Raw genomic sequence first — 57,671 nt, 5'->3', positions numbered from 1 at the left:
ATCGATATCTGAGCCTTGAACTTCATGGCCTAAATCGTGCATGATTTGAGCTAAAGAACTCATCCCTGAGCCTTTGATACCAACGAAGTGATAGTGGGTCATAATTAACAACTCCTTAAATCCTTTAATTAAATCTGTTCTAAATCAGCTTCGGTTATATATACATCTCGTGGTTTAGACCCGTTTGCTCCTGAGATATAACCGAGTTGCTCTAGTTGGTCTACGATACGTGCTGCACGATTATATCCAATTTGGAAATGTCTTTGTATAAGTGAAGTTGATATATTACCCTCTTGAACCATAAAGTGACATACATCCATAAAGAGTTCATCTTTAGGTTGATTTTCATTTTTCTTTAACAGTTCTTGCTCTTCAAATAGATAATCTGGTTCACGTTGTTTCTTAATGTAGTCAACAACCTCATCAATTTCCTCATCAGAAACAAAGGTACCTTGAACTCGAATTGGTTTATTCATACCGCTTCCGAGATACAACATATCACCGTAACCTAAGAGTCGTTCAGCACCACCGCTGTCTAAGATCGTGCGTGAATCGACACTTGAAGAAACCATAAAGGCGATACGTGTCGGAATGTTAGCTTTAATCAATCCTGTGATGACATTCACTGAAGGACGTTGTGTGGCTACTAACATGTGAATACCGCAAGCACGCGCTTTTTGAGCGATACGTGCAATCGATTGCTCAACCTCTTGTGGTGACATCATCATGAGATCTGCCAACTCATCGATAACGATTACGATTTTAGGCATACGATCTTCGTAAGCTGCTTTCTTATTAAAAGCAGTGATGTTACGCACATGGTATTTCGCAAATAATTTATAACGGCGTTCCATCTCGTCCACAGCCCATTTCAAGCTTTGTGTTGCCGCTTTGACGTCAGTAATTACCGGCGATACAAGATGAGGTAAATCGTTGTAAGGTGCTAGTTCAACCATCTTAGGATCAATGAGTAATAGACGTAACTCTTCTGGGTGATTCTTATATAATAAAGACATCAATATACTATTGATACATACCGATTTACCTGAACCTGTGGCACCAGCAATGAGGGCGTGAGGTGTCTTCGCAATATCCATCAATAATGGTTCATTGTTAATACGATACCCCATCGCTACGGTTAACTTAGACTCCGCATTCTTAAAGCTATCTGTTTCAATAATAGAGCGTAAATTCACTTTCGTAGCTGAATTATTAGGTACTTCGATACCGACTAAGCTCGTGCCTGGTATCGGCGCTTCGATTCGAATATCTTTCGCCGCAAGTGCCATCTTAATATCATCTTGAAGTGCCGTGATGCGTGAGACTTTCACACCCTTTTCAACGGAAAGTTCGAAGCGTGTCACACTTGGACCTTCAGTAACGTGTTGAACTTCGGCTGGTACATTGAAGTAGTAGAACGCATCATTGAGCTCTTCTTTCTTCTCATTAATCCACGCCTCATCAATTTCATGTGCTTCCGGCTCTTCCAGTAAATTGATATTTGGCAAGTTCAAATTCGGCCCTTTGCGTATTTGTTGCTTCGGTTGTTGTGTAGATGATGCTTCTTGTTGACGTGTAGCCACTCCCGTTTGTTGTGTATCTGTCATATCTTGCGTATTTGCGTTGTCATTTTCAGGGACATCATTTTGATTTCCATTCATTTCTTGAGATGGCTGTGTATAAGGCTGTTGTGTTTGATCATCTTGCTGAAAGTTTGTACTGTTATCTTCTTGATCCTCTTTGTGACCTTCGCCACTTACTTGAGTTTGTTGATTAAAAGGTTGTTGCCTACGCTGTTGTTGGTGTTCATTCTGTTCATGTGCATGCATAGAATCGTGTGTTGATGATTGCGCTTCACTATCTCTATATTGCGTATCCGTTTCAACACCTAAATGATTATTGACGTCTTGTTCATGTTTATGATGCACTTCAGAAGATTCACGACTCGTATCAGTGTGTGAATTAGAAGTCTCATCATTCTGTTGTTGTGCATGGCTTTGAGTTTCAACTTTAGTAACAGTGTCTGTTTCAGATTCTTGTGTGTCGTTTTGTTGAGAGTCATTTTCAGAAGCCATTGGTGTGCTCGTTGAGTGATTGGATGATGGTGTTTCACTTGTGCGAGCTTGTTGCGTATGAGTTGAATTCATTTCAGGTTTCAACTCTGGCTCTTTAACTTTATAATCTTTCTTCTTACTATCCATTGCACGTTTGCGATCTGATGGTGTCATTAAGACGTTAAACGGTTTTGCGCCTTTACGTATTTTTGGTTTTTGCTTAGATGCAGCATGATGAACTTTCTGATTTTGTGACTGAGATTGTTGATGACCTTGATTGCGTTCTTCTGAATGAGATGATTCTTCCTGTTTGTCGTCTTCATGTTCCCCATCTGATGTAGTGACTTGCGCATCTGACTGTTCTTGTTCTTCTTGAGTTGGATTCGTCGTAGTTTCATTAGCTACATCTTGATATTCTGTAGAATCCTTTTTATCAGCCACATAGTCTGAGTCATCTACTAGTGGTTGATCATCTTTTGTTTTTTCAAGTTGAGATTGCGCATCTTCTTGCTGTGCGCCTTCTTGATGTTGCGTTGTTGTATCATTCGCTTCTTCTTTTTCATCTAAGTCGTTTTGAGAAGACGTCATATCCTCAGAGGGCTCTGTTTCATCGTCACTTTTAACCTCGTTAGACTCTGCCAGATGCTCTGCTTGATCTTGAGACTCCTCCTCATCTAAATCACGGTACTGTGCGTCAGTTACCTCTTGATTATTGAGGTCGTCATTAGATTGAACATGTGCGTTTGAATCATCTTGAAGCGTGTGAGATGGTTGTTGCGTTTCTTGAACATCTTCCGCACCGCCGTCTACTTCATGTCTTTCAATCTCATCTTCTAATTGATCAGTCGTCTCCGCTTCGTCAGAAAGTTGATGTGATTCTGAAGATGAATCATTAGCTGTACCATCGATTTCAGAATCTGTAGGAGTGGCATCAACTGTAACATCGTTATCGTCTACCTGTTGCACATTACGCACATCATCTAGATTCACCTCTTCATAGTTAAAATGAGAAGTGGAATCTTCATTAACGTCAGTATTTGTCTCACCTTGCTGCAACTGCGCTTGATTGTCTGTGTCCTCGTCTAGTGAGCTTTCACCTATGTAACGTTTCGCCTGATTAGCATACATCTCATCAATGGCACGTTGTACGCTATCCTCTTCTTCATCGTGTTGTTGTTGACGTTTCTGTTGTAATGCTTTCTTAAATTGACGTTTTTGTAACACTTTGCGTTCACGTTCACGACGAATTTCCTCCACGATTTGAGAAGCATAAATATTTTCAATATTAATCGTATTATTGCGAGAACGTGATGAATCCGCTTCAGTCTGCTGCCCGCTACGTTCTGGTTGTGAAGCTTGCTCATTCTGAGTGGATTGAGAGGACTGAGCCTTCGTTTCTGAAGACGCGCTATTGTTACGCTCCTCTTTATTAGAATGATTAAGTGCATCGCTATCTTGCGTACGGGGAGCATAATCCGGGTGTTGTTCTTCGTGTGAACGCCCCTCATCAACTGGTGGGATTACACCATTATCAAGCTTTCTGCGTTGATGTGTTCCAAAGATTGCTGATGGTACTTCAGATGCTTTGAACTCTCTTGTCGCATAGTTACGAGGTTGCGTATCTTGACCTCTTTTAGAATGCGCACGTAATGCTTCAGTCTGAATGCTTTTACGCTGATGTGAACCACTCGGTTGAGTCTGACGTTGCGTGCGTGTTGAAGCGCTTGCACGTTCAAATGATGGCGCATCATCATTGTGCTCTTGAACATGATGATCAACGCGATGACGATGTCTTTTTCTAGAACGTGAAGGTGTTGTATCTTCTTCTTGTTGATGTGGCGTAAATCTCTCCTCACTTACTTCCTCGTGCGAAGCTGCTTCGCGTTGCTCCTCTTCTAGCACACGCATTGGAAATCTAAACTTACCTTTAGGTCGTTCATAAATATCATTATTTTGAGGTAATAACGTATGTTGATGATTATATTTGGCTTTTTGTCTTCTATGGCTACGTTTGTTGAGGTAATCTTTATTAGGATTATCTTGTTCTCCAAATAGTTTATCGAACCAGCTCATACTGTTCGTTACCTCCTTTTAGTCTTCGAAAAACGGTTGACCTACTGAATAACTGTCATCTAGCACCATGATCCCTTTTTCTTTGGGTGCATTAGGTAAGTTCAGTTCTTTCATCGAGCATACCATTCCACTACTTGGTACGCCTCTAAGTTCAGCATCTTTAATCACCATACCACTCGGCATAACTGCACCTACTTTAGCAACCACAACTTTTTGTTCCGCTTCAACGTTAGGTGCCCCACATACAATTTGTAATTCCTCATCACCGACATCGACTTTTAAAATGCTTAGTTTATCCGCATTCGGATGTTTTTCCTTGCTTGCGACGTATCCCACGACGAATTTAGGTGATAAATCAACAGATAATTGATAATTCACTCCTGCTTGGTCAAGTTGTTGTTGAAAAGCATTTACGAGATCTTCTGTTAACTTAATATGTCCGTTCCCTTCAACACCCGCTTTACTAGCTTCAAAGATATTAAAGCCGACAACTTGATCTTCTTGATAAAGCGTTACAACATTTCCTTTCTTGTCATAATTAACAGGGCCTGTTACAGGTTCTAATTGAAGAAATGCAACATCCCCTACGCCTTCAGGATTATAGAATAAATTCATTGAACAAACTCCTTATTTCTGATCTTTATTGTTATATTTCTGACGTGTCGCCTCTAAGCGTTGAATCACGTTAGGATTTCTCTTTTGTTTATTATTTTTACCTAGAATAAAGATAGGCTCTAAATGACCTTCTTCATAGCCAAATGATAGTGAAGTAATAGGCACAAGCCCTTTAGTGAAGAATTCCATCGTTAAATGTGCCATCACGTCATATCCCGTCTTGTTGCGAATATCTGCGATGATCAACACATCTTGGTGTGGAATCGCGACAAGCATTTCTCCTTCACACTGTTGCTCGAATTCGTTAAGAAAACGCGTGTTGAGAATACGACTTGCATCATAACCATCATTGGAATTGACAAAATAAAAGATATTCCCTTTCACTTCATCAGTCTTATAGGGATTATCTAATTTACGGACATTAAATAATGCCATTTCTTTCAGTTGTTGTTTCGTAATTTGAAGTTCTTTCAACATGTCTTCATCGATTAAGCGATAAGATTTACCGAGATCTAACGCATAGTAAGTTAATGTTTCTGCAGTATGTTCTTCGTAAACGAAAGGTGTGCCTTCATTATTTTCTTTTTGAAAGCTCGGTGCTCTCATGACTGGCATCACTTTAATATCATCTAAGTCTTCTAATGCTGTGCCACCCATTTGTGAAATAGCTTCTTCCACATAATAGACAATTTCGTCTACGATATCTTCTTTTTGTTCTTTATATTTAGCAACGATAGATTGTAGCTTTACCGTTACACCTTTATGATTATCAGTACGATAGATACGTAAAGTTTCTTCTTCACGATCGTAGCTGAATTTAACATCTAAATGCTTTAAGCGAGATTTAAGTTTATCTCTCATTTGAAAGACGTTCATACTCAACACTCCTCTAAGCGTTTCTCTCTACAGTTTACAATAAATATACCCTTACGAACAGAAAAAAAGTGGTTTGTAAGGGTATTGTTTTTAACATTATAGTGAAATTCCTCTCTCTTTTATGCTTCTGGTGCTAACTCAGAAAGGAATTGATCAATTTGTTCGATAGATTTGCGTTCTTTACCGATGTAGCTGCCTAACAATTCATCGTTGCTATAGACTAAGAAACTCGGAATGCCCATAATATCATGCTGAGCGCATAAATCAATAAATTGATCACGGTCTACTGAAACGAATTCAAACTCATCATATTTTTCTTCTAATTGAGGTAAATCGGGTTCAATTACTCTGCAATCTGGGCACCAAGTCGCTGTGAACATAAATACGACTTTACCTTGTTTATAGTCTGCAAACTGTTGTTCATTTTCTAACTTTTTCATAACTTCAACCTTCTTTCACTTAGTGATATTGTAAAAGTTCAATTTGTTCTTCGTCCAATTGAGTCACTGATTGATAAAGCAATGCGCGTGCTGCCTCATAATCTCGTATATCAAAGACAGATTCAGTGCTATGAATATAACGCGCACACATACCTATAACTGCAGTTGGTACACCGATATTCGCTTTATGGATCTCTCCACCATCGGTACCACCTGGTGAAATATAATATTGATGTGTGATTTGATGTATATCAGCGAGTTGTAATAAATAATCTCTAAAGTTTGGTTTCAATATCATCGTACCATCTTTTATACGGATCAATGTACCTGCACCAATTTGTCCTGATAACTTCTGTTTACCTTGCATATCATTCGCTGGTGAACAATCAACGACAAAAGCTATGTCCGGATCGATGAGTTCTGCTGATGGACGTGCACCACGTAAGCCGACTTCTTCTTGAACATTCGCTCCGACATATAAATCCACGTCTAATTCAACATCTTGTAGCATTTCTAACAACTCGATACCGATCAGACAGCCGTAACGATTATCCCAAGCCTTGCTCGTGTAACGATGCTCAGAAAGTTGTGTGAACGGGGTATAAGGCACGATACTATCACCAATCTCTATGCCACGTTCACGTACTTCGTCAGCTGAAGCACTACCGATATCAAGCATTAAATCTTCAATTTTAGGTGGTCGATCCCCTTGCGTTTGAAAATGTTTCGGAATATTAGATACGACACCCACATAACTTTTACCTTCACGTGTCTTAACTTGAAGACGTTGACCTTGCCAAATGTCAGTAGCAACCCCACCGAGATTAGTGAATTGCAACATACCGTTGTCCGTAATGTTAGTGAGCATAAAGCCGACTTCATCCATGTGTGCTGCTACCATCACACGTTTCGCATTCTTTTTCTTCGAACGTTTAACGCCGTAGAAACCACCTAAACGGTTATATACGAAATCATCCACGAAAGGTTTCATCTGTTGAATCATGTAGTCTTTCACATCGTCTTCAAAGCCAGGCGCGCCATGAAGTTCTGTTAATGCTTGCATGCGTTCTAACGTCTTATGTTTATCTATAGCCATCTGTTATCTACTCCCCTATTCATCTCTGTCTAATTCGATGAAGTAACAAAAGCGCTCACTTCTGTTAATCAAATCTTCAATCATTATTTACTGATCCGTATGTTCTCGCATAATAGAACTCTCAATCGTTTTACCATCTTCGCTATTAAATTTCACCGCGAAATACATTGGGTCGTGATAGTACAAGAACCACGTTTCTTCATTGATAAACTGTTGAATGTAGTGTTGTTTCTCGCTAATAGAATCCATTGGATAATCATCGTAAGCAGTTACCCATAACGGATTGAGGTGCGCGTGTGTTGGGAAGATGTCTGCCATATGCACTGCACGTTCCCCCTCACTCTCGAAGGTAATGATACTATGTCCGAAACTATGGCCTCCTGTGTGTATCATCTTAATACCAGGATAAGGTTCCACAGCATCCTGATAGAGCTTTAATCGCTCTTGATAATCCCCTTGGTTCATCGCCCAATACGTCGCTTGACTGCGTATATTTGGATTGAGAAATTCTTCCCATTCATCTTGTTGAATATAGTGCGTTGCATTAGGAAACACTGCATGCCCCTCACTATCAGTAAGACCTGTAGCATGATCGAAATGCATGTGCGTCATGAGCACCATATCGATGTCTTCCGGTTTCAGTTGATGTTTCTCTAAATCTTCGATAAGTCGGCTTTCATTACTCACACCATAGTTGCGCAGTTGTTTATCAGTCAACTTACCTTTACCGATCCCTGTATCTACGATGATATTAACATCGTGAGTTTGAATGAGTAACGGATGCGTGGGTTGTGGAATCTGGTTCTTGTCATTGGATTCAATCTTTCTAGACCACAATGGCTTAGGTACAACGCCAAAGATTGCCCCGCCATCCATGTGTGTATAGCCACCATCGAGATAGTGAATTGTAAACTGTCCTAATTTCATAATATCCCCTCTTAAACTGTCATTTAAATCTATATTAATATAGTCTCTCTTGTCAGTAAAATGTCTGGTTTAACAAAAAAGAGTGAGCATGAACCGTCATCGATTCTACTCACTCTCTAAATAGCACTATATAATTGAACAGTTAAGATTGATGAAAGCGCGCTTCCATACGATAAATTCGTGAGCCCTTATCTGCAAATTTACGCTCGTACTCTGTTTCGATATTATCCTCATCATCTTCTTCGTGTAGATTAAGATTGATTTTAGTGAAATACATACCGAACTGAGACATACTTTCTAGACTATAGGCAAATAATCCTCGATTGTCTGTTTTAAAATGAATTTCACCGTCTTTTTTAAGTATCTCTTGATATATCGCTAAAAATGTGTGATACGTTAAACGGCGTTTCGTATGACGACGTTTAGGCCATGGATCTGAGAAATTAAGGAAAATGCGATCAACTTCATGTGGCTCGAAGTAATCTGTTAACTCAGCCGCATCATTACAAATGAGTTTCAAGTTCGTTAACTCTTGATCAATGACATCGCGTAAAATATTCACCATTACATTCTTCTCACGTTCAATCGCAATAAAGTTAATTTCCGGATGTTGTGCAGCGATTGTAGTGATGAACTGACCTCTCCCAGAACCAATCTCAATATAGAGAGGTTGCTGCTGATCAAACCATTGAGAGAGCTGTTTCGCATGTTGACCATCTATATCTACAATGTCAGTATGGGCTTTTAAATAATCCTCTGCCCACGGTTTATAGCGCATTCTCATCATACATTCTCCTTAAATAAACGCATTGTGATTCATAATTTCGTTTAAAAATTCTAACCAAGTATTCATATCTTTGAAGCGCTTCTGATCCTCGTACCATTGAATCACTGCAATAGATTGAATTACGGTATACCATTTCATTCGTTTTTGTAAATCAAGGGTCTCTTTCACACCGTAACAAGCGAGCCAGTCTGACCATTGCGATTCTGGCACGTAGTTATAGAGCAACATACCGATATCAATAGCCGGATCTGCAATCATCGCATCCTCCCAGTCTACGAGGAAGAGTTCATCATGATCTGACAGTAACCAATTGTTATGATTCACATCTCCGTGTACGACGGTGAAGAAACGTGGATCGAGTTGCGGTATATGCGCTTCTAAATAAGTGAGCACTTTACGTACGACATGATGAGTCCAAACTTCACGTGACAATGACGCATTAATCTTGGAGAGCATGATTTCAGGTGTGATAGGTTCCATTTCCATACGTTTCAACATGTTAAGTAATGTTTTAGAACTATGTATTTTCTTTAAAAGGTTCGTCACACGTGTTTGTGGCATTTCATTAAAAGTGAGCTCACGACCATTCTTCCAGTGTTGTGCAGTTACCACTTCACCTGTTTCAATACGTTTCGTCCATACAAGCTTCGGTACAATACCTTCTGCTGATAATGCTGCGATAAACGGATTCGAATTGCGTTTTAAAAATAACTTCTGACCGTCTTGCTCTGCCATATAAGCTTCACCAGACGCGCCACCTGCTGAATCTAATGTCCAACCCAATTGGTAGAACTGCTCCACGTCGTACACCTCACTTTCAATTAGAAAATGGCTCAAGAAAAAGCTGATTTCTAGAGCCAAATCATACAATTTTTGTCACACACTTTAAGCCGAGCTTTACACTAGGTTATCCCTTGTATTCCTAGCCTACACACCCTTCGCTCGGCTACTTATCTTGAAGTTCAAGTACCTTCAACGATAGAATATGTATCTATCTCTAACCCTGTCATGTCAGGGTTTCCAGAGATTTCTTTGTCACTATGTATATTCGTTCTTATTTCGAAAGACTCATATTGAATTTTATAATTTTTGGTTGGCGATTTCAACCTAAAAACCAAAACTAAATGTCACATTTTACTTACTTGTGATATTATTAATCTTAAAATTTGACTCCCTCAAATTATATCACAATATCGGTCTTAAGACTTACTAAGTATGTCGTTTATTTTAAAAATGTCACAAAAAAGTAAAGAGATGATAACAAAACTTTTAATCTCTCATCACATTACTTTTACCCAAATTGTTAGAGCAACTCACATAATATATCACAATTGCTCTCCTCCACGATAGTGAAAAACGCACTTATGTGAAAAGAAAAAAGCACTTTAAAAGAAGACGAGATGCTTTCGCCTTCTCTCAAAGTGCTCAGTCTATTCAGTTACGCTTAGACACAGTGCGTATCAATGTAGTGATTAAATCGTGTTTGCAGTTGTTTCGTAATCGGACCTACTTGACCATTACCGACCTGTTCACCATCTAATTTAATCACACCCATGATTTCTACAGAGGTATTCGTGATGATCACTTCATCCGCATTTTTAAGGAAATCTACATCAAATGTTTCTTCTTTGAATGGTATGCCTTCATCTTCACAAATCCAGCTCACAACTTGACGCGTGATACCGTTCAGGATGTAGTTATTGATTGGATGTGTATAAATCACGCCGTCTTTCACAGCATATGCGTTACTTGCTGATCCTTCTGTAACAATACCCTCTCTATGTTGAATCGCTTCGTCAGCGTTATATTTTTCTGCATATTCTCGTGCAAGCACATTACCGAGTAAGTTTAAACTTTTAATATCACAACGTAACCAGCGAATGTCCTCAGTAGTTACTGCACTAATACCTTGATCCATATCTTTGAACGGGCGTCCGTAACTTTTACTAAAGCCCATCAACGTTGGCTCAACTGGCGGAGTTGGGAAACGATGATCACGAGGCGCAGCACCGCGTGTGATTTGGAGATAAACGCCCCCATTCACAACCTTGTTTGCTACGACGAGTTCTTTCACGAGCTCCGTTAAAGAGTCTACCGTGTGGTCGATGTCTAAGCCGATTTCATTCGCACTACGTAACAAACGCTCGAAATGTTCTTTAGCTGTAAAAATCTTATTGTTATAAACGCGAATATATTCGTAAATACCATCCCCAAAAATAAATCCACGATCGTTGTATGGAATGGTTGCTTCTTGTTCGTCTACGAGTTTCTGATTGATTAATACCTTTGTCATAACTATCCCTCCACACAGATTGAATAAAGTGCTTCTAAGTAAATACTCGTTGCGCGGAATAATTGATCTTTCGTAATGTATTCGTTCTTCTGATGCATGAGATCTTCAGACTCTGGGAACATCGCACCGAATGCCACACCTTTATCTAAATTACGTGCATACGTACCGCCACCGATAGTATATGGTTCTGAATTGTCACCTGTTTGATTGCGGTAAGCTTCTACAAGTTTCTGTACAAATGGGTCATCTTTCTCAACATAGTGTGGCTCTTGGACTTTACCCATATCGATACTGAAACCAAATGCTTTGATTTCTTCTTCGAAACGGGCCATCGATTTATCAAATTCGAAACCTTGCGGATAACGTAGGTTCACGCCGAATTTACCGCCTTCTTGGTTATCATAGCTCACTACACCGACGTTTGTTGTAACATCGCCCATGTTGTCAGTGTGGAATTTCATTCCCATTTTTTCACCAAAATGAGATTCAAATAAATATCTTTCACCGATTTGTACGAAGTTCGTAGCTGTCTTGTCTAAATTGAGCGTCGCTAAGAAATGGAGTAAATACAATCCGGCATTCACACCGATAGATGGGTCCATACCATGAACAGCTTTACCTTCCACGTTCAAGTGCAAGATGCCGCTATCAACATAATTAGAACCTTCAAGTTGATGTTCTACTAAGAATTGTTCAAAGTTCTGAATAACATCTGTCATATTTTCTTTAACGAATAAGCGTGCTGTTGCTTGATCAGGTACCATGTTATAACGTTGACCAGATTCAAAAGCATATAATTCATATTCAGGCTCGTCATCGTCATCATCTTTCTGATCTTGTACGATATCGAAGACACTAATCCCCTTTTCACCGTGAATAGCAGGGAATTCAGCATCAGGGGCGAAACCTAATTTCGGCATTTCTTCAGTCTTGAAATAGCGGTCTGTACATAACCAATCAGATTCTTCATCCGTACCAATGATGATATGTATACGTTTCTTCCAATCTACATTCATTTCATTGAGAATCTTCACAGCGTAGTAAGCCGCAATCGTTGGTCCTTTGTCATCAAGTGAACCACGCGCAATAATGCGGTCGTCAGTTACGACTGGATCAAATGGATCGCTATCCCAACCTTCTCCAGCTGGCACGACATCCACGTGACAAAGTATACCGAATACGTCATCGCCTGCACCTGCTTCTAAACGACCTGCGATATGGTCTACATCATGTGTATTGAAACCATCTCGGTCAGCTAATTGATACATATAGTCTAATGCTTTGCGTGGGCCAGGGCCTACTGGATTATCTTCAGATGCCTTATCGTCGTCTCTGACACTTTCAATTGATAGTAATCCTTTCAAATCTTCAATGATTTGATCTTCATACGCTTGTACTTTTTCTTTCCACATTACTTATCAACTTCCTTTGTTTAAAAAACTGGGTTTCTCTTTATTCTACATCAAATTAAGCGTGAACTACAGTGGGAAGAACAAATTTCTCAGAATAATTTCTACTGTTTAAATAATTCTGAACTTTAATATCATATACTCTCGCTTTCTGTGAACATATCTGCACTAGGAATTAACGCTCATTCAGTTATGAATACGGCTTGCTTTGGGTTTTAATGATACGAGCCCTTGACGACTATTTTCCATGCTTGCCCCTAATTAAAAAGCTTGGCCCACAACGTATGTAAGCCAAGCACAAATCTCAATTATTATTTGTTTTTATCTTGTTTAGGTTGGTTTTGATTATTTTTCAAATCTTCTTCAGAAACCACACGTAAGTTGTTTGAAGGATCTACAGCACCTTCGTCAGCGAAGCGTGCTTCTTCAACGTGGTCTTCTTTTTTCTCTTCACCATTGATGAAGCGTTCTTTTTGTTCATTTAAGAAGCCTTTCGGATCTTCTTTCACCTTTTTCGCATAGGCTTTAGGATCTTTCTTCACTTCTTCGATAGTATCTCCAGCTTTTTCTTGTAGGTCGCTTGCTACAGAGCTTGCTTTCTCTTTATAATTCTGAGCCGCTTCTTTCGCGTTCTCTTTATAAGATTCAGCTACCTCTTTCGCGTTCTGTTTGTAGCCTTCTGGATCTTCTTTGTATTTGTTGTACTCTTCCTTTAATCTATCTCTGTTTTCTTTGCGAGATAAAAGTACTGCTGCGGCAACACCGCCGAGTCCTAATACAACTTTAAGAAACTTAGACATAATTAACACCTCTTTTTTATAGTTATTGTTTCAGTAACTCTAATTCTTCCTGAGTTAATTGGCGATACGTACCAGGAGCTAAATCTTCATCAAGTGGAAGTGCTCCAATCTTGATGCGTTTTAATGCTTTTACCTCATTGTCTATGGCATGAAACATTCGTTTAACTTGATGATACCGTCCCTCATATAGAGTTACTAACGATTGATTGGGAGTATCAGTTTGTTTCAATATAGCTGGTTTCGTAGCACCATCATTTAACTCTATACCCGATTTAAACATATCTATATCATGATTGGTAATATTTTTTTCTGATAGCACTTCATAAGTTTTGGCCACATGTTTTTTAGGACTCATCAAATCATGGTTAAATTGTCCGTCGTTCGTGATCAGCAAGAGTCCCTCAGTATCTTTATCTAAGCGGCCTACAGGAAAGATACCTAAATGTTGATATTCTGGAATCAGATCTATCACCGTACGCTGAGCGTCATCTTCAGTTGCTGAAATTACGTCTTGAGGTTTATTCAGCATGAGATAAACTTTATCGATATAAGTAATCGTCTCGCCATCACAGCTTATCTCGTCGCGCTCTGGATCCACATGCACTTTCGGCGACTTTTCAACCTTATCATTAATCGTCACGCGTCCTTTTTTCAATAACTGCTTCACTTCTGAACGCGTGCCCACGCCCATTTGAGCTAAGTATTTATCTATTCTCATTTTAAAAATCCTAACTTGCTACGTATCTTGTTCGGGATGTCACCTAAGAATTCGTCCGCAAGATGCGTCTTCATAGAGATAATGCCGTAAATCAAGGCACCAACAATAACACCTACGATAAGAATGATGAGCGCGTTCACTTTGCTAACAGGTGATAAGAACAATTGCAGAACGAAGAATGTCAGTTCTACACCAATCATCATGATAAAGCCGTACATGAATATTTTACCAAATTGAATCCATGTTTCACGGAAGTCATATTTCGCATAAACTTTTAAAATAATTAAATTACAAATATTAGCGAACAATAACGCAATACCTGTTGAAAGCACCGCACCTGGTGTGTGGAACAGCATAATCAATGGTATGTTTAAACCGAGTTTAATCACGACTGCTGCTAAGATGACGAAGACAGTAAGTTTCTGTTTATCGATACCTTGGAGCATAGAAGCTGTCACACTTAACAATGCAATTAAGATCGATACTGGCGCATAGAAGAACAATAGTAAACTGCCATCGGGTTGAAATTTGTAGAACACTGTGTACAGTGGTGACGCCAGCGCCATAATGCCTAAACTTGCAGGTACTGTGATAAACATCAATACACCTAGAGATGTGCGAATTTGACGGTGCATTTCTGTCGTTTCACCGGATGCAAAGGTCTTCGTGATAAATGGAATTAAGCTGACTGCAAATCCTGCTGATAACGATGTTGGAATCATGACAATCTTATTTGTCGTGAAGTTCAGCATCGTAAAGAAACTATCGTGTAAACTTTGCGGCACGCCTGCTAAGCCCAAAGCAAAGTTATGTGTAAACTGATCCACCATGTTAAAGAGTGGGAAGTTCAAGCTAACGATAACGAATGGAATACTGTACGAAATAATTTCTTTGTACATTTGTCCATAAGATACATCTATATTGGTGTGGTCTTCTTGAACCATCTGCTCAATATTTGACTTTCTTTTACGCCAATAGTACCACAGCGTGAAGATACCGATAATCGCACCAACTGCAGCACCGAATGTAGCTACACCATTGGCTAATAATAGTGAGCCATTATAGACGTTGAGCACTAAGTATGCACCGACTAAGATGAATAGAATACGTGCGACTTGCTCTGTCACTTCTGACACAGCAGTAGGTCCCATTGACTTGTAACCTTGGAAGACGCCTCGCCATGTCGCTAACAGTGGAATAAAGATAACTACGAAACTAATAATTCGTATAATCCACGTGATATCAGCGAGTGTCCAGCCACCTTGTGCACCATTCTCATGTGCGAGCGTGACGTGTGCAATCGTTGGCGCTAGGCCGTAAAGCACTAAGAAACCAATGATACCGGTAATTGCCATCACTATAAAGCTCGAACGGTAGAGCTTGCGACTCACTTTGTAGGCGCCTAAAGCATTATATTTAGAAACATATTTAGACGCTGCGAGTGGTACACCTGCCGTCGCTACTGCAATAGCGATATTATACGGCGTGTAAGCATAACTGAACGGGGCGAGATTCTTCTCATCCCCCATAATGTGATAGAAAGGAATGTTGTAAATTACACCGAGCACTTTGGTGATCAAGATACTCAATGTAATGAGAAACGTTCCCCTCACTAATTCTTTACTTTCACTCATCCTTATCTTCCTATCTTTAATTAAGTTTTTCTATAATTACCATAAATTTCATCATAACGTTATACGACTGATTTTTCAAAACTATATTACTATAAAATGATTATCGCTGCGAGATATTATATCATGTTGACACTGAAAGTTTGAGAAATTCTCACATACTTACCCTATAACATACTAACTAAGATTGCTATAATACACTAATGAGTAAACGGATTATCCTAAAATGGAGGATTAAGCATGTATCAAACAGTAATCATTGGCGGCGGACCGAGCGGAAGTATGGCAGCCGTCGCAGCAAGTCAACATAGCGATAATGTCTTGCTGATTGAAAAGAAAAAAGGTTTAGGACGTAAATTAAAAATTTCAGGTGGCGGTCGTTGTAATGTTACGAATCGTCTCCCTTATGCAGAAATTATTCAAAACATACCTGGCAATGGTAAATTTCTTTATAGTCCTTTCTCTATCTTTGACAATGAATCCATTATCGAATTCTTCGAAAGTCGCGGCGTGAAACTAAAAGAAGAAGACCATGGCCGAATGTTTCCAGTATCTAACAAAGCGCAAGATGTTGTAGATACCCTTACTCAAACGATTTACGACCAAGGTGTCGAAGTAATAGAAGAAACACAAGTTAATCAAATTGAGCATCACGAAGATTATTTTACGCTAACCTTGAACAATCAAGCACAAGTTCATTCACGCACTGTCATCATTAGTACAGGTGGGACAAGTGTGCCTCAAACAGGGTCTACTGGGGATGGTTATCGTTTCGCGGAAAGTCTGGGTCATACGATTACAGAACTCTTCCCTACAGAAGTACCTATTAAATCTCCAGAACCTTTTATCAAAAACAAACGACTTAAAGGCCTAAGTCTTAAAGATGTGGCGTTATCTGTACTGAAGAAAAATGGTAAAGCGCGAATCACACATCAAATGGACATGATCTTCACCCATTTCGGCATCAGTGGTCCTGCCGCATTAAGATGTAGTCAGTTTGTTTACAAAGAGCAACAGAAACAAAAGCACCAAGATGTACGCATGAGCCTCGATGTCTTTCCTGAAATGAAACAAGATCAGTTGCAAGCGCAAATCCGTCAAATGATTCAAGACGCACCTGATAAAGCGGTAAAGAATAGTCTACACGGTTTAGTTGAAGAACGTTATTTACTCTTTATGCTGGAACAAGCCGACATTCCACTTGATTTGACGGGCCATCATCTATCTAACATGCAACTACAAGCGTTAGTCTCACAGCTCAAACATTTTGAATTTAGCGTGAATGGCACGCTTCCTTTAGATAAAGCATTTGTCACAGGCGGTGGCGTGAAATTGAAAGAGCTTTATCCGAAGAAGATGATGTCCAAACTCGTTCCAGGACTCTTCTTTAGCGGTGAAGTACTGGATATTCACGGTTACACGGGTGGCTATAATATTACGAGTGCACTTGTCACAGGACATGTAGCTGGGCTCAACGCAGGTCAGTTCGTACCTGACAGTCACGCTGATGAGTAAACGCAAACGTGTGAGCTTATGGTTAAAAGTCAGTTCATATCATACACGTGCGATCACTACGATTCACAATATCTAGAATTCACTTTACCGTGCTGCTAAAATCTTAAATGAACTCAAAAATCACCCGAAGATGACTTTCCATCATCTTCGGGTGATTTTATTTAGATATACTTAAACATTTCTGTTCATCATACTCAGCAATTAGATACTGTCGATTTCTAAACCTTCATCGCCCCAAGCATCCATGCCGCCTTCAACGTTTACTGCGTGAATGCCTTGGGATTGTAAATATTGGACGACTTTCGCACTACGACCGCCTACTTTACATACGATGTAGTATGTTTGATCTTTATCGAAATAGTTAAGATTATCTTCAATTTGATCCATCGGAATCGTTTTTGCTCCTGGAATTGTACCCATTGCTGTTTCTTCGTCAGTACGAACATCAACAATGTTGACTGGGTTGGAATCTAAGATCTTCTCTTTTAATTGATCTACTGTAATGCTTTCCATAATTAAAACGCTCCCTTTCTTTTATTTAGCAACAATATTAACCAATTTCTGTGGTACTGCTATAACTTTCTTCACTTCTTTACCTTCGATAGCAGCTTTAACATTATCATTTGCTAATGCAACCTCTTCCATTTCTTCCTTAGACATATCTTTAGAAATGTTAAGCTTAGCTCGTAATTTACCATTGACTTGAACAACAATTTCGATTTCATCATCCACTAACATAGATTCATCATATGTTGGCCAAGATTCATACGTGATTGTTTCGTCATGACCCAATTTAGACCATAGCTCTTCACCTAAGTGCGGTGCAATTGGTGCGAGCATTTTAACGAAACCTTCAATATATGGTTTGTAAAGTTCGTCTGCTTTATAGCTATCATTGATAAAGACCATGAGTTGACTAATAGCAGTATTAAAGCTTAAGCTTTCGAAGTCTTCAGTGACTTTCTTCACAGTTTGGTTATAAGTCTTATCTAACGTACCCTTATTAATGTTTACCACTTTTTCAGATAATGAACCATCTTCGTTAATGAGTAAACGCCAAATACGATCTAAGAAACGACGGGAACCTTCGAGACCTTTTTCACTCCAAGCAATCGCTGCGTCTAAAGGACCCATGAACATTTCGTAAAGACGTAGCGTATCTGCGCCATGAGATTGTACGATATCGTCTGGGTTGATCACGTTACCTTTCGACTTACTCATCTTCTCGTTACCCTCACCGAGAATCATACCTTGGTTATATAGCTTCTGGAACGGCTCTTTCGTAGGCACTACGCCGATATCATAAAGCACTTTATGCCAGAAACGAGAGTAAAGTAAGTGAAGCACCGCATGTTCTACACCGCCGATATAGAGATCAACAGGTAGCCAGTGTTTCAATTTCTCAGGGTCTGCAAGTTGTTCGTCGTTATTAGGGTCGATGTAGCGTAAGTAGTACCAGCAACTACCTGCCCATTGGGGCATCGTATTCGTTTCACGACGTCCTTTCATGCCTGTTTCAGGATCTACCACGTTCACAAAGTCATCGATGTTTGCAAGTGGTGATTCACCATTACCTGAAGGTTTAATTTCATCTGTTTCAGGTAGTAAAAGTGGTAATTCGTCTTCAGGAACTGTACTCATTGTGCCATCTTCCCAGTGAATCACTGGAATAGGTTCTCCCCAATAACGTTGACGACTGAAGAGCCAATCACGTAGTTTGTAATTGACTTTGCGTTCACCTGCACCAGAGGCTTCAAGTAACTCAATTGCTTTAACGATGGCTTCGTCATTGTGTAAACCGTTTAATTCACCTGAATTGATGTGTGGTCCGTCACCATCGTAGGCTTCTTTAGATAAATCTCCACCGTCGATGATAGGAATGATTGGTAAATCGAACGTTTGCGCGAATTCGTAGTCACGTTGGTCACCACTAGGCACACCCATAACTGCACCTGTACCGTATGTTGCAAGCACATAATCTGCAATCCATACTGGCACTTCTTCACCGTTTAATGGGTTAATCGCGTAGCCACCTGTGAATACGCCTGACTTCTCTTTGGCAAGACCCGTACGTTCTAAGTCTGATTTCTTCGCCGCTTCTTCTTGATACGCTTTCACTTGTTCTTGTTGTGCTTCAGTTGTCACTGTTTCAACAAGGCTATGTTCTGGACTTAGCACTAGGAAGCTTGATCCATACACTGTATCTGGGCGTGTCGTATACACTTCAATTTGTTCTTCTGTATCACCTTTGATGTCGAAGCGAATAGAAGCCCCTTCTGAACGACCAATCCAGTTACGTTGCATATCTTTAATTGATTCTGGCCAATCTAAGTCGTCTAAATCTTCAAGTAAACGATCCGCGTATTCAGTAATCTTCAAGACCCATTGTTTCATCGGGCGACGATAAACGGGATGTCCGCCACGTTCTGAGACGCCATCTACAACTTCTTCATTAGAAAGTACTGTGCCTAGTTCAGGACACCAGTTCACTGCTACTTCATCAACGTATGCAAGCCCTTGATTATAAAGTTGAATAAAAATCCATTGCGTCCATTTATAATAATCAGGATCTGTTGTATTCACTTCACGACTCCAGTCATAGCTGAAACCGAGTTCTTTGATTTGACGTTTGAACGTATCAATATTTTGTTGTGTAAAAGCTCTTGGGTTGTTCCCAGTATCTAATGCATATTGCTCCGCTGGTAAGCCGAAAGCATCCCAACCCATAGGATGTAACACATTATAACCTTGCATGCGTTTATAACGTGAAATAATATCCGTCGCCGTATAACCTTCAGGATGACCTACGTGTAAGCCTGCACCTGATGGGTACGGAAACATATCTAGCGCATAGAATTTCTTCTGACCAAAGTCGTCAGTCGCTTTAAACGTTTCATGTTCGTCCCAATAGTGTTGCCATTTGCGTTCTATTTCTTTGTGATTAAAGCTCACTTTCTCTCCTCCAATTCATGAAAAAACACCTCATACTATTATCCACACATTCAGGGACGACAATAACCTTGCCGCGGTACCACCCTTGTTCACACTCAGTGCACTTCATTACAATAATAGTAAGAGATGTCGCTCAATTCATTTATAATCCGGTAAGTTCACTTAGTGTTTCGCCGCTAGTTTCCACCATCCTAGCTCTCTGTTGACGAACATCTAAATTACTACTCCTATACATTACTTATATTAAGTGTTCGGGGTCATGATTTCAAGTTTAAATTGTAAAATGCTTTTACCCGAACTAGTGAGTTAAGGTCGCCGATCCTCGGGTAAACTTTTATCATAAAAACCAACCACAACCAACGCGATAATCAAGAGACCAATCATGCTTAAGAACATCGTCTGCATGTTAAACATATCGACGAGTGCCCCACCGAAAAAAGGACCTAGCGCTTTCCCCACCGTAGAGGCTGAATTAACGTAACCTTGATAAGCGCCCTCTTTCCCTTTCGGAGCTAAATGGTTCGCAATCGTCGGCACTGCTGGCCAGACGAACATCTCACCAAAAGTTAGAATAATCATGCCGATGACGAAGATGATAAAGTGTTCTGCAAAGCTTGTGATTAAAAATGATAATGCAAAGATTCCTATTCCGACGAACATTTGATACTTCAAGTTTCCACGTAACAGATAAATCACTGGACGAATGAGCGGCTGTGCCACTAAGATCATCACACCATTAATCGCCCACAGCACACTGTACTGGCTCATCGATATGTTCAATTGTTGGGTGAATGAAGCGATCGTACTCTCCCATTGGATATAAGCAATCCAACAAATAATAAACATGAGACAAACGAGCAATAGCGCTATAAATTGTGGACGTTGAGCTTTGGAGAATAACCCGGTGTTCTCTTGTGGTTTCACTTTGTATGTCATTTGAAGATTAAACTGGGTAACCGCTACAACCGCGAAACACACATACATGATGAGGTTGGCTAAGAAGATATAGTTAAAGTCAATCTCTGCCACAAATCCGCCTGTCGTCGCTCCAAGTGCAACGCCTATATTCTGAGCGAGATAAATCGCATTAAAGGTTTGCCGTCCACCTCGAGGCCACACAGCACCTGCCATAGCGTAAATCGCAGGTATAATCATTCCCCCACCGAATCCGAGGCACACCAACCAAATCGCATACCAAGGCCAACCATGAAAGAAGAAGAGCAATGTCGTACTCGTTAAACAGATAACTGTCCCGCTTAGAATGGTTCGATAACCGCCCAGTTTATCAAACAACGTTCCCCCAAGCAGATTGCCTATGACCATCCCAAATGAATTAATCATGAGTACGATACCAGCGAGCGTTAAACTCTTCCCTAACTCTTCTTTCATATAAATGGTGTTCAATGGCCAGAGGAAGCTGGCACCTGTGATATTCAGAGCCATACCTATGATGAGCCACCAAACCGCTTTAGGCATCTTCATTCACACCGCCCCTTTCGTAAGAACAACATTTATACTCACTATAACACAGTTAATAGTAATTATTATTTAATTAACTTTCCATTCTATAAAGTTACCTTTAATTAACCTTTGTTATTTATTAAAGAAATTTTCGAGATGCCTCTTTTACTATTAGCGAGTAAAAGCCTGTACTTGACCTCTCTCACTATCACCAGTAAGGTAGAAGAATATATTAAAATGTGGAAAGATTATATGACTTAGAAAGGAAAATGTAACATGGGTAAATATTTCCCTTACGCATTTGAAGATAAAAGATATCATACTTGGAACTATCACTTGAAAAATAAATTTGGTCAGAAGATATTTAAAGTCGCTTTAGATGGTGGGTTTGACTGTCCGAACAGAGATGGCACAGTTGCGCACGGCGGTTGTACATTCTGTTCAGCAGCTGGAAGTGGTGACTTCGCGGGTAACCGAGCAGATCCTATTGAAGTACAATTTAAAGAAATTAAAGACCGTATGCATGAGAAATGGCATGAAGGTCAGTATATTGCTTACTTCCAGGCATTCACTAACACACATGCGCCTGTCGAAGTCTTACGTGAGAAATATGAGGCTGCGTTGAAAGAAGATGGTGTGGTCGGTTTATCTATCGCCACTCGTCCCGATTGCTTGCCAGATGACGTCGTAGAATATCTAGCTGAGTTAAATGAGCGCACGTATTTATGGGTAGAGTTAGGTTTACAAACAGTACATCAACGTACCTCTGACCTCATCAATCGCGCACATGATATGCAAACGTATTATGAAGGTATCGAGAAGTTACGTAAACATAATATTAATATTTGTACGCACATCATCAACGGTTTGCCGGGCGAAGATTACGACATGATGATGGAGACAGCACGTGAAGTCGCACAAATGGATGTACAAGGTATTAAGATTCACCTTCTGCATCTGCTTAAAGGTACGCCGATGGTTAAACAATATGAGAAAGGTATGCTGGAGTTTATGTCACAAGACGAGTACACGAATCTTGTTTGTGACCAACTTGAGGTCATTCCTCCAGAGATGATTGTTCATCGCATTACTGGCGACGGTCCGATTGATTTGATGGTAGGCCCAATGTGGAGCGTGAATAAGTGGGAAGTGCTTAACGAGATAGATGACGAACTTGCACGCCGTCATTCCTATCAAGGTAAAAAGTTTGAAAGCAAGGTTCAGTCATGAAAGTTGAACGCATCCTCCCTTTTAGTAAAAGGCTATTAAACCAACATATTAAAGAAGATAGTATCGTTATTGATGCGACGTGTGGTAACGGACACGATACGCTGTACCTGGTGCAACAGACACCTCAAGGTTATGTTTATGGTTTCGATATTCAAGCTACTGCGATATCAGAAACTGAGGAGCGCGTTAATGGCTATTCAAATGTTCAACTGATTCAAGACAGTCATGCGAATGTTGCGCAACACCTTGCTCCAGAACACCGTGGACATATCGATGCGGCTATCTTCAATTTAGGTTACCTCCCTCACGGTGATAAAACGATTATTACTCAAGCGCCTTCAACGATTGCTGCCATTGAAGCGATAATGGAAATGTTGGCGCCCGAAGGTATCATCATACTCGTCATTTATCACGGCCATCCCGGAGGCACTGAAGAAAAAGACGCTCTATTAGAATACTTGAGTAAGATCGATCAGCAAAAAGCACATGTACTTCAGTATCAGTTTATCAACCAACAGAATCACCCGCCGTTTATTTGTGCGATAGAGAAACGCTGATTCGTGCTAAACGGATGGTAGCACAGTGCAAGCCATCTAAAGCTTAACAAAAAAATTAACATGCATTATAAAAAATCTCGGTCGAAGAAGTACGTGGACTTCTCCAACCGAGATTTATTATTATGATAAATTTAATATAGAATTAAGACTGGATTGCATTTTTTCTTTTCTCTCTTGTGCTTCTTTAATGATGTAATCTAACAGTTGTTCTTTCTCTTTCTTCATAGAAGCATTGAAGTGAATAATCACTGTACGTTCATCATTTTTAGGTCTTTCTTTAGTAACCCATGATTTCTCTACTAAATCATTGTACGTACGTGTACGTTTATATGATTTAACAGGTACGTGATCATCCATTTCCTTTAACGTCATAGAACCTTTGTCCCAAAGCGTCAATAGAATTAGAACTTCCTCTTTAGATAACTCGTATTCGCTTTGAACACTGTTGAAGATCGCTTCAACATCTTTAAATAAAGATTCAAGTTCTAAAATATTCGTCACCTTTTGTTCAGTCGTGTTCCCCATCAAACATTCCTCCAATCATAGATTTTATCGATAAAGAAAAAATTAATTTATATAAAATGTAGAACACTGTAGAAGAAGTGTTACTTTACAATAACATCCCTACGCATCATGAAGTAACACTTTACATTCTACAGTTTAAAATGACTATATGTTAAATGCAATGTAAATAGTTTGTCTAAAGAGATATAGTAAATTCACAAAACATTTTATATTAAATTAATCTCATTATCATTTTAAGATCAATCTATGATTTATGCAATTATATGGTTTTGAATTTTATCTTGCATTTCTTTAAGCACTTGTGCTGACTTATCAAATTGCGCTTGTTCCTCTTCACTTAACGGGGATTCAAAGATACGTTGCGCACCATCACGAGTTACTAATGTTGGAACGCCAATGTATACATCTTCTTGTCCATATTCACCTTCTAGATAGCTAGATACAGTGAGGACTTTCTTTTGGTTAAAGAGGATGGCTTTAGTAATGTGTAATAAGCCCATCGCAATTCCGTAGTAAGTCGCACCTTTGGCTTCAATAATTTCATATGCTGCATCACGTGTACGTACGAAGATTTCTTCAATGCGTTTTTCACGTTTTTTATCATTTTTTAAAATATCAAATAAAGGTTGACCTGCGATATTTGCTTGTGACCATACAGCTAACTCTGAATCACCATGTTCGCCGATAATTTGACCGTGGACACTACCTGGAGATACACCAAATTCTTCAGCGAGTTCAAATTTGAAACGCGCAGTATCTAGGATTGTGCCAGAACCGATAACACGTTCTTTCGGTAAACCTGATACTTTATAAGTGACATAAGTTAAGATGTCGACAGGGTTTGTCGCGATAAGGAAGATACCGTCGAAACCACTGTTCATGATTTCTGTCACGATAGATTTAAAGATCTTCGTATTTTTCTCAACTAAGTCTAAACGTGTCTCACCTGGTTTCTGAGCCGCTCCAGCAGTGATAACTACGATATCAGCATCTGAACAATCGCTATATTGACCTGCTTTAACAGTCACGCGTGAATCACCATAAGGGGCACCATGGTTGAGGTCCATTACGTCACCTTTCACTTTATCTTCATTGAGATCGATGATGACAAGCTCGTCTGCTACACCTTTCGCTACCATTGCAAATGCGTAGCTTGAACCTACTGCACCGTCTCCAACTAATACTACTTTATTACCTTTCGTACGTTCCATACTTACTCTCTCCTATCACAAAACTTTGTATAACTATGTGATTTATTTCACAAATTAAATATACCAAATATTTCTATAAAAAGCAAGATTAATAGCTTTATGTAAAATTTTCGTCACTATATAATTACTCACGCTTACAGTATGTTTATACATTTGCCAACTTTTCAAACAAGGATTGTTCGAGTCATCTTACAAAACCTAAAAAAGACTAGAACTTCACAGACACTTAAAATACACAAGCGCTAAGTGTGAAATCCTAGTCTTCCGATACCTTCATGGCATTATAATTTTAAACGATCCATGTGAGCTTACCCTTTATCATTAGTCAGTCGAATTAACTTGATTTTCGTCATCAATGATGAACCCAAGATTGCTGACACTGTTATTTAAGAAAGCTAGAATGTAACGCATCACTTCATCTCTTTCCGGTTCGTTATGGACTTCATGATACAGTCCAGACCATTCTTTATAGTACAGTTCTGGTGTAGCTACCTTCACTTTCACTTCACGCATCACATCTATATCAGCAATCTTATCTTCTGTCCCTAGCATCAAGAGCAACGGTAATGATTTAATATCTTTCAAATGCTCTACGGTTTCTTTCATAATTTCAGTTACTTCTTTGTACCAGTAATATGTCACTTTACGCAACATCATTTGATCATCTTCAGTTTCCTCAATTACTTCTTCATTACGCGTTAAATCACGTGCTTCAATTCCAATATTAAAGCGTGTATCTTTCGCTAACTTTCCAATATTTGAAAGTATTTTATCTTTACGCGTCTTAGCCGTTTTCGTAAATTCTAACAGTGGAGAAACGAGTAATAGGCCTTCAATCGGTACCTCAGTCTTTTCCAATAAATTGAGCGCAATAAGTCCGCCTAGACCCACGCCGAGGAGATATGTAGGTAACTTGTACTCGTTCGCAATGCGGATCCACTCAAGGACAGCTTCATGATAAACATCGAAACTCTCGATTTGTCCTTTATTTGCACGAGAAGTCTGACCTTGTCCAGGTAAATCGCCCATGATGACATGATAGCCTTGGCGTCGCAACATCGTGATGAGATATGCATATCGACCTGTGTGTTCTAACATATTATGCGCGATGACGATGACGCCTTTCGCCTCGCTTTCAGTTTCCCATTTCCACATGTCTTCTAAATCCCTTCTTCTTCAAGTTCTTATTCTTTATTGTATCAAACTCTGTTTCCGTATTTCCACGTTCAACCTACTCTCCTTTTTAAAATACTTCACTTTCTTTCTAAACACACTTAATCTGATTGTTTAAGGCCTTAACAACTATTTTCTTTATTTTATAGGTAAAAGGCTAAACGTCCCGCGTCGCAATTTCTATCACACTTTTAATGTTTGAAAATTTCCAAATTGTGTAAATTATGTGTTTGTAAACGATTTCACTACTATTCATTTCATGCTACACTATATGAAAGGCACAATATTTCTAAAGGAATGGGAGGAATTTCAATGCCACTAGTGAAAGATTTTTTTATAGGTATATCTAATAATACTTTTTTAAACAAACTCGCTAAGAGTATCGGCCCTACACTAGGAGCAAATCGAGTAGTAGCTGGAAACACGATGGACCAGCTCATCGATACAATTCAAAAGCTCAACGACAAAGGGATTACAGTGACAGTAGATAAACTGGGAGAATTCGTTGAGAATGAAGGCGAAGCCATCTTAGCGAAACATGAAATCCTCGAAGTCATGTACGCGATCAACAACCATAATGTCGATGCGCACATGTCAGTGAAACTCAGTCAACTCGGATCTGAGTTCGATTTAGAATTAGCTTATCGTAATTTAAGAGAAATATTATTGAAAGCTAATGAATTTGGAAACATGCATATCAATATCGATACAGAAAAATACGATAGCTTAGCTGATATTACTCAAACGATTGATCGTTTAAAAGGTGAATTCAAAAATGTCGGTACCGTTATTCAAGCTTATCTATATAAAGCAGATGATCTTGTCGACAAATATCCAGAATTAAGATTACGTATGGTTAAAGGTGCTTATAAAGAGAAAGAAGATATCGCCTACCAAACGAAAGAAGACATTGATCGAAATTATATTCATCTCATTGAAAAAAGGCTGAACAATGCAGAGCATGTAACTTCAATTGCGACACACGATGACAAAATCATCAATCACGTGAAGCAATACGTGAAAGATCATAATATCGAGCGAGATCAATTCGAATTCCAAATGCTTTACGGCTTCAGATCTGAACTAGCCGAAGAAATCGCTAATGAGGGTTATAATTTCTGTGTTTACGTTCCATATGGGGATGACTGGTTTAGTTACTTTATGAGACGTTTAGCAGAACGTCCTCAGAACTTAAATCTTGCATTCAAAGAATTCGTGACACCTGAATCATTGAAGAAGACAGGCTTTGTAGCTGGCGCTTTAGTTGGCTTCGGAGTAGTTGCAGGTCTCGTTACGAAATTCGCTAAAAAATAACTTCGTGATACTTACATTGTCTTATTTAGAGACAGTGCTCATATTTATCACAAAGTAGTTAGAATTTTCTTGATAGAAAGATTAATATTATTCTCAAATTAAAGAATGGGCAAGTTAAGTAGAAATCTACTCAACTTGCCCTTACTTATGTTCACGCTCTTAATTTTCATTAATTGTTTTAAATAAATTAGCCATTTCAATCGCACTCATCGCTGCATCTGCACCTTTGTTTCCTGCTTTCGTACCTGCACGTTCAACGGCTTGTTCAATATTTTCAGTAGTCACAATACCGAAGATGACTGGAACATCTGTCGCGTCGTTTGCGCGTGAAATACCTTTAGAAACTTCGTTGCAGACATAATCATAATGTGTAGTGGAACCGCGGATGACACAACCGAGTGTGATAACTGCATCGTATTTACCTTTTTGCGCTAATTTCTTCGCTACAAGTGGAATTTCAAATGCACCTGGAACGAGTGCCACATCAATATTATCCTCATCTACTTCGTGACGCACGAGCGTATCTTTCGCGCCGTCTAATAAACGCATTGTAATAAAGTCGTTGAAACGACTCACAACAATCGCTACTTTCAGATTTGAACCTGTTAATTTACCTTCAAATTTCATTATGTGTACCTCCTAAATCAAATGACCCATTTTATCTCTTTTAGTAATTAAATAATCATGATTATGCTCATTCTCTGGCACAATCACTTCGATACGTTGCGCAATCTCTATACCATAGTGTTCTAAACTTTGAAACTTCGCTGGATTATTGCTCAACAAATTCACTTTTTTAATACCAAAGTGTTTAAGAATTTGTGCCGCTTCGAAATAATCTCTTAAGTCTTCATCAAAGCCAAGCGCAGTGTTAGCTGTTACTGTATCATAACCATCCTCGATTAACTCATAAGCACGTAGCTTATTAATCAATCCAATACCTCGACCTTCTTGAGGAAGATAAAGAATCATACCACCATGCTCTTGAATATACTTCATTGATGCTTCTAATTGCTTACCGCAATCACAACGTTGACTATGGAAGATGTCGCCTGTCATACATGCTGAATGTAAGCGTACATTCTCAACTTCACTAATTTCGCCTTTAACGATAGCAACGATTTCCTCACCATCATGCGTCGTAAAACCATACATATCGAATTGACCGTAATCTGTTGGCATCTTCACTTTCGCACGAGCTTGAATCGCTTGAGCTTGACGTTCACGGCGATAATACATCAAATCTTTAATCGTAATCATCTTCAAGCCATGCTGTTCTTTGTACTGCATCAAATCGTCGCCTTTCGCCATCGTACCGTCGTCATTCATGATTTCACAAATGAGTGCGGCAGGTGTAGCACCTGAAAGTTTCGCTAAGTCCACCGCTGCTTCAGTATGACCTTGACGTTCTAAGACACCACCGTCTTTCGCAATCAGAGGGAAGAGATGACCTGGTCGGTTGAAATCTTGCGCTGTCGTCTCTGGACTCACTAGCGCTTTCGCCGTTAACATGCGCTCGTTTGCACTAATTCCTGTCGTCGTCTCACGGTGATCGATACTCACGGTAAATGCAGTTCCAAAGGCGTCAGAGTTCTGTGAAACCATCGGCGCTAGATCAAGACGTTGTGCAATATCCTGGCTCACGGGTGCACATATTAATCCACGTCCATATGTCGCCATGAAATTTACAGTATCCTCTTTCATCCATTGCGTGACTGCTATCAGATCTCCCTCATTCTCTCTATCTTCGTCATCTACAACAATAACACTTTCCCCATTCTTAAGGGCTTCTATTGCGTCGTCTATGCGGTCAAATTTCATCCTCTACCCCTCCTAGTATCCTAACGCTTTCATCTTATCCACCGAGAGACCGTCTTTCTGGTCTCCTATGATGCGTTCAACGTATTTAAATAACATATCTGTCTCTAAATGTACGAGATCATTTTCTCTCTTTTTATCTAAAATGGTCGCATGGCGCGTTTCAGGAATGAGATGGATATCGAACTCATTCGCGCGCAGTTGAAATATCGTTAAGCTCGTTCCATCTACCGCTATAGAGCCACGAGAAACCATTTGATTTAACAAATCTTGAGGTGCTTGAATTGTGATAATCGTTGAATTGCTGTTCTTCTCAATACGAGAGATACGACCAATATCGTCAACGTGACCAAGTACGAAGTGACCACCAAATCGACCTTGACCACTCATCGCCCGTTCTAAATTGACGGGGTCTCCTTGAGATAACTGGTTTAAATACGTCTTGCTTTCTGTACCTTTAATGACTTGGACATCAAAGTGATTTGAATCGAAAGCTGTGACAGTTAAACACGTGCCGTTCACACTGATTGAATCACCAATCTGCATATCTTCTAGTATCGTTTGACAACGTATAGAGAGCGTCATAACAGATTGGACAGTCTGCATACGTTCAATCGTACCGACTTCTTCTATGATACCTGTGAACATCGTCTCACTTCTTTCGTAACTGGACTTTAATATTCTGCTCAAGCATGTCTGTACGAACAATTTCAAAGTTAGGAACTTGTGATAGCTCTAGTACTTCATCAGTTTGGTAGAATTGATGCTGACCAGAACCACCTATAATAATCGGGGCATAATAAAGGATGAGTTCTTTCGTTAGTGTTGAATGGAGAAATTGAGAAGTAACTTGTGGGCCTGCTTCTACGAGTACACGCCCAATACCTTTGCTGTATAAATTACCAAGGATACGTTCAATTGTACATTCTTTTAAATAAATAATATCTATATGTTCTTGATTTGCGGAAAGATCAGGATTTTCAGTATAAATCCATATCGGTGCTGTGGCATCCTGAAACATGGACAGATCGAAATTGATTTCGCCACTTTTAGAAAGTAAGACTCTGACTGGATGCTTACCCTCTTCAATGCGCGTCGTATAGCTCGGATCGTCTGCATGAACCGTACTGTTACCAGTAATGACCGCATCATGCGTATGGCGCAATTGAAAGACATCTTGTTTCACAGCCTTATTCGTAATCCATTGACTCTGACCGACATCTGTCGCTTGCTTACCATCTAAGCTGCATGAAACTTTCACAGTTACTTCAGGCATCGCATTACGTTTTGCAAAAAAGAAATCTTCATAAAGTCTCATCGCCGCTTCTTGGTAACGGAATTCCACCTCAATACCGTGTTCTTTCAAGATCTGATCGCCTCTTGAAGAAAGCGTCGTATCTTTAATCGCATACACGACTTTGGAAATGCCGAAATCAATAATCTTGTTCACACAAGGGGGCGTGGAACCGTAATGCGTGCAAGGTTCAAGTGAAATATATATCGTTCCACCTTGCGCTTCTGCACCTGCCATATCCAAGGCTTGAACTTCAGCATGCTTATCACCTTGTCGCAGATGTGCGCCTAAGCCAACGACTCTACCTTGACTAACCACAACTGCACCCACTGGCGGATTGACTCCAGTTTGTCCTTCAACCATTTCCGCAAGTTGAATAGCATAATTTAAATAATGACTCATTTCATCACCTCATTAAAAAAACACCTAAGGCTTCGCTTCAGGTGTGAGAAAAATAGTAAACTAACATGTTCCATATGTGTATAATCAAGTACGACTTTATGTCATAATGGCACACAAACTTAACTTACGCAGACTTCAACATATTACTGACATATGTCTGCTCTATTTACGCTTGTCACCACTATTAACACAGTAAGTCCGTGTTATAATGCATACTTCACATGACAAAGTAGACCACACATAATTGTGGTTATCGTTTACTTCATTCTTTCTCCCATCCAGACTATACTGTCGGCTCTAGATTCTCACTAGATCAGCCAAGGTCATATCGTATGACCTCGGGTCGCAGGCTTCACTTACTGCCGGTTGGGAATTTCACCCTGCCCCGAAAGAATTACTCTATTTAATTGTTCAATTGACATCGATGATTGAGTCTATCATTATCTTACATCAAAATATTGTGAAACACAATTCAGGCGTCTGTATAACGTGGAGAAGCTAATTCCAAGCGTCAAACGTTTGAAACAAGTATCAGCGCTCATCTCATTTCGTTTCGTCATCATCTTTCACGACTCAATTTGCAGAACTTCCTATAAAGCAAAAGGTAGCGAGGAAACGTACGTCAACGTTTCCCCACTACCAAATCTTTTACGTTAAAGAAAGACTTTTTAAAACTACATCTCCTGCACCTACAACGATAAGTAGAGTAAGATTCGAAACTGTACACTCTTCATCGAATTCGACGCTTCGTCTACAGAAACTTAAACTTCGTCTTTCATTTCCCTATTGTTCTCTCATATTATCAAACATTTGATCTACAACACTTGCAGCTTGTTTCACAATCATATTTACACCATTGCGTGATTGATTAATACCATTTGTGAGCTGTCCAAAAGCATACATACGTCGCAAGGTGCCATAACGTGGACTAATCACTTGATTGGTTTCAGGTATGATTTGAATACCACCCAGCGAATGAGACTGCACAACTTGTCTATTCTCCAAATTAATGACGAGCTGGTCATCATGGTCAAGATCGGCAAGATGCGTTTTCGCACCTGTCGCATTGATGACAATATCGAAAATGGATGGTTTCTCATTTTCTTCCTCATAATAAATACAGAAGCGACTGTTAGGCTCATCGTAATAAATGTCTTTCACATTCTTCTTAATTTCAATCAAACCGTCATGAATACCATCGATAATTAAATGTGCTGTAGTCGGTGGCATTGGATTTGAATTTGCTTTCAGAATACCATGATACTCTTTCAAGAATTTTTCTTGATCTTGATGACTGAAACTATTCCAAATCCAGTTCATATTTTCTTTGACCATTTCTAATAACGTTTGGAAGATCCCCACTTCTTTAGGATGATCTAAATCATAAGTTAAATCATGAATCGGCTCACCCTGTTTACGATGGACTAATTCATCTAAATCTAAATCGAAACGTTCACACTCTTTGACAAATAAGTCTATCGCATGTTGAAGAGGCACGTTACCAAAGTAGTCTTTTTTAATACGGTTAAAATGCTCGGGCGTAATGTACTCAAATTCAATATCAGGCATCTCGCCACGCACGCTAGGTAAATGTCCACTGCGACTCGTCACAGTTATCGGCAAATTAGGATGATGCGCAGTAACGTAACGAATAACATCTAAACTTGCTAAACCCGTACCCACAATCGCAATACGATCCGTATCGTCCACTTCATCTAAAGTATTGTATGTAGGATAAGGCGTTTGAATATAACCTTTTGTGCCTTTCAGATGGTAGGGATCGTGGTAAGACAACGTTCCAATGGCAAGGAAGACCACATCGTACACTTTACATTCAGACATGTCATTGGATGTGCAGACGTGATAGTTAATTTCTGTATCACCAATGTTTGAATCGATGTAGACTTCTGTAACTTCTTTATAGATGACGTTGATATTGTCGTACGTTTGTTGATATTGATTGAGATATGACTTCATATAATGGCCAAAGATAAAGCGTGGCAAGAATTCTGGATGCTCAAATTTGAAATCGTCTTGTCGCTCATACCATTCGTAGAATTCTCTAGGATTATCTAAATTTAAAGACATTTGATCTGACGGCAAGTTAATCAATAATTCTTGACTATCATTTTGGAAAGGCACACCCTGCCCCATATTCTCTGGATTATCGTAAATATCCACTTCTAAATCTTTAAATTCTTGATATTTAACGAGTTCTCTTAATACACTGACGCCTGCAGTACCGGCGCCGATGATTGCTATCTTCATTGTGATCGACCTCTTTAAAGTTTTTATCTTTTTATAACACATTCATTTGTATATTCACTTTTTTCAGACTTGCTAAACTGATATTAAACTTTTACATATATTGTGTTACGCTATATACACCCTTATAACGCATAAGTGAGGTTACACAATATGTCTCGATTACGTTATGGTATGATCATTATATTAATTTGTGTGATGACTCTAGCGGGCTGTGATTTGCCGGGTTTAGGCGGTAGCACGCAAGGTAAAAAGAACATTAAAGTATCCGCACTCGCTACGAGTGAATCTCAAATCATGGCCTATATGATTAAAGATTTAATCGAACATGATAGCAATAAATACAACGTGTCTATCATCAATAACTTAGGGTCTGCGACGATTCAACATAACGCTTTACTTAACGGTCAAGCCGACATTTCGAGTACACGTTATACTGGAACTGAGCTCGTAGGTGCTTTGCATCAGAAACCGATTCGAGATCCTAAGAAAGCAATGTCCGTAACGCAAAGGTTATTCGATGAAAAGTATGATCAAACATTCTTTGATTCGTATGGGTTTGAGAATACCTTTGCATTTATGGTGACTGAAGAAACAGCTAAGAAATATCACTTAGAAACCGTCTCAGATTTAGACAAAGTTAAAGATAAGATTCGGGTTGGAACAGATACAACTTGGATTAAACGCGGTGGCGACGGATATCGACCATTCACGCACTATTACGGCTTTAAATTTAAACAATTAAAGCCAATGCAGATTGGTCTCGTTTATGATGCTTTGAAAAGCAACAAACTTGATGCAGCGTTAGGTTATACAACAGATGGACGTGTTTCTGCCTATCATCTTAAAGTATTAAAGGACGATAAACACTTCTTCCCATCCTATGATGCGAGCGCTATCGTGCCAAAGCGTCTCCAAAGACAAGAGCCTGAAGTTCGACAAGCAGTAAAGAAACTTGAAGGCCAAATTTCTACCGAGCAAATGCAACAACTCAATTATGAAGCTGATGGCAAAGGTAAAGAACCTGCTGTCGTTGCACATGACTTTTTAGAAAAACACCATTACTTCAATAAGTAGAATAAAGGAGGCCCCTCTTATGAAATTTATCATCAAAGTATTACTATCCATGCTATTGTTCTGGATTATCTTTAATCGTAAAAATGAAGCAAAGTAACTGTCAGAAGTTCGTTTTAAGAACTTAAAACAGTACTCACGACATCACTATGAAGTCTTAACCATGATAAAACCCGTAGAGGTCTATTTCAGCCACTACGGGTTTTTATTAATAGGAGCGCAACGCCTTACCTATTCTTATTTCTTATCTTGATGTTTAGCATCATCTTTATAAACGTAATATTTATAATACTTACCTTCTGTATTCATCTTGTCATAGAAATTAGACATGAGCTTCGCATTACTTTTAGCCCAGTTAATATCTGTCGCATATTGATGCTTACCTGTATTCTTAGGATTCCATCTCATGCTGTAAAGTGTATTCTGATCATCGTGAGAAAGGAAGTGATCATGGATGAAGTCAGCACCGCCAGCAATGGCTTTCTCAGGTGTGTCCCAACCATGTTTCTTCGCGTATTCGCCACCTGTCTTCACAGGATCTTCGTCTAGTGCGCCTACACCAAAGAAGTTGTAGTATTTCTTACCGTCGATTTCCACACCTTTCGCGAGATCACTGTTAACCGAGCCCGTCTCAAGCAATGCGTGCGAAATGAGATAAACCTCATTGACATGTTTGTCTTTCGCAGCTTTGATGAAATCGTCCGTATGATTCAATAACGTAGGATTATCCACGAGCATACGTTTGATACGATTGCGATCCACTCCTTGATATTTATCAAGTTGCAAGAATTGATATTTCTGTACATCACTATCAATTAACTTACTTGAATCCATCGCATCTTTAATCTCTTCAGGAGATGCATCTCTCCACTTGTTATTCTTATTCGATACTTGTTGCTTCGTATAGTTATCCACTTGTTTTTTCGAAGCTTTGTCTAAAGTATTATCTACCTTTTCAATATGCTCAACTTGCTTTTCGTGTTTAAAAATCACTTGGTCTTTAATTAAAGAGAATCCAATAGCTACAAAAACACCTAAGATTATTAAGAGACCAATAATCGAAAAGATTGAGCCTTTCTTATGTTTAATCATGTTCACACCTCTTAGGTAATAATTTGAACTTTGCTTATAAAGTTTAACATTTAAATCGATGTCACACAATTTCATACTGTCGTTGTTACAAATTCATAAAAAAAGTAATGAAACTTTAATTTCATTACAAAATAAAGACAGCACCTGAATTTCCCCAGCATCTTCACTTCTGAATGAAATTATTGTTCATTACTTATGATTTGAATGATATTCCATCATGATGAAACTGACTGCTTGTGAACGATTCTTATAATAATACGGATTCAAATCGATATTACCTTCTACACTACCGTCACGATAATGCATTTCTTTCGTCATATTATTGATCATTACGAAATCTGATTTATCTTTAATCGAATCCAAATCGTCGTGTCGCGCGAAAAAATGTTCAAGATTAAGGTGTGCGTAATCCATTTAGAGCCTCCTTGTCAGTTAAAATATGTCGAATCTATATTTAAAACACTATTTAAGTACTATTTTAGTCACATTTAAATTGCTATTACTACCATTTAACACCTTTTACTCACATTAAGCAACTGAAATCTTTTCTACTTCACCGTACGCTATAGTTATCCGGAAATATTTATTTGTACGTACAAATCGAAAGAAGAAACAATTGAATTTTAACACTTACTATGAAAAATACAAAAATATAATTCATTATCTACTCAAAAGTTACAATATCAGTTATGATTATGATGAATTCTATCAATTATTGCTCATACGCATGTGGGAACTCATCGAACGTTTTGATGACAAGCATCAACTCCCACTGAGCAAATATCTATTCTATCGCCTACGGTTCTATCTCATTGACCTCTTTCGTCAAAGAGGCAAGCAGGAGCCATCTTTAACACTAGAAACCACAACAAACATCTACGCTTCTGAATCAATGGAAGAACAAGTGCTCACTGCGGATTTACTCAAGACGTTTCAACCGTGGCTCACGCCTCTTGAACAGCGATGGTTGCGTCTCAGGGTACAAGGTTATCAACAGGCTGAAATAGCGAAACAACTTCAGCGTTCAGTGAGCTCTGTAAAGCTCTATCGTCGCAGTGTCCTCAAGAAATATCAACAGTTTATGTCTAAAGCAGAGGTGTAAATCATGCTCGATAAGAATCAACTGCTCTATGTTATGACACAACCCGATCTGGAACGCCTCACTCGATGTGAATTTGTCAGCCATTCGTATCTCTATCCTGGATCATTAAATAAAGTCTTAAATTACCTCATTAGTAGTAGCCGTTTAGATATCAAACATCAAATCGCAACATCTAAAAATCTACTGCATATCAATAAACTCGTGCCTATTTATGTTAATCAACATCTCACGTTATTCCCGATTAAGCAACAGCGTGCGCCACTTCAAATTTATATCAACGCACACCAAATCCGCGGTTTAACATCTAAAGGTTCACGAACACTCATTTATTTCAGTGCACGCAAGCAATTACTCGTCGATGAAGGCTATACCTTAATCCGTAAAAAATGGTTAGAAAGCTTATCTTTAGCTACTTTCTACAATCAAGATATTGAGCTATAGTGCTTTATTAAATTTATATTCTAAGAGCTTTTTAGTGAACAAGGCGGTCGTCTGCTTGATAAGCCAAAGTGCAACAATCACAAGTCCGACGGCCCCTATCAATATAAGGATAGCTGAAAGCATCGTCAAATTCCCTTGTGGGTGGATAAAATAATTCACTGCACTTAAGCTTGTGATAAATCCGAACAGGAAAAGCCCGACTGTAATAACGTAAGATACAAGTAGACCTAACAATAGAAGCATAAACGTTGTCGTACTCACGACTTTCTGACGGAAAATATGAGTCTTGAGAAACTGATTAGCAAAAAAGATGGGACGTTGTAGAAGTTGCGCATCTTGCTCTTGTTCAGGGTCTAGTTGTTGGATAGTTTGATGTAGTTGCTTTTTCTCTTTTTTATTAAGAAACCACAAATGTTTCGTTACCTTTTGTTGAAATAAATCTTTGTTCATCACATTACTCCTTTAATCACTTCTTTCATCTTAACTGAGATGAGATGGAGGTACAATAGCACGCTCTACATTTTCTCATATTAAAATGGCTCGTATTCGAAATGTGGTATCCACAATTCGAAACGAGCCAATGTTATATTTCAAATTTAATTTCTTGAGAGATGAACAGCGGTTATTGCTTCAAACTACTGCCATTCGAGATTCCCTCTTCCATCACTAAAGAATAGACAATCCTGAGCTTTGAATATCTTTCGCAAAGCCTTTCACAGTATCGACAGACAGGCTTTCGATATCGCGACCTAAATTGTTATTTACTTTACTCACAACGCCCGCTGGACAAGTGATGATATCTGCACCAATGTCGTCTGCTTGAATTACGTTGATCACTTCACGGCAGCTCGCCCATAATAACTTCACACCTGCTTTACTATGTGTCACTTTCACTGCTTCTTTCATTAACGGTAGTGGATCTACACCAGTATCAGCAATTCGACCTGCAAAGACAGAGACATATGTTGGGACGCCTTCTGTAACCGCGTCAGTGATAGATTGAACTTGTTCCATAGTATAAACAGCTGTGACGTTAAGTTGTACATGTTGCGCTGACAATTTCTTAATTAAAGGAATAGTAGATTCGCCTTTCGTGTTAACAATCGGAATCTTCACGAAGACGTTATCACCGTATTGTTGTAGAATCTCCGCTTCACGCTCCATCGTTTCTAAATCGTCCGCAAAGACTTCAAATGAGATTGATGCGTCAGGGATTTCTCGCACCGCTTCTTCAGCGAAAGCCTTGTAATCTTCTACGCCCGCTTTCGCCATTAAACTTGGGTTAGTAGTAAACCCATCTACTTCTTTATTTTTATATGCGAGTTTCATCGCTTCGATATCTGCACCGTCAGCGAAGACTTCAACATTTAACTTTCTCATTACTTTCTTCCTCCTCTATGAGACCCAACTTAGATAATATATTTATTTAAATCAGTTTGAGTATAATGTTTAACCTCTTTATACCACCCATTGTTGTCAAATACTACTCTTTTGCTTGAGAAGTTTGATTACGTTTTGAGGTAGAGTTTTTAAAATATCTGCAAGATTTCTTAACTCATCTTCCACTTTTCCATTAAAATGATTTAACGATTACAATAATTGAAAAATATGCTATTATTAAGAAATGTAATATTGGAGGAGGTCAACATGGCACGTTCAAAATTATATTTCTATATCGCTATTATTCTCGTATTAATTAGTATTTACTTTAATACGCACAATCCTCTACTCACGAACCATTTTAACTCAATGATTAAAGTTATCTTTATATGTAGTATTATTAACGCGATTATTCTGATCGCAGCTGTAATATTTAACGACAAATCAATTAAACATTTACATGAAAAATCTGGATGGATTAGATACGCAAGTAAGGTACTTCCTTTCGTACTACTTATCGTAATTCTCTTACATATCGTATCACTATTATCTACATTCGGAATTCTATTCTAAAGACGCAATCCCAGCTCGAGTGACGTACACTTCACTGCTCTAAGCTGGGATTCAATTATATACAGTAACTATTTAAGAAAGAAGGCTTAATATGCAGCGTTATTTCTATATCTTTCTCGGCGGTGGCATAGGCGCGCTGTTACGTTATGCTCTAGCACAATTGAATCATCAAAGCACCTTTCCTATCGGCACATACTGCGCAAATCTCGCAGGTGCCTTTCTCATGGGTTTGTTCAGCACGCTTGCCTTAAGTTATTTCCGTAATAATGCCAATTTAAAGAAAGGTTTAACTACAGGCCTACTTGGCGCACTCACCACATTCTCAACGTTCCAATTTGAGTGTCTGAATATGTTACAAGAAGGTTTAATCGGCACGTTAGCCCTGTATGCGATTTCTAGTTACATTCTCGGCATTCTATTATGCTATCTCGGTACGCGAATAGGAGGTCGTCTACAATGACGCTTATCCTCGTTCTCATAGGCGGAGGTTGCGGCGCCCTCATTCGCGGCATGTTAACGGACTTTTGTAATCAACGTTTCAAGCAAAGTTACCCGATTGCGACCATCATCGTTAACATTGTGGGTAGCTTTCTCATTGCTTTCGTGTCTGGTTACAGTCTTCAAGCACACTGGTTATCGCCTTTGTTCACGGTTGGATTTTTAGGCGGACTCACTACCTTTTCTACATTATCATCTGAGTTGGTGAAGTTCCTAAATCAACCTCGTCAGCTAGGTCATTTTATCATTTATAGTGTGATTCAATACCTCGGTGCATTCCTTGCTTGTTTACTGGGCTACTTTATTTAGTTTAAAAGGGTACAAGCATCATGGTTAGTATGCGTTTAAACACTACGCCCTTTCCATGTGCTCGTACCCTTTCTTATTTCTGCACATTTTAAAAATCTCTATCTATTAACCTTCATATGTCGTTGGATCAGGCCCAAAACGTTGATCCGTATCTAACTGATTGATGCGCTCCATTTCTTCTTCTGACAACTCAAAGTCAAAGATAGCAATATTCTCTTTAATATGTTGTGGATTTGATGAACGCGGAATAGAAACTACGCCACGTTGGTAAACCCAACGAAGAATCACTTGTGCTGGCGTTTTACCCACCTTGTCCGAAATCTCACGAATCGTATTATTCGTTAAAGCATCGCCACGTGCGAGAGAGGACCATGACTCTAAGTAAATACGTTGCGCGTTGAGATACAGACTCAGCTTACGTTGTTGGAAAGTCGGATGGTATTCTACTTGATTAATTACTGGCTTAATAGAAACTTGAGCTAACAGCGCCTCTAACTGTTCAGGTTCAAAGTTACATACTCCGATATTGCGTACATTTGTATCTTTATATAAATCTTCCATACCATGCCATGTATCGACCATTACTGCTTCATCTGTACCTGGCCAATGCATGAGATAAAGATCTAAATAATCTAAACCTAGCTTCTTGAGTGAGTCGATGTAGGCTGCTTCAACATTTCCACGCCCATAATCTGTTAACCAAAGTTTAGACGTCACGAACAGATCTTCACGTGTTAGATCACTTTCTTGTAATGCCTCTTGAATCCCTTCACCTACTGCTTGCTCATTGCCATAGCGTGTAGCAGTGTCGATATGACGGTAGCCATTCAGTATCGCTGTCTTGACCGCATGCTTACACATTTCGTGGTCAGTCAGTTCAAACGTACCGAAACCGAGCATCGGCATCTCATGACCGTTATAGAATTCAATATGCTTCATGTTTCACCCTCCCAAAGTGTTATGATATCTCCTATCCATCTTACCATTTACCCTATGGCACATGTCAGATAATCATTTGAGCTCTAACTATAGTAAAAGGAGTAGGACTGACATCGTAGTAATGGTCGTCGCCCCACTCCTTTAATAGTAGCTTACGTCTCGTCTTTCTATTTTAAAATGACTTGTAAGCTCTAAGTTGTTTCAAGTGATCTGTCTTGATTAATTAAACGTTTCTATTTCTTCCATAATGCGCTGTAACTCGTTCACATCATATTGAATGCGACCATGAAAGACAAATTTATTGAAGTATTCGTCTAATTGCTCAGGTCCAACGAGAACTTTTGAACCTGAAGCTTGTGCGTAGTTAGAAATTGTAACGTCGCCATCATTTTTAGGATTAAAGTAAAGAATCGTCGTTGGTGTAAATTTAAGATTTAAACGTGTTTGTAAGTCAGTTGCCACTTTCTCGATATCTTCTAATTGTGAAGAGTAATCGATAACTGATAAGGAATGTTGATCCTCATTTTGATCAAACACTAAAGTGTGACGATCCTTTTTAGATAAATCTAACGTATCAAAGATTTGCTCTAACATTGGTTGCTCTTTAAATTGAGCTGCGCTAACACCATTGAGCACATGTCCTTTAAGCAATTGTGAATCGATGATATATAGCCCTGTACGTGTGAGTACGAGATGACTGATGCGTTTCACATCGTCAAATTCGTTACGTGGCAAGAAGATATTTGCCATAATATGCATATCTTCAGGGCGAATACGCTTCTCATTCACTAAGCGCTCGCGAATGCCGATGAGTCGCATATCAGTGACATACTCGCTGTGATTTTTAGAGAATAATTTCAACGCATCAATTTCTCTATCTTTCGCGTTGACAGTCGCTTGATGTTCTTCTTTCTGCTTAGTGACTACTTTCTTGTTCTCAACACGTTCTTTCTCTAACGCATCCGCATGTTCGTCGTTCAGCGTTTGTTCGCGTGATTCATACTGATCTTTAATCTTATTCTGCGCTTTCTTCTTGCTTGATAAGGCTACGATAAATAAGATAAAGCAAATAATCGCTACGACGATCGCTACGATTAAACCAATTTCTATTGGTCCAAATGAACTCATTATTATAACGCTCCTTTTATACTCTTTTCACTTATTATAATAGATAAAATGATATCATTCGACTACATTGTGCCGAATTTCAATTATTGTTGTTGAACGGTATCTTTTAATAAGTTCACTTTATCTAGTTTTTCCCAAGGTAGTAAGACATCTGTGCGACCGAAATGTCCATAAGCGGCAGTTTGTTTATAGATTGGTTGCTTCAAGTCTAGCATTTTAATAATGCCTGCTGGACGTAAATCGAAGTGCTCACGTACGGCTGCAACAAGCGCTTCTTCGCCTACTTTACCTGTGCCGAAAGTATCAATCGCGATAGATACTGGCTCAGCAACACCAATGGCATAAGCAAGTTGAACTTCACATTTCTCTGCCAACTCAGCTGCAACGATATTCTTCGCAACATAACGTGCGGCATACGCTGCAGAACGGTCCACTTTCGTCGGATCTTTACCACTGAAACAACCACCACCGTGACGTGCATAACCACCGTAAGTATCAACGATAATCTTACGACCTGTGAGTCCAGCATCACCTTGTGGACCCCCGATGACGAAACGTCCTGTAGGATTGATGTAGAAACGTGTCTCTTCGTCTAACAAGTCGTCAGGCACTGTTGGATAAATTACGTGTTCTTTCATATCTTTCTCAATTTGATCTAAATCTGTATCTTCAGCATGTTGCGTAGATAGAACAATGGTATCAATACGATGTGGTTTGTCATTCTCATCATATTCTACTGTAACTTGAACTTTACCATCTGGGCGCAAGTAATTAAGAATATTATCGCGACGCACATCGGATAAACGTTTCGCAAGTTGATGAGATAAGAAGATAGGTAGCGGCATATAGGTATCGGTTTCATTCGTAGCATAACCGAACATGAGGCCTTGGTCGCCTGCGCCTGTCGCTTCGATTTCTTCTTCTGTAATCTCTTTACGATATTCGAGTGCTTTGTCGACACCTTGTGCAATGTCTGGAGATTGCTCATCAATAGCTGTGAGCACCGCCATCGTCTGACTATCATAACCGTATTTAGCACGTGTATAACCTATGCCTTTTACCGTTTCACGCACAACTTTAGGAATGTCGACATATGTACGTGTAGATATTTCTCCAGAGATGAGCGCCATCCCAGTCGTCACTGTCGTCTCACAAGCGACACGTGCATCGGGGTCATCTTTCAATATTTCGTCTAGTATGGCATCTGATATTTGATCAGCTATCTTGTCTGGGTGGCCTTCAGTCACTGATTCTGAAGTGAATAATCTCTTATTATAAGTCATAATGTACTCCTTTATATATAGATTACGAATATTCCCCTCCAACAGAGCTTAACAAAAAAGAGCCTTCTTCACTACATAGATAGAGAGAAGGCTCAGTACGTCCATTCGCTCTTATCGTTCAGACACTTGCGTCTGCAAACGGTTTGGCACCTTTCTTCACACTTGAGAAGAGGTTGCTGGGCTTCCTTGGGTCCATGTCCCTCCACCACTCAGGATAAGAGAATCCGTTACTTCTAATAGTACCTAAACTGGCCATTGATGTCAATTTAACTTTTTCGACATATTCTTTCATATATCGGTATGGAATATTAACATAAATGTGTTATACTTTTTAACTGTAAAGGCTTACATTAAAATTACCGCTGGAGGGATTAAGTATGGCAACTGATACGTATACTTACACGAACAAGATTAAGAATTTATTAAAAAAACCTAGCTCACTATTCCAACTTTCGACAACAGAACTGTATTACAAAATCATCGAGAATAACGAAGGAGAACTCACTGAATTAGGCGCAATTAATGCGAGAACTGGTAAGTACACGGGCCGTTCACCAAAAGACAAATTTATCGTGACAGAGCCTTCCTATAAAGACGACATCGACTGGGGCGAAGTGAACCAACCTATCGATGAAGAAACGTTCCTCAAATTATACGACAAAGTTCTCGACTACTTAGAAGCGAAAGACGAATTGTACGTCTTCAAAGGCTTTGCAGGAAGCGACAAGAAGACCACTCTTCCTCTTACAGTAATCAACGAATTAGCATGGCATAACCTCTTTGCTCAAAATATGTTTATTCGTCCTGAAAGTAAGAAAGAAGCAGAATCTATCGACAGTGGTTTCACAATCGTTTCTGCTCCTAAATTCAAAGCGGATCCAGCAGTAGACGGTACAAATTCTGAAACATTTATCATCGTTTCATTCAAACACAAAATTGTACTTATCGGTGGTACAGAATATGCGGGCGAAATGAAGAAGAGTATCTTCTCTGTAATGAACTACCTTCTACCTAAAGGCAACATCATGAGTATGCACTGCTCTGCTAACGTTGGTAAGAAAGGCGATGTTGCATTATTCTTCGGTCTATCAGGTACAGGTAAGACAACATTATCTGCAGCAGCTGACCGTAAACTCATCGGTGACGACGAACACGGTTGGAACGAAGACGGTATCTTCAACATCGAAGGCGGTTGCTACGCGAAAGCAATTAACCTTTCTCGCAAGAAAGAACCTCAAATCTACGATGCCATTAAATATGGTACAGTACTTGAAAATGTCGTTGTAGATAGCGAAGGCAATGTTGACTTCGATGATAACTACTACACTGAAAATACACGTGCAGCTTACCCTATCCACCATATTGACAATATCGTGGTACCTTCAAAAGCAGCACATCCTAACACAATCATCTTCTTAACAGCAGATGCATTTGGTGTACTTCCACCAATTTCTAAATTAACGAAACAACAAGCGATGTATCACTTCTTAAGTGGATTTACATCTAAACTTGCAGGTACTGAGCGCGGTGTCACTGAACCAGAACCATCATTCTCAACTTGCTTCGGTGCGCCATTCATGCCATTAAATGCGAAAGTTTACGCTAACTTATTAGGTGAACATATCGATAAACATGATGTTGATGTTTACTTAGTCAACACAGGTTGGACTGGCGGTAAATATGGTGTAGGCCGTCGTATTAACTTAAATTACACTCGTAAGATGGTTGACCAAGCAATTACAGGTGAATTGAAAAACGCAGAATTCACTAAAGATGAAATGTTTGGCTTAAACATCCCTAAAGATATAGAAGGAGTACCACAAACAATTCTTAATCCTATCAATGCTTGGAGTAAGCCAGAAGAATATAAAGAACAAGCACAAGACTTAATCAGCCGCTTCAAAGATAACTTTGCTAAATTCGGCGAAGAAGCAGAAGATATCGCGCAAGCTGGTGGCTTTGAATAAGTTAATAGCGCGTGGTTAACGTCAAATTAATTGCTAAGAAAAACGTCAATTTCGAGTGAAATTGACGTTTTTTGTATTGCTGATATTGAGTTATTTGACGATCAAATATTATATTATGCTACTACTGAAGCCTCTAATTTTCAATGTAGTAAAACATACTCATAGCGATATGACTCACCCACTATCAGTCAGCTACTTACAAACCTGATCTTGTTCAACACGCGTCATCCAATCATGAATGTGCGTTAAGGTGGCTCTCATATATGGAGGACGCGGCACATGGCCTTCTGTTGATTGATACCACGTTTCGTAAGTAGCACCCACACGTTTTAACACACCTTCTAAATGGTATGCCTGTTGAATATCAACTTGTCGATCTGCACCACCATGGACGATTAAAATAGGTGGACTCTGTTGATGAAGTTGAGATAACGCATCACGGTTCTGATATGCTTCAGAATGTTTACGAGGATGGCCAATCATTCGACGCATCATACCTCTTAAATCTACACGCTCCTCATACATCATCCTTAAATCCGTAACACCGCCCCATATTATGAAACTCGTTACTGGTAGTTGCTGGAAGGTTAGTAATCCTTGAATCCCTCCACGTGAGAAACCCACCATATGTATGGGCGTATCAGGATAACTTGCTCGCAATTGATCTAGAGCGACCGTTACATCGTGCAAGTCATCACCACAGAATTGATCTTTACCTTCACTGCCATTATTGCCACGATAGTATGGCGCAAAGACCAGTGTCTGAGAATTACTAAATTGCAGTAAACGTGCCGTTCTCACACGTCCTACTTGTCCTTTGCCACCACGAAGATAAACGACGATTCTGTTCACTTGCTGCTTAGGTTCTAACAACAATCCTTTTAACTTCAAACCATCCACTTCGTAAGTCACTTCACTACAAAGATGGTTCTCCAACTCAACTGGCATACGTTTGTCATGAGTATAATCCAAGATCTTTCACTCTTTCTACACAGTGTAATATCGCTGCATCACGCAATAAATAACTCTTCTGCTCTTCAGGAATGTCATCCAAGTATTGATAGAACACTGGGCCCTTAGTTTCGAGATAATCATCTTTATTACATAGTTCATCTACTTCAACAAAGTAGACATCTTTACTAAAGGGTTGGCCATTCGTGCGATGAACGACATATTGCGCGATATATTGGGCGTCTTTCACCTTGCCACCTGTCTCTTCAAATAATTCACGTTCCATCGCGTCTTTCGAGGATTCGCCAGCTTCCCTTTTACCACCTGGAAATTCAATCCCACGTTGACGATGATTCGTTAAGAGAAACTGATCATCCATACGTGTAATCATCAATACGTGCTCTCCTGTAGGCTCATTATGCTCTGTACGATAATCTAACGTGACCTTATCCTGCTCTTGATCGGTAAACTGCATACCCCATGTCCCCCAATTAATTATGTTATACTTCCTTTAATGTATCATTTCTTAGTGAGGTTGTAATTATGAAGAAAGTATTTTTAGCGTTGATCCATTTCTACCAACGTTTTATCTCTCCTATGACACCGAGAACTTGCCGTTTCTATCCTACTTGTTCCGAATATACACGTGAAGCCATCGAAGTGTATGGCCCGATTAAAGGTTTATGGCTTGGTATTAAGCGTATTTCTAAATGCCATCCTTTTCATAAAAGTGGTTTTGATCCCGTACCGCTTAAGAAAGATCATAAAAATCATAAACACTAACGTGCATTGTCTAGGACTTGCGTATCGATGCTAGGCTTAGAAAATTTCAACTGCCCATTCTCCAAGCAACCACTATTTGGAACGACATCAGTATCATAATAATAACCAGACGGCGTGATATCACTCGGTAGCGAAGCATACTGAGCTAGGAGCGCCGTAAAATAACGACTTAATCCATACTCATACATTCCGCCTATCACTATTTGAATATGATTGTCAGAAAGCCACGCTATAATCTCCATTGCTCGGTCAATGCCACCTAAACGGAAGGGTTTAACGACCACCACAGATATTGGATAATTCCACACTAATGCTTTAATACGGTCTAAATCTGTCGCCTTTTCATCAATCGCGATCGGCATCGCCTGATTAATTTCATCTAACTCCTCAGCATTCAACGTCTTGAAAGGTTCTTCTATATACAGAATATGTTGGTCTTTCAACTTCAGTGCAGTAGCAATATCGTATTCACTCAAAGATTCATTGGCATCGAAAGCGATAGCCGGTTGATGCGCCAGACTTTGTAAACATTGAACGTCTTCAAGTACGTGTGGTGTCCACTTTAATTTAATCCGCTGCGGCTGGGTCTCCTCCAACGTATTGAGACTCTCTTCAGTCAAACCACTCACCGTAGCGCCATAGTCCACAGTGACATCTTCAAGTGAATGGAACATCGTGTAGAACGCCATGACCACCGTATGGCGTGCATCTGTGGTTTCCAAACGATCGGCTAACTTTAACGCCTCTTCATAGGTGTAGAAACTTTTACCATATATGTCATCCAACCACACACGAATATCCGCTTCGACATCCGCTATCGTCGTCGGTGCGTACCAATCCGTTTCAAAGGCGTTACACTCGCCAAAGTAACTTTCACCCTCGTTCGTCTTCAACTCAACAATAAGTGCTTTACGCCGTTCCAAACGCACCTTTGGCGTAACGATCGGTTGCTTAAAAGCAGCAGCCATATCATAGAAAGTCGCATTAACGATATACAACGTTTCCCCTCCTTTCACTCTTGATTGCAAATCACCGCATTACCTTAACGATAATGTGAACGTTGTAACTTGCCTGTAGACGTATATGGTAGAGATGACACTGTCTCAATAGCTTTCGGTTGTTTATATTTGGCTAATTGCACTTTTAAAAAGTCTCTAAATTGCGTTTCGTCATAATTAGAATTTGTGACGACATAAAGTTGTGGTACTTGCCCCCAAGTCTCATCCTCTACACCGATACAAAGCGCATCTTCCACATCACCATAGGCTTTCGCTGCAGTCTCAATTTCAAATGGGTAAATATTTTCGCCACCACTAATGATTAAATCCTTACGTCGATCGTACACGATAACGTAGCCATCTTCATCAATTTCAGCGATGTCTCCAGTCTTAAAATAGCCATCTTCAAACGTGTCGGTTAAATCTGACGGATAAAGATAGCCTCCCATGACATTGTCACCTTTGACGAGGAGTTCACCATGCCCGTCAGCATTAGGGTTCTTAATCTTCACACCTACATTCTCACTTGGTTGCCCTACTGTATCATGACGTTCTTTCAACATTTGAGGGCTTGCAGTCACAAATTGTGAACAAGTTTCCGTCATACCGAATGAATTATAAATCGGTAAATCATAATTTAACGCTTGATCAATCAATGCGCGCGATAACTTCGCTCCCCCAAGTAATATTTTTTCAACGTCGTAAGGTTGATGCCATCCCGCGTCCATGAGCCACTTCAATGTTTGAGGCACGAGTGAAACATGAGTCGGGCCTTCATCACGAATAATCTCGAGCATGTGCTCCGTTTTAAATTTCTGTTCAAGGCGTACTGTGAAACCTTTGATCAGCGCACGCAACATGACACTAAGTCCAGAAATGTGATACATCGGTAAGACAGAAAGCCAAACTGTAGCGTCATCGAAACCTAAACTTTCTTCACAACCTTTCGCACTCGCATAGTGATTATGGAAAGTTTGTGGTACCGCTTTCTGTGGCCCCGTCGTTCCTGAAGTAAACATAATAGATGCGATGCGCTTGATGTTAAATGTCGCTTCGTACGCGGACGATGTCATTTTACTTTGCAACTCAGAGTAGCGTAGTAGGTTGAATCCTGTGATTTCTAAAGGACGTGTGACGATAATCGTGTCGATGTTTACCGAATTCATCTGATTCTTGATTTCTGTCGTCGTTAAACGCGAATTGATCATCGCCACTTCGATACCTGCTAACCATGCAGCGTTAATTAATACGACACTCTCAATTGAATTATCAATATATAAACCTACACGTCGTAAATCACGTTGATGTAAGACTTGTGCGAGTCGTCGTGCTTGATCGTAACACTGTTCAAATGTGAGCTGTTCGCTCCCGTTGTCTACAAAGACGTGTTGCGGTTGATTTAATGCTTGTCGGCGTAACCAGTTTTCCAAATTGATTCCTCCAATACTTCAATTATTATAACGTTTTTCGATCGCTTTAGCATGAGTGGTACTTTTAGTAAAATGAGTGATATTAAATTTTTTGAATATTACGCAGAAAGCAAACTATTTTACCTAAAAAGTGTTGCATCGCTGTAAGCGGTTTATATATAATAGATTTAACTTTCAATCGTCATATTGACGGGATAAAGAGACAGAACACCGTGAAAAATCTCAACACGATTGAACAACAAGAAAGGGGCACCCAAGTTGAAAAAAGTCTTAACATTATTATTTGCTAGTACCCTCCTCGTCGGATGCGGACATGACAGCCATAGTTCAAAGGAGGATAAGTCCAAGCATGAGAGTTCGAAAAAAGAGGATTCTCAATCTAAAGAGGAATCGAAATCGAAAGGTTCAGAAGATAAAGACAAAGAGTACGATACTTCAGAACATGAAACTTATAAGAAAAAACCAAGTGGTACGTTTAAAGGCGATAAACTTGAAACGAAAGATTATATCGTAACAATTAAAGACAAAGAAATTATCCATGATAAGGATAAAGATCGCGATGTCGTTGCTTTTAAATTTGAAGTGAAGAATAAATCAGGTAAAAGTAATTTAAACGCTAGTTTTGCATGGATTGAATCCTTTAATATTCTTCAAGATAGTAAAGATACGGAAAATAAATTAAGTCCAAGCTATATAAGTTTCCGTGATGGTAAGTATGCTGAATGGGACAAACATCAACGTGATAACATTAAAAAAGGTGGAACTGCAAAAGGTATTGAAACTTATGAACTGCAAGGCAAAGATGATGTCTTTATTGTTGGAAAAGATAATAATAACTATGATAAAGACCTTGGCCGAACAAAAGTGAAACTCAAAGATTTGCATAAATCATCATTCTCACCTCGAGAAGAATTAGAAAAAAGTATCGATAAAGAATTAGAAAAAGAAGATGAGATTCAAGATAAAAAAGACCATCATAAGTCACAAAAGAAAGATGACGATGACAAAGATAAAGCTGTTACAGATGCCTAAACTCGAGCATCAATGATTCGTGTAGACCTCGCGAGCTATCGTGAGGTCTTTTTGAGGTGTTAAAGTTTGTTACGCCCCCTCTTCTCTAGTTCACGATAATTAGGACGCCCACTCATGCTACATGAATACTTCTTAGAAATAAATAGGACCAAATACCTTGCTTCGTTTTTCACAATTTTACTGTTACCCAAGAAATTATTATTGCAATTCTACTGAGCAATATTATAATGAATGATATAAAAACTAAACTATCTATATTTCAATTGATTTGTGATAGAGATAACAGCTTAAAATATAGAAAAGGAGCAACACGAATGTCCGAACAACCGAACTATAAAGAAAGACATCCGCAACGATCAACTTCGAAAGCACGTCCTAAGCCTGCACACAAGCCGAAGAAATGGCCGATGATTGTAACAATTAGTGCAGTAATTATCTTACTACTGGCAGCCGGCATTATCGCTTTAATCCTCTTCTTGAAGAGTGGTACACCTTACTCGTCGAGAGCTGACAAAGCTTACAAAGTAGGTCAAACTGCGAAGAACGGCGATTTAGAGGTCACAGTGAAATCAGCGAGCAAATCGAAACAAGTCGGTCCGTCCATCACCCCTACTACTGCCAAAGGAACTTACATAGTCGTTAACGTCAAGATTAAGAACAAAGGTAAAGAGGCGCTCACAGTTGATAGCACGATGTTTGAGTTGCTGTCAGAGGGTAAGACACTGAAAGCTGACGGTACCGCTTCTGTGATGGCCAACACAGATGACAACGGAGAGAATTCGAATTCATTCTTTTTAGAGCAAGTTAACCCAGATAGTACTGCTGAGGGTCAAATTGTTTTCGATGTTTCTTCTAAAGTAGCTAAGTCTAAAGATAAAAAGTTAAAGATTTCATCCAATTTGTTTAGCACGCAATATGTGACTTTTAAGCTACCAAAACTAACTTCCTCAGATGATGAAGCCACAGATGATGAAGAAAGCGATACAGAAGAAGCGACTGACAGTGCAAACGACGCTGCTACACAAGGTACAGGTCATGTGGCGCAACCACGTAACTCTGGTAACACATCACAAGACACGGTGAGACGTTCACACAGTGATGATTCAACTGCTTCTAAATCTCAAGATAAAAACGACTCAGATACGAAAGCGCAAAATAACAAGAATCAATCGTCCTCATCTCAGTCAACACCGAAATCGAATCAGCAATCACCAAACCAACAAGGTAATGCAAATCAAACTCCTAAACAATCTGCACCATCGAACAATAACTCAAATGGAGCCAATTCTGGCAACTCCAATCAATCAGGCGACAATAAATAAATGAAAGCATCGGGTAAGTACTACTCTTCATTGAGTAATGCTTGTCCGATGCTTATTTATGAGCTTAAGTTGTGATTCTACACTGTAGAATTCGTGAATTACGATGCTTCACAAGCCATCCCATCACCATCTCTATCTAGCTTGCCACTGTAAGCAGGATGATCTTGGGTCACACCATGTGGGTATACTTTGCGTAGTTCAGTACAGTTATTGAATTGTTGTGAACCTTGTGAGTCAGATGACGCTGCAGAGCTATTTGCGTTGCTGTTACTGTCATTTTGTGATGACGAATCATTAGAATCTGAAGCGTTATCTGACGAAGATGTTGAATTCTGCTTTGATGACGAGCTCGCTTTGTCATTGTTTGCCCCATCTTCGAACGCTGAATCTAAACTCCAGATGCCTAATTTTTCAGCTTTCGCCTGTTCTTGTGCTTTCTCAAGTCGGTCTAAATAACGCGTATTTGGCGGATAAACGTAAGCTACCTTTGCTAAACCTTCACGTACAAGGATTTCATTCAGCATCTTTCCGTCGACGTAAATATATGCGAGCTTACGCTGATATTTATCCTCTTTCGTTCCTACGTCAAATTCTACTTCTACTTGTTCTGCATTTTGTAAAAGTTCTTTCGTGCGATCAGACGCTTCTTGTCCAAACGGTTGCTTACCTAATCGCGGATGTTTCGTTTCTGGCGTATCGATGAGTAAAAATCTAAACTTCTCTTCCTTACCTTGATAGATTAAGCGAGCTGTATCTCCATCCACTGGCTTACTGAATTTAACTGGAATGCGATCCGTAGTTCCTGGTTGATAATGTTTGTTATCTTCTTGTTTGTTATTTTCTTGGTCTTTATTGTTCTTTTTCTCATTATCTTGTTCGTGCTTGTTTGACTTATCTTTATGAGATTTTTTGGAGCTTTCTTCTTTTTTACTTGAATCAGAGTCTTTCTTATTTTCTTTATCTTTAGACTGATGATGTTGCGACGTGTGAGCCGTTTTATTGTGACTCGTTTCCTGATCATTTTCATTCGCAATTCCCACTTGTCCCAAGAATATTAATGCAATCAGCACAGTCACACTAATTTTCCAAAACTTTTTCCAACTCGTATATCTCCACATGAGAAATATCCCTAGAGGAAACACAAATATCAACATTAGGATAATAAACCAATTACTTTGGTAAAAACGATGGTGCTGCTTTGACAACTTTACTTCTCCCCTTCTCTTAAAGTGTTTGCCTATATTACAACAATACTTAGAGAGAACGAAGATCATTTTATTATGTATATGGGCATATTCTGTTAATATGTATAAAATTCTTGCTCTACATTTGTATAGTTAAATATCTAATCTAGTTAAACACTTCAGAAATCTACATATTTTTTATTAATTTTAAGACATATACAAGAGAAAAGCAATTACTGAAACTCATAATTTGGGGTGAAATTTGGGGCAAATTTTTAAAACATGATTAACGACTTTTCCAATACATTTACATTATCTCATCTATGGATAGAAGCGTCCCTTTCCTATCAAAATCCATTTCAATATGCATAGAGTTAGGAAATTATCTAAATATGTTAAGAAAAATTGTGAAAACTATTGCTTAACCGTAAAGCTATAATTTACAATATATTTAATACAACAAAGAAATGAGAATATATGCTATTTCTACTATTTATTATACTAGTATTTATTAATGCAAATGATTATAAGCCACTTCTTTTTAGTTTGAAATACAATACTTAATAACAAATTAATTTTAAATTATCACAACGATGAGAAATTATAGATTTCACCTATCGAAATATTGAACCATTGATCTAATAAAACGTTGAAGTGATTACTTATAATCAAACTTTTATCTAGGGGGGATAAATATGAAATTCGGATTTAGAACACCGAGTGTCAAAAAGTCTTTGAAAGCAAGAACAACCGGCGCAGCTAAAAGAAAAGCGAAGAGTGCGTTCAATCCTACATACGGAACTAAAGGTATGGGCTATGCTAAATCACCGAAGAAAGCCATAAAGAATAAAACATATAAGAAAGCAACCAAGAGTTTTTGGGATATATTTAAATAAAATTAAAGAGAGTTACGTAAAGAAGATTTAAGTTATTAGAATTCTAGCCTTTTAAAATACTAATAGTCAAAGGAAGGAAACAATTGAAACGAATACTATTTATTTTACTATCTGGGACTTTATTATTAAGTGCTTGTGGTAATAGTAATAAATCAGATAAAGATAATAAAACCCATTCTCAAACAAAAGATGAGCGTCATTCAGAATCGAAAGATAAGAAAAAAGACAAAAATAATAAAAATAAAGAAAACAAACATAAAGAAAAAGAAAACGAACATACAGATGATCCTACTCAATCTGATAATAATCAAGAATCTGATTCAGATAATATTAACGAACAAGAAAATCAATCTACTCAAGCTCAACAACAAGCTAGTATAAATCAAGAAGAACAAGAAAATAGCCAAAATAACCAATATGCTCAGAACGCTCAAATGCAACAAAATAATCAAGAAGAAGTTCAGAGTGCTAATAATCAACAGGTATATCAGAATCAGCAAGCTACTCAACAACCACCTGTGAATAAAGCTCGTCAACAAGCAATAAATGAAGGAATTGACTTTGATAATCCAACAGATGAAGAAATAGAAAGAATGCGCGAATTAAGTAAGCAATCACCCTATGGCTTACAAGAACCAATACTTACGGGGCCAAACGAATAATTTGATCAGAATAGATTTAAGCCTAAACATGAAGTTCTTACCTACTGAAATAACTAAATATGATTAGCCTATTCCTTTTTATTACGTTGATTTTTATTAACGTTAATGCACAAGAAATAGACATTAAATAAACCCATTCTAATAATTAAGTTGCCTTATCTAATAGAGTTGTATTATAATAATAGTAAAGGTAGTCCCGACTATGTCGGACTTTATTTGGTTAGGATTTATCATTGAGTTTTTTTAGGCTCTGTGTCAAATTGGACTGGTGAGCTTATATGTGAGCTTAAGCGATATTATTTCGCTTAAGCTCTTTTTTAGGTTTAGAATAGAAGAATTTATTAAATGGGCTGACGTGAAAATGTTAGACAATCACTGGTCTCTTAAAGCACTTATTTTAGACGCGTAGTGTCACGATACTTTCGGAGATAAGCCTATTTCTTGCACCACTACGTTTTATGCTTTGATTGATGAAAGTCAGTTAAAAATATATAAAATTCATCTTCAGGAGAAGTGTCGTCGACGCTCTAAAAATAAAACATATCATCGTTCTCATCAGCGTGTATTAGGTATGAATATTAATGAACGACCTCAAGCAGTTGAAACTCGTGAAGAGTTTGGTCATTAGGAAATTGATAAGGTAATTGGATTAAAATATAAACCAAAACTTGTCCTGTTAACGCTAGTTGAACGCAAGACACATGTTGAAAAACTCATACTTATTGAAAATAAGAATGCACAAGCTGTAACACGAGGTGCTCACCGGCTTCAGACACAACATGGGTCTTATATGAACCATATATTCAAGTCGATATCACTTGATAATGGCTCTGAGTTTAGTTTATTAACTTTACAGCTCAAAGATCAGGTTTCTATCTATTTTGCCCAGCCGTTTGCCTCATGGGAAAGAAGAACGAGCGAAAACCAGCATAAATTAATTCGTCGCTTTTTACTGAAAGTTATGCGATTAAGCGGTATATCAAAACGCAAGGCTCAGGCGATCCAACGATAAATGAACAACTACCTTAGAAAAGTTTAGATGGTCAATCCCCTCTTGAGTGCTTTAAGCGTGAAATTCAAAAGCTTAATCTGGGTAAGTAACTTTTTAAAGCCTTTTTACATGGAGGCTGCCTTCATAGCGTTTCTTCCCAGAGGAAATAGGATGGGAAAGCATCTGTTCACCTATCAGGTAAACGCTGTGCCTTCTCCATATAAAAGGTACGACATAAATAAAAGTAACGATTTTCAAATAATATGAGCTAATTAAAAATAGGTGGCTAAGTTAAACTTGAAATTTACAGTATATCCATTTTTACTTCATCAGTCCAATTTATTTTAGAACCGCAAAAAATGGATGCAACAACCACTAAACTGTGATTATTACATCCATACTGAAACAGCTATACATTGTATTACTTTTGATTACTATTAAAACAAGCTCACAATGTAATATGTTAGTATACGTGTAGTAGATTTAAGCATTACGTCAACAGTGATTATTTTTCTATTACACATATACAGCAAGTTTCAAACAAAGTGCGTCAACACAAAATGCTTTATTTCCCATTTTTATTTGTATAGGATTTAGTCCTCATAGACAAATAAATGTCGAACTATTAAGTTAAATAGTATTTATACGTATTTTAGTTAATCTATCAAACTCTTTTAATCTTCATTCTTTAGAATTAGCGGTTCAGATTTTGGTGTAATAGTAGCTTTTGCTATATCTTCTTTCTTTTCAATAATTGTTTCGTAAGGAATATAGAGTTTAAAGTCATTTCCATCTTTTTTCATAATATAGACAAATTGAGTATGTTTTGCCCCAACGTATACTCCAGATCTAGACGCTCCTCTTTTTTTAATTTGAAAGTGGTCAAAGACGATATATTTATTATCTTTACCTTTGATTATTTCATAATCAACATATAGATTCTCTCTATTAACGTAATCTTGAATTTCTACTTTACTTTTATCCTTAAAATTTAATTTATAAGTCACTTTACCATCATCAATTACTTTATAACTTCCACATGGTTTATCTTTACCACACCCACCTAATAATACTAAAATCGAAATAATAACTACAAAATATACAAGTTTTTTCATGTTGTCATCCTCCTGGTTCACAATGTAGTTTCCCGCTATCTTTAAATTAATTTATACTTTAATCATATCATAGATGATTACTTGTTGCTCTTTCAAAGAGCATAAAAATACAACTTTTTTGAATTAAAGTCTAATTCTCGCTTTGAATACAGTGTTATAAAGTTTAGATAGTTTAAAGTAACCTGTCCCACCTTAATATTTTCTTTTATCTCTAAATACACACACCAAATGATCAACTGACTAATAACATCCACTTTAACTCTCCCCTAAACCTGTAAAGGACTTTCAACGTCAAGTTGTTACCCATGCCGGGCACACGAAAAATAACGGCTAATGACTTTCATCATTAACCGCTAATTGTAAACCTTTTATACTATGTTATGACTAATATCGTCTGTACCACAATTATGAGACACGTTCTTAATGTGTTAGCAATTGAACACAAACGATTAGCAAAGCCCCAGCGACCGCTATCGTTGAGGTATTACTTATATGACTTACTTCATTTCGTTGCACTTTATTATAGCAGGTATTCTTATAATTTCAACACTTTCTATCCATGTGAGCGTATCTAATGCCAAATGCGAGGTACTTACTATTGAAGAGGCATTCGTACATTTTTTGGTTTAAACAGAAAAATAGCGGCTAATGATTTTCATCACCAACCGTTAAAATAAAAATCCAATTCTGTCTACTATTCATGTGTGTCTATGGCACGTAAAATTTGTGCCTAAATTGAGTTTATTGAGTAGTTTTATAGACACATTGTGCCTATTTTCTTTTAAAACTATGTGAAACTATTTGAAACATGCTTTTTGTCACTGAACATTGAAAGCTGGATAAAGACCGTCACTACGGGGTTTACGGCTAAAATTTAAAAAATAGCTAGAAAAGTATTTTAAACTTTTCTAGCGCCCTAGCGGAGAGTGAGGGATTCGAACCCTCGAGACGCATGGTAACGCCTACACACTTTCCAGGCGTGCTCCTTCGGCCAACTCGGACAACTCTCCATATGATATTAAAAAAACAGAAGCGATTGCCACTTCTGTTTAAGTATGACCCCGACGGGACTCGAACCCGTGTTA

At 38.7% G+C, this 57,671-nt stretch carries 55 protein-coding genes, 1 tRNA gene and 2 riboswitches (1 of these 58 running past the window's edge); of the genes, 17 read left to right on the top strand and 39 right to left on the bottom strand.

Annotation, left to right across the window (positions count from 1 at the left end; translation table 11 throughout):
* From murC to HMPREF2802_RS04105, 14 genes are all read right to left on the bottom strand, one after another.
* On the bottom strand, positions 1-102 hold the beginning of the coding sequence (gene murC, locus HMPREF2802_RS04170) for a UDP-N-acetylmuramate--L-alanine ligase (protein WP_070502860.1). It extends 1,212 nt beyond the left edge of the window; 102 of the gene's 1,314 nt are visible here — the first part of the coding sequence; it begins with the start codon at positions 100-102; its stop codon lies off the left edge, out of view.
* Between the two features lie 26 nt (positions 103-128).
* Positions 129-4,127 (bottom strand): DNA translocase FtsK, encoded by a 3,999-nt coding sequence (locus HMPREF2802_RS12110; RefSeq protein WP_070502859.1) that lies wholly within the window; start codon positions 4,125-4,127, stop codon positions 129-131.
* An 18-nt stretch (positions 4,128-4,145) separates the two neighbouring features.
* The gene (gene ytpR / locus HMPREF2802_RS04160) at positions 4,146-4,742 is read right to left on the bottom strand and encodes a YtpR family tRNA-binding protein (protein WP_049411257.1); all 597 of its coding nucleotides are present in this window, start codon (positions 4,740-4,742) and stop codon (positions 4,146-4,148) included.
* A gap of 12 nt (positions 4,743-4,754) precedes the next feature.
* A complete protein-coding gene (locus tag HMPREF2802_RS04155; RefSeq protein ID WP_002471188.1) occupies positions 4,755-5,618 on the bottom strand; it encodes a DUF1444 domain-containing protein in 864 nt (287 codons plus the stop codon).
* A 119-nt stretch (positions 5,619-5,737) separates the two neighbouring features.
* The gene (locus HMPREF2802_RS04150; protein ID WP_070502858.1) at positions 5,738-6,058 is read right to left on the bottom strand and encodes a thioredoxin family protein; all 321 of its coding nucleotides are present in this window, start codon (positions 6,056-6,058) and stop codon (positions 5,738-5,740) included.
* Between the two features lie 19 nt (positions 6,059-6,077).
* A complete protein-coding gene (locus tag HMPREF2802_RS04145; protein WP_070502857.1) occupies positions 6,078-7,154 on the bottom strand; it encodes a M42 family metallopeptidase in 1,077 nt (358 codons plus the stop codon).
* Positions 7,155-7,241: 87 nt separating this feature from the next.
* Positions 7,242-8,081 (bottom strand): YtnP family quorum-quenching lactonase, encoded by an 840-nt coding sequence (locus HMPREF2802_RS04140; protein WP_070502856.1) that lies wholly within the window; start codon positions 8,079-8,081, stop codon positions 7,242-7,244.
* A gap of 142 nt (positions 8,082-8,223) precedes the next feature.
* Positions 8,224-8,865: a tRNA (guanosine(46)-N7)-methyltransferase TrmB gene (gene trmB / locus HMPREF2802_RS04135; RefSeq protein ID WP_070502855.1), complete on the bottom strand. Its 642-nt coding sequence runs from the start codon at positions 8,863-8,865 to the stop codon at positions 8,224-8,226.
* Positions 8,866-8,877: 12 nt separating this feature from the next.
* Positions 8,878-9,669 (bottom strand): phosphotransferase family protein, encoded by a 792-nt coding sequence (locus HMPREF2802_RS04130; protein WP_070502854.1) that lies wholly within the window; start codon positions 9,667-9,669, stop codon positions 8,878-8,880.
* Positions 9,670-10,312: 643 nt separating this feature from the next.
* Positions 10,313-11,161 carry a D-amino-acid transaminase gene (dat, locus tag HMPREF2802_RS04125; RefSeq protein WP_049411236.1) on the bottom strand — a complete coding sequence of 283 codons (849 nt, stop codon included), beginning with the start codon at positions 11,159-11,161 and terminating at the stop codon, positions 10,313-10,315.
* Between the two features lie 2 nt (positions 11,162-11,163).
* The gene (gene pepV, locus HMPREF2802_RS04120; protein WP_070502853.1) at positions 11,164-12,573 is read right to left on the bottom strand and encodes a dipeptidase PepV; all 1,410 of its coding nucleotides are present in this window, start codon (positions 12,571-12,573) and stop codon (positions 11,164-11,166) included.
* 308 nt (positions 12,574-12,881) lie between these two features.
* Positions 12,882-13,370: a YtxH domain-containing protein gene (locus HMPREF2802_RS04115; protein ID WP_002473000.1), complete on the bottom strand. Its 489-nt coding sequence runs from the start codon at positions 13,368-13,370 to the stop codon at positions 12,882-12,884.
* Between the two features lie 22 nt (positions 13,371-13,392).
* Complete coding sequence (locus tag HMPREF2802_RS04110) at positions 13,393-14,088, bottom strand: pseudouridine synthase (RefSeq protein WP_070502852.1); 696 nt, start codon at positions 14,086-14,088, stop codon at positions 13,393-13,395.
* Positions 14,085-15,722, bottom strand: a complete 1,638-nt coding sequence (locus tag HMPREF2802_RS04105) for a putative polysaccharide biosynthesis protein (protein WP_070502851.1) — start codon at positions 15,720-15,722, stop codon at positions 14,085-14,087. Before HMPREF2802_RS04105 ends, HMPREF2802_RS04110 begins: the two co-directional genes overlap by 4 nt.
* A 237-nt stretch (positions 15,723-15,959) precedes the next feature.
* On the opposite strand from HMPREF2802_RS04105, the gene HMPREF2802_RS04100 reads away from it, so the two are divergent.
* Positions 15,960-17,234, top strand: coding sequence for a BaiN/RdsA family NAD(P)/FAD-dependent oxidoreductase (locus HMPREF2802_RS04100; protein WP_070502850.1), 1,275 nt, complete (start codon positions 15,960-15,962; stop codon positions 17,232-17,234).
* 201 nt (positions 17,235-17,435) lie between these two features.
* Here the strand turns inward: HMPREF2802_RS04100 and HMPREF2802_RS04095 are convergent, their stop codons facing one another.
* The 3 genes from HMPREF2802_RS04095 to HMPREF2802_RS04085 all read right to left on the bottom strand — a co-directional run bounded on the left by HMPREF2802_RS04095 (position 17,436) and on the right by HMPREF2802_RS04085 (position 21,668).
* Entirely contained in the window at positions 17,436-17,747 is a 312-nt protein-coding gene (locus HMPREF2802_RS04095; RefSeq protein ID WP_002472996.1) for a rhodanese-like domain-containing protein, read from the bottom strand.
* 21 nt (positions 17,748-17,768) lie between these two features.
* Positions 17,769-20,186 (bottom strand): leucine--tRNA ligase, encoded by a 2,418-nt coding sequence (gene leuS, locus HMPREF2802_RS04090; protein ID WP_070502849.1) that lies wholly within the window; start codon positions 20,184-20,186, stop codon positions 17,769-17,771.
* Positions 20,187-20,492: 306 nt separating this feature from the next.
* On the bottom strand, positions 20,493-21,668 hold the full coding sequence (locus HMPREF2802_RS04085) for an MDR family MFS transporter (protein ID WP_002472997.1): 1,176 nt from the start codon (positions 21,666-21,668) through the stop codon (positions 20,493-20,495).
* Positions 21,669-21,923: 255 nt separating this feature from the next.
* On the opposite strand from HMPREF2802_RS04085, the gene HMPREF2802_RS04080 reads away from it, so the two are divergent.
* Both HMPREF2802_RS04080 and HMPREF2802_RS04075 read left to right on the top strand, forming a co-directional pair.
* On the top strand, positions 21,924-22,877 hold the full coding sequence (locus HMPREF2802_RS04080) for a tRNA modification radical SAM protein MnmL/YtqA (RefSeq protein WP_002472992.1): 954 nt from the start codon (positions 21,924-21,926) through the stop codon (positions 22,875-22,877).
* On the top strand, positions 22,874-23,434 hold the full coding sequence (locus HMPREF2802_RS04075; protein ID WP_070502848.1) for a tRNA 5-(aminomethyl)-2-thiouridylate-methyltransferase MnmM: 561 nt from the start codon (positions 22,874-22,876) through the stop codon (positions 23,432-23,434). The genes HMPREF2802_RS04080 and HMPREF2802_RS04075 overlap by 4 nt, the downstream gene beginning before the upstream one ends.
* 120 nt (positions 23,435-23,554) lie before the next feature.
* Here the strand turns inward: HMPREF2802_RS04075 and HMPREF2802_RS04070 are convergent, their stop codons facing one another.
* The 3 genes from HMPREF2802_RS04070 to HMPREF2802_RS04060 all read right to left on the bottom strand — a co-directional run bounded on the left by HMPREF2802_RS04070 (position 23,555) and on the right by HMPREF2802_RS04060 (position 26,325).
* Positions 23,555-23,959 carry a transcriptional regulator, SarA/Rot family gene (locus HMPREF2802_RS04070; RefSeq protein WP_002472994.1) on the bottom strand — a complete coding sequence of 135 codons (405 nt, stop codon included), beginning with the start codon at positions 23,957-23,959 and terminating at the stop codon, positions 23,555-23,557.
* A 251-nt stretch (positions 23,960-24,210) separates the two neighbouring features.
* Complete coding sequence (locus tag HMPREF2802_RS04065; RefSeq protein ID WP_002472993.1) at positions 24,211-25,170, bottom strand: L-lactate dehydrogenase; 960 nt, start codon at positions 25,168-25,170, stop codon at positions 24,211-24,213.
* A 321-nt stretch (positions 25,171-25,491) separates the two neighbouring features.
* Complete coding sequence (locus tag HMPREF2802_RS04060; protein WP_070502847.1) at positions 25,492-26,325, bottom strand: alpha/beta fold hydrolase; 834 nt, start codon at positions 26,323-26,325, stop codon at positions 25,492-25,494.
* A 330-nt stretch (positions 26,326-26,655) separates the two neighbouring features.
* Between HMPREF2802_RS04060 and HMPREF2802_RS04055 the strand changes: the two genes are divergently transcribed.
* The gene (locus tag HMPREF2802_RS04055; protein ID WP_049411210.1) at positions 26,656-27,657 is read left to right on the top strand and encodes a proline dehydrogenase family protein; all 1,002 of its coding nucleotides are present in this window, start codon (positions 26,656-26,658) and stop codon (positions 27,655-27,657) included.
* 159 nt (positions 27,658-27,816) lie between these two features.
* On the opposite strand, the gene ribE is transcribed toward HMPREF2802_RS04055, so the two are convergent.
* The 5 genes from ribE to HMPREF2802_RS04030 all read right to left on the bottom strand — a co-directional run bounded on the left by ribE (position 27,817) and on the right by HMPREF2802_RS04030 (position 33,439).
* Entirely contained in the window at positions 27,817-28,284 is a 468-nt protein-coding gene (gene ribE, locus HMPREF2802_RS04050) for a 6,7-dimethyl-8-ribityllumazine synthase (protein ID WP_002471545.1), read from the bottom strand.
* A 12-nt stretch (positions 28,285-28,296) separates the two neighbouring features.
* Positions 28,297-29,478 carry a bifunctional 3,4-dihydroxy-2-butanone-4-phosphate synthase/GTP cyclohydrolase II gene (locus HMPREF2802_RS04045; protein ID WP_002471554.1) on the bottom strand — a complete coding sequence of 394 codons (1,182 nt, stop codon included), beginning with the start codon at positions 29,476-29,478 and terminating at the stop codon, positions 28,297-28,299.
* A gap of 12 nt (positions 29,479-29,490) precedes the next feature.
* Positions 29,491-30,123 (bottom strand): riboflavin synthase, encoded by a 633-nt coding sequence (locus HMPREF2802_RS04040; protein WP_049411205.1) that lies wholly within the window; start codon positions 30,121-30,123, stop codon positions 29,491-29,493.
* Positions 30,124-30,127: 4 nt separating this feature from the next.
* Positions 30,128-31,171 carry a bifunctional diaminohydroxyphosphoribosylaminopyrimidine deaminase/5-amino-6-(5-phosphoribosylamino)uracil reductase RibD gene (ribD, locus tag HMPREF2802_RS04035; RefSeq protein WP_070502846.1) on the bottom strand — a complete coding sequence of 348 codons (1,044 nt, stop codon included), beginning with the start codon at positions 31,169-31,171 and terminating at the stop codon, positions 30,128-30,130.
* A gap of 262 nt (positions 31,172-31,433) precedes the next feature.
* Positions 31,434-31,568: riboswitch (FMN riboswitch) on the bottom strand.
* Between the two features lie 386 nt (positions 31,569-31,954).
* A complete protein-coding gene (locus HMPREF2802_RS04030; RefSeq protein WP_070502845.1) occupies positions 31,955-33,439 on the bottom strand; it encodes an FAD/NAD(P)-binding protein in 1,485 nt (494 codons plus the stop codon).
* Positions 33,440-33,589: 150 nt separating this feature from the next.
* Here HMPREF2802_RS04030 and HMPREF2802_RS04025 point away from each other — a divergent pair, with 150 nt between their 5' ends.
* Entirely contained in the window at positions 33,590-34,513 is a 924-nt protein-coding gene (locus HMPREF2802_RS04025; protein ID WP_070502844.1) for an osmoprotectant ABC transporter substrate-binding protein, read from the top strand.
* 234 nt (positions 34,514-34,747) lie between these two features.
* Here the strand turns inward: HMPREF2802_RS04025 and HMPREF2802_RS04020 are convergent, their stop codons facing one another.
* Together HMPREF2802_RS04020 and HMPREF2802_RS04015 are read right to left on the bottom strand one after the other, a co-directional pair.
* Positions 34,748-35,602, bottom strand: coding sequence for a peptidoglycan release complex glucosaminidase SagB (locus HMPREF2802_RS04020; protein WP_070502843.1), 855 nt, complete (start codon positions 35,600-35,602; stop codon positions 34,748-34,750).
* Positions 35,603-35,791: 189 nt separating this feature from the next.
* On the bottom strand, positions 35,792-36,016 hold the full coding sequence (locus tag HMPREF2802_RS04015; RefSeq protein WP_002471559.1) for a hypothetical protein: 225 nt from the start codon (positions 36,014-36,016) through the stop codon (positions 35,792-35,794).
* A 202-nt stretch (positions 36,017-36,218) separates the two neighbouring features.
* Between HMPREF2802_RS04015 and HMPREF2802_RS04010 the strand changes: the two genes are divergently transcribed.
* Positions 36,219-36,704: a sigma-70 family RNA polymerase sigma factor gene (locus tag HMPREF2802_RS04010; protein ID WP_070502842.1), complete on the top strand. Its 486-nt coding sequence runs from the start codon at positions 36,219-36,221 to the stop codon at positions 36,702-36,704.
* Between the two features lie 3 nt (positions 36,705-36,707).
* Positions 36,708-37,145, top strand: coding sequence for a competence protein ComK (locus HMPREF2802_RS04005; RefSeq protein WP_070502841.1), 438 nt, complete (start codon positions 36,708-36,710; stop codon positions 37,143-37,145).
* On the opposite strand, the gene HMPREF2802_RS04000 is transcribed toward HMPREF2802_RS04005, so the two are convergent.
* Both HMPREF2802_RS04000 and HMPREF2802_RS03995 read right to left on the bottom strand, forming a co-directional pair.
* Positions 37,140-37,595 carry a hypothetical protein gene (locus tag HMPREF2802_RS04000; protein WP_070502840.1) on the bottom strand — a complete coding sequence of 152 codons (456 nt, stop codon included), beginning with the start codon at positions 37,593-37,595 and terminating at the stop codon, positions 37,140-37,142. The two genes, HMPREF2802_RS04005 and HMPREF2802_RS04000, sit on opposite strands and share 6 nt — an antisense overlap.
* 216 nt (positions 37,596-37,811) lie before the next feature.
* Positions 37,812-38,525, bottom strand: a complete 714-nt coding sequence (locus tag HMPREF2802_RS03995) for a transaldolase (protein ID WP_070502839.1) — start codon at positions 38,523-38,525, stop codon at positions 37,812-37,814.
* A gap of 267 nt (positions 38,526-38,792) precedes the next feature.
* Between HMPREF2802_RS03995 and HMPREF2802_RS03990 the strand changes: the two genes are divergently transcribed.
* From HMPREF2802_RS03990 to HMPREF2802_RS03980, 3 genes are all read left to right on the top strand, one after another.
* Positions 38,793-39,098: a hypothetical protein gene (locus tag HMPREF2802_RS03990; RefSeq protein WP_070502838.1), complete on the top strand. Its 306-nt coding sequence runs from the start codon at positions 38,793-38,795 to the stop codon at positions 39,096-39,098.
* A gap of 91 nt (positions 39,099-39,189) precedes the next feature.
* A complete protein-coding gene (gene crcB / locus HMPREF2802_RS03985; RefSeq protein WP_070502837.1) occupies positions 39,190-39,558 on the top strand; it encodes a fluoride efflux transporter CrcB in 369 nt (122 codons plus the stop codon).
* Positions 39,555-39,905, top strand: coding sequence for a fluoride efflux transporter FluC (locus HMPREF2802_RS03980; protein WP_070502836.1), 351 nt, complete (start codon positions 39,555-39,557; stop codon positions 39,903-39,905). Before crcB ends, HMPREF2802_RS03980 begins: the two co-directional genes overlap by 4 nt.
* Before the next feature lie 105 nt (positions 39,906-40,010).
* On the opposite strand, the gene HMPREF2802_RS03975 is transcribed toward HMPREF2802_RS03980, so the two are convergent.
* From HMPREF2802_RS03975 to metK, 3 genes are all read right to left on the bottom strand, one after another.
* Complete coding sequence (locus HMPREF2802_RS03975; protein ID WP_070502835.1) at positions 40,011-40,844, bottom strand: aldo/keto reductase; 834 nt, start codon at positions 40,842-40,844, stop codon at positions 40,011-40,013.
* Between the two features lie 219 nt (positions 40,845-41,063).
* On the bottom strand, positions 41,064-41,972 hold the full coding sequence (locus HMPREF2802_RS03970) for an NERD domain-containing protein (RefSeq protein WP_070502834.1): 909 nt from the start codon (positions 41,970-41,972) through the stop codon (positions 41,064-41,066).
* 83 nt (positions 41,973-42,055) lie between these two features.
* Positions 42,056-43,255, bottom strand: coding sequence for a methionine adenosyltransferase (gene metK, locus HMPREF2802_RS03965; RefSeq protein ID WP_070502833.1), 1,200 nt, complete (start codon positions 43,253-43,255; stop codon positions 42,056-42,058).
* A 108-nt stretch (positions 43,256-43,363) separates the two neighbouring features.
* Positions 43,364-43,476, bottom strand: a riboswitch (SAM riboswitch).
* A 156-nt stretch (positions 43,477-43,632) separates the two neighbouring features.
* Here metK and pckA point away from each other — a divergent pair.
* On the top strand, positions 43,633-45,222 hold the full coding sequence (gene pckA / locus HMPREF2802_RS03960; RefSeq protein WP_049407729.1) for a phosphoenolpyruvate carboxykinase (ATP): 1,590 nt from the start codon (positions 43,633-43,635) through the stop codon (positions 45,220-45,222).
* 192 nt (positions 45,223-45,414) lie between these two features.
* Here pckA and HMPREF2802_RS03955 read toward each other — a convergent pair whose 3' ends face one another.
* Both HMPREF2802_RS03955 and ytkD read right to left on the bottom strand, forming a co-directional pair.
* A complete protein-coding gene (locus tag HMPREF2802_RS03955) occupies positions 45,415-46,194 on the bottom strand; it encodes an alpha/beta hydrolase family protein (RefSeq protein ID WP_070502832.1) in 780 nt (259 codons plus the stop codon).
* Positions 46,178-46,648, bottom strand: a complete 471-nt coding sequence (ytkD, locus tag HMPREF2802_RS03950) for an RNA deprotection pyrophosphohydrolase (protein WP_070502831.1) — start codon at positions 46,646-46,648, stop codon at positions 46,178-46,180. The genes HMPREF2802_RS03955 and ytkD overlap by 17 nt, the downstream gene beginning before the upstream one ends.
* A 68-nt stretch (positions 46,649-46,716) precedes the next feature.
* Here ytkD and yidD point away from each other — a divergent pair, with 68 nt between their 5' ends.
* On the top strand, positions 46,717-46,956 hold the full coding sequence (gene yidD, locus HMPREF2802_RS03945) for a membrane protein insertion efficiency factor YidD (RefSeq protein WP_002471546.1): 240 nt from the start codon (positions 46,717-46,719) through the stop codon (positions 46,954-46,956).
* Here the strand turns inward: yidD and menC are convergent.
* Both menC and menE read right to left on the bottom strand, forming a co-directional pair.
* Complete coding sequence (gene menC / locus HMPREF2802_RS03940; RefSeq protein ID WP_242249877.1) at positions 46,953-47,924, bottom strand: o-succinylbenzoate synthase; 972 nt, start codon at positions 47,922-47,924, stop codon at positions 46,953-46,955. The two genes, yidD and menC, sit on opposite strands and share 4 nt — an antisense overlap.
* A 74-nt stretch (positions 47,925-47,998) precedes the next feature.
* Positions 47,999-49,384, bottom strand: coding sequence for an o-succinylbenzoate--CoA ligase (menE, locus tag HMPREF2802_RS03935; RefSeq protein WP_070502829.1), 1,386 nt, complete (start codon positions 49,382-49,384; stop codon positions 47,999-48,001).
* Positions 49,385-49,642: 258 nt separating this feature from the next.
* On the opposite strand from menE, the gene HMPREF2802_RS03930 reads away from it, so the two are divergent.
* Both HMPREF2802_RS03930 and HMPREF2802_RS03925 read left to right on the top strand, forming a co-directional pair.
* On the top strand, positions 49,643-50,416 hold the full coding sequence (locus HMPREF2802_RS03930; RefSeq protein ID WP_070502828.1) for a DUF5067 domain-containing protein: 774 nt from the start codon (positions 49,643-49,645) through the stop codon (positions 50,414-50,416).
* A gap of 314 nt (positions 50,417-50,730) precedes the next feature.
* Positions 50,731-51,738, top strand: a complete 1,008-nt coding sequence (locus HMPREF2802_RS03925; protein WP_102696072.1) for a DUF4352 domain-containing protein — start codon at positions 50,731-50,733, stop codon at positions 51,736-51,738.
* Positions 51,739-51,836: 98 nt separating this feature from the next.
* Here the strand turns inward: HMPREF2802_RS03925 and HMPREF2802_RS03920 are convergent, their stop codons facing one another.
* Positions 51,837-52,943, bottom strand: a complete 1,107-nt coding sequence (locus HMPREF2802_RS03920) for a thermonuclease family protein (protein ID WP_083307586.1) — start codon at positions 52,941-52,943, stop codon at positions 51,837-51,839.
* A gap of 674 nt (positions 52,944-53,617) precedes the next feature.
* On the opposite strand from HMPREF2802_RS03920, the gene HMPREF2802_RS03915 reads away from it, so the two are divergent.
* From HMPREF2802_RS03915 to HMPREF2802_RS12465, 3 genes are all read left to right on the top strand, one after another.
* On the top strand, positions 53,618-53,818 hold the full coding sequence (locus tag HMPREF2802_RS03915; RefSeq protein WP_070502827.1) for a hypothetical protein: 201 nt from the start codon (positions 53,618-53,620) through the stop codon (positions 53,816-53,818).
* An 83-nt stretch (positions 53,819-53,901) separates the two neighbouring features.
* On the top strand, positions 53,902-54,480 hold the full coding sequence (locus HMPREF2802_RS03910) for a hypothetical protein (protein ID WP_070502826.1): 579 nt from the start codon (positions 53,902-53,904) through the stop codon (positions 54,478-54,480).
* A gap of 631 nt (positions 54,481-55,111) precedes the next feature.
* Entirely contained in the window at positions 55,112-55,492 is a 381-nt protein-coding gene (locus HMPREF2802_RS12465; protein WP_141746378.1) for an IS30 family transposase, read from the top strand.
* A gap of 653 nt (positions 55,493-56,145) precedes the next feature.
* Here the strand turns inward: HMPREF2802_RS12465 and HMPREF2802_RS03905 are convergent.
* Together HMPREF2802_RS03905 and HMPREF2802_RS03900 are read right to left on the bottom strand one after the other, a co-directional pair.
* Entirely contained in the window at positions 56,146-56,586 is a 441-nt protein-coding gene (locus tag HMPREF2802_RS03905; RefSeq protein WP_070502825.1) for a hypothetical protein, read from the bottom strand.
* Between the two features lie 920 nt (positions 56,587-57,506).
* Positions 57,507-57,596, bottom strand: a tRNA-Ser gene (locus HMPREF2802_RS03900).
* Positions 57,597-57,671 lie beyond the last annotated feature (75 nt).

The sequence above is a fragment of the Staphylococcus sp. HMSC071G07 genome, assembly GCF_001811435.1.
Lineage (GTDB): Bacteria > Bacillota > Bacilli > Staphylococcales > Staphylococcaceae > Staphylococcus > Staphylococcus pettenkoferi.
The sequence above is the reverse complement of the archived record's forward strand: the minus strand, read 5'-3'. Positions and strand labels throughout refer to the sequence as shown.

Excerpts from the sequence above, each read along its gene's own strand:
- HMPREF2802_RS12110 (WP_070502859.1), bottom strand. The coding sequence starts at position 4,127 with ATGAGCTGGTTCGATAAACTATTTGGAGAACAAGATAATCCTAATAAA.
- ytpR (WP_049411257.1), bottom strand. The coding sequence starts at position 4,742 with ATGAATTTATTCTATAATCCTGAAGGCGTAGGGGATGTTGCATTTCTT.
- HMPREF2802_RS04155 (WP_002471188.1), bottom strand. The coding sequence starts at position 5,618 with ATGAACGTCTTTCAAATGAGAGATAAACTTAAATCTCGCTTAAAGCAT.
- HMPREF2802_RS04150 (WP_070502858.1), bottom strand. The coding sequence starts at position 6,058 with ATGAAAAAGTTAGAAAATGAACAACAGTTTGCAGACTATAAACAAGGT.
- HMPREF2802_RS04145 (WP_070502857.1), bottom strand. The coding sequence starts at position 7,154 with ATGGCTATAGATAAACATAAGACGTTAGAACGCATGCAAGCATTAACA.
- HMPREF2802_RS04140 (WP_070502856.1), bottom strand. The coding sequence starts at position 8,081 with ATGAAATTAGGACAGTTTACAATTCACTATCTCGATGGTGGCTATACA.
- trmB (WP_070502855.1), bottom strand. The coding sequence starts at position 8,865 with ATGAGAATGCGCTATAAACCGTGGGCAGAGGATTATTTAAAAGCCCAT.
- dat (WP_049411236.1), bottom strand. The coding sequence starts at position 11,161 with ATGACAAAGGTATTAATCAATCAGAAACTCGTAGACGAACAAGAAGCA.
- pepV (WP_070502853.1), bottom strand. The coding sequence starts at position 12,573 with ATGTGGAAAGAAAAAGTACAAGCGTATGAAGATCAAATCATTGAAGAT.
- HMPREF2802_RS04115 (WP_002473000.1), bottom strand. The coding sequence starts at position 13,370 with ATGTCTAAGTTTCTTAAAGTTGTATTAGGACTCGGCGGTGTTGCCGCA.
- HMPREF2802_RS04110 (WP_070502852.1), bottom strand. The coding sequence starts at position 14,088 with ATGAGAATAGATAAATACTTAGCTCAAATGGGCGTGGGCACGCGTTCA.
- HMPREF2802_RS04105 (WP_070502851.1), bottom strand. The coding sequence starts at position 15,722 with ATGAGTGAAAGTAAAGAATTAGTGAGGGGAACGTTTCTCATTACATTG.
- HMPREF2802_RS04100 (WP_070502850.1), top strand. The coding sequence starts at position 15,960 with ATGTATCAAACAGTAATCATTGGCGGCGGACCGAGCGGAAGTATGGCA.
- HMPREF2802_RS04095 (WP_002472996.1), bottom strand. The coding sequence starts at position 17,747 with ATGGAAAGCATTACAGTAGATCAATTAAAAGAGAAGATCTTAGATTCC.
- HMPREF2802_RS04085 (WP_002472997.1), bottom strand. The coding sequence starts at position 21,668 with ATGAAGATGCCTAAAGCGGTTTGGTGGCTCATCATAGGTATGGCTCTG.
- HMPREF2802_RS04080 (WP_002472992.1), top strand. The coding sequence starts at position 21,924 with ATGGGTAAATATTTCCCTTACGCATTTGAAGATAAAAGATATCATACT.
- HMPREF2802_RS04075 (WP_070502848.1), top strand. The coding sequence starts at position 22,874 with ATGAAAGTTGAACGCATCCTCCCTTTTAGTAAAAGGCTATTAAACCAA.
- HMPREF2802_RS04070 (WP_002472994.1), bottom strand. The coding sequence starts at position 23,959 with ATGGGGAACACGACTGAACAAAAGGTGACGAATATTTTAGAACTTGAA.
- HMPREF2802_RS04065 (WP_002472993.1), bottom strand. The coding sequence starts at position 25,170 with ATGGAACGTACGAAAGGTAATAAAGTAGTATTAGTTGGAGACGGTGCA.
- HMPREF2802_RS04060 (WP_070502847.1), bottom strand. The coding sequence starts at position 26,325 with ATGTGGAAATGGGAAACTGAAAGCGAGGCGAAAGGCGTCATCGTCATC.
- HMPREF2802_RS04055 (WP_049411210.1), top strand. The coding sequence starts at position 26,656 with ATGCCACTAGTGAAAGATTTTTTTATAGGTATATCTAATAATACTTTT.
- ribE (WP_002471545.1), bottom strand. The coding sequence starts at position 28,284 with ATGAAATTTGAAGGTAAATTAACAGGTTCAAATCTGAAAGTAGCGATT.
- HMPREF2802_RS04045 (WP_002471554.1), bottom strand. The coding sequence starts at position 29,478 with ATGAAATTTGACCGCATAGACGACGCAATAGAAGCCCTTAAGAATGGG.
- HMPREF2802_RS04040 (WP_049411205.1), bottom strand. The coding sequence starts at position 30,123 with ATGTTCACAGGTATCATAGAAGAAGTCGGTACGATTGAACGTATGCAG.
- ribD (WP_070502846.1), bottom strand. The coding sequence starts at position 31,171 with ATGAGTCATTATTTAAATTATGCTATTCAACTTGCGGAAATGGTTGAA.
- HMPREF2802_RS04030 (WP_070502845.1), bottom strand. The coding sequence starts at position 33,439 with ATGAAGATAGCAATCATCGGCGCCGGTACTGCAGGCGTCAGTGTATTA.
- HMPREF2802_RS04025 (WP_070502844.1), top strand. The coding sequence starts at position 33,590 with ATGTCTCGATTACGTTATGGTATGATCATTATATTAATTTGTGTGATG.
- HMPREF2802_RS04020 (WP_070502843.1), bottom strand. The coding sequence starts at position 35,602 with ATGATTAAACATAAGAAAGGCTCAATCTTTTCGATTATTGGTCTCTTA.
- HMPREF2802_RS04015 (WP_002471559.1), bottom strand. The coding sequence starts at position 36,016 with ATGGATTACGCACACCTTAATCTTGAACATTTTTTCGCGCGACACGAC.
- HMPREF2802_RS04005 (WP_070502841.1), top strand. The coding sequence starts at position 36,708 with ATGCTCGATAAGAATCAACTGCTCTATGTTATGACACAACCCGATCTG.
- HMPREF2802_RS04000 (WP_070502840.1), bottom strand. The coding sequence starts at position 37,595 with ATGAACAAAGATTTATTTCAACAAAAGGTAACGAAACATTTGTGGTTT.
- HMPREF2802_RS03995 (WP_070502839.1), bottom strand. The coding sequence starts at position 38,525 with ATGAGAAAGTTAAATGTTGAAGTCTTCGCTGACGGTGCAGATATCGAA.
- HMPREF2802_RS03990 (WP_070502838.1), top strand. The coding sequence starts at position 38,793 with ATGGCACGTTCAAAATTATATTTCTATATCGCTATTATTCTCGTATTA.
- crcB (WP_070502837.1), top strand. The coding sequence starts at position 39,190 with ATGCAGCGTTATTTCTATATCTTTCTCGGCGGTGGCATAGGCGCGCTG.
- HMPREF2802_RS03980 (WP_070502836.1), top strand. The coding sequence starts at position 39,555 with ATGACGCTTATCCTCGTTCTCATAGGCGGAGGTTGCGGCGCCCTCATT.
- HMPREF2802_RS03975 (WP_070502835.1), bottom strand. The coding sequence starts at position 40,844 with ATGAAGCATATTGAATTCTATAACGGTCATGAGATGCCGATGCTCGGT.
- HMPREF2802_RS03970 (WP_070502834.1), bottom strand. The coding sequence starts at position 41,972 with ATGAGTTCATTTGGACCAATAGAAATTGGTTTAATCGTAGCGATCGTC.
- metK (WP_070502833.1), bottom strand. The coding sequence starts at position 43,255 with ATGACTTATAATAAGAGATTATTCACTTCAGAATCAGTGACTGAAGGC.
- pckA (WP_049407729.1), top strand. The coding sequence starts at position 43,633 with ATGGCAACTGATACGTATACTTACACGAACAAGATTAAGAATTTATTA.
- ytkD (WP_070502831.1), bottom strand. The coding sequence starts at position 46,648 with ATGCAGTTTACCGATCAAGAGCAGGATAAGGTCACGTTAGATTATCGT.
- yidD (WP_002471546.1), top strand. The coding sequence starts at position 46,717 with ATGAAGAAAGTATTTTTAGCGTTGATCCATTTCTACCAACGTTTTATC.
- menC (WP_242249877.1), bottom strand. The coding sequence starts at position 47,924 with ATGGCTGCTGCTTTTAAGCAACCGATCGTTACGCCAAAGGTGCGTTTG.
- HMPREF2802_RS03925 (WP_102696072.1), top strand. The coding sequence starts at position 50,731 with ATGTCCGAACAACCGAACTATAAAGAAAGACATCCGCAACGATCAACT.
- HMPREF2802_RS03915 (WP_070502827.1), top strand. The coding sequence starts at position 53,618 with ATGAAATTCGGATTTAGAACACCGAGTGTCAAAAAGTCTTTGAAAGCA.
- HMPREF2802_RS03905 (WP_070502825.1), bottom strand. The coding sequence starts at position 56,586 with ATGAAAAAACTTGTATATTTTGTAGTTATTATTTCGATTTTAGTATTA.